General features: G+C 63.8%; 58 protein-coding genes (1 of these 58 cut by a window edge). 21 read left to right on the top strand and 37 right to left on the bottom strand.

Annotation, left to right across the window (positions count from 1 at the left end):
* Positions 1 to 805, top strand: the 3' portion of a protein-coding gene (gene map, locus AC2FME_RS06505) for a type I methionyl aminopeptidase (protein ID WP_496799963.1). 2 nt of this gene lie to the left of the window's left edge; the window shows 805 of its 807 coding nt (coding positions 3–807); its start codon straddles the left edge of the window (only 1 of its three bases is visible, at position 1); the stop codon is at positions 803 to 805.
* Here the strand turns inward: map and AC2FME_RS06500 are convergent.
* Genes AC2FME_RS06500 through AC2FME_RS06490 form a run of 3 tightly spaced genes read right to left on the bottom strand, consistent with a single transcriptional unit; the run spans position 799 to position 2782 of the window.
* Entirely contained in the window at positions 799 to 963 is a 165-nt protein-coding gene (locus tag AC2FME_RS06500; protein ID WP_496799962.1) for a hypothetical protein, read from the bottom strand. The two genes, map and AC2FME_RS06500, sit on opposite strands and share 7 nt — an antisense overlap.
* A 59-nt stretch (positions 964 to 1022) precedes the next feature.
* The gene (gene rsmD / locus AC2FME_RS06495; RefSeq protein ID WP_496796236.1) at positions 1023 to 1574 is read right to left on the bottom strand and encodes a 16S rRNA (guanine(966)-N(2))-methyltransferase RsmD; all 552 of its coding nucleotides are present in this window, start codon (positions 1572 to 1574) and stop codon (positions 1023 to 1025) included.
* Positions 1571 to 2782, bottom strand: coding sequence for an NAD(P)/FAD-dependent oxidoreductase (locus AC2FME_RS06490; protein ID WP_496799961.1), 1212 nt, complete (start codon positions 2780 to 2782; stop codon positions 1571 to 1573). Before AC2FME_RS06490 ends, rsmD begins: the two co-directional genes overlap by 4 nt.
* A gap of 99 nt (positions 2783 to 2881) precedes the next feature.
* Here AC2FME_RS06490 and AC2FME_RS06485 point away from each other — a divergent pair, with 99 nt between their 5' ends.
* On the top strand, positions 2882 to 3367 hold the full coding sequence (locus AC2FME_RS06485) for a peroxiredoxin (RefSeq protein ID WP_496680145.1): 486 nt from the start codon (positions 2882 to 2884) through the stop codon (positions 3365 to 3367).
* A gap of 77 nt (positions 3368 to 3444) precedes the next feature.
* Positions 3445 to 3765, top strand: a complete 321-nt coding sequence (locus AC2FME_RS06480; protein WP_496689351.1) for a hypothetical protein — start codon at positions 3445 to 3447, stop codon at positions 3763 to 3765.
* Here the strand turns inward: AC2FME_RS06480 and AC2FME_RS06475 are convergent.
* Genes AC2FME_RS06475 through AC2FME_RS06460 form a run of 4 tightly spaced genes read right to left on the bottom strand, consistent with a single transcriptional unit; the run spans position 3762 to position 6507 of the window.
* Positions 3762 to 4055 carry a 4a-hydroxytetrahydrobiopterin dehydratase gene (locus AC2FME_RS06475; protein WP_496679980.1) on the bottom strand — a complete coding sequence of 98 codons (294 nt, stop codon included), beginning with the start codon at positions 4053 to 4055 and terminating at the stop codon, positions 3762 to 3764. The genes AC2FME_RS06480 and AC2FME_RS06475 overlap by 4 nt on opposite strands.
* Positions 4052 to 5239, bottom strand: a complete 1188-nt coding sequence (locus AC2FME_RS06470) for a GNAT family N-acetyltransferase (protein ID WP_496799960.1) — start codon at positions 5237 to 5239, stop codon at positions 4052 to 4054. Before AC2FME_RS06470 ends, AC2FME_RS06475 begins: the two co-directional genes overlap by 4 nt.
* A 48-nt stretch (positions 5240 to 5287) precedes the next feature.
* Positions 5288 to 6055, bottom strand: a complete 768-nt coding sequence (locus tag AC2FME_RS06465) for a glycerophosphodiester phosphodiesterase family protein (RefSeq protein WP_496799959.1) — start codon at positions 6053 to 6055, stop codon at positions 5288 to 5290.
* Positions 6052 to 6507 (bottom strand): RidA family protein, encoded by a 456-nt coding sequence (locus AC2FME_RS06460; RefSeq protein ID WP_496679985.1) that lies wholly within the window; start codon positions 6505 to 6507, stop codon positions 6052 to 6054. Before AC2FME_RS06460 ends, AC2FME_RS06465 begins: the two co-directional genes overlap by 4 nt.
* Positions 6508 to 6791: 284 nt before the next feature.
* Between AC2FME_RS06460 and AC2FME_RS06455 the strand changes: the two genes are divergently transcribed.
* Both AC2FME_RS06455 and AC2FME_RS06450 read left to right on the top strand, forming a co-directional pair.
* On the top strand, positions 6792 to 7619 hold the full coding sequence (locus AC2FME_RS06455) for an MlaA family lipoprotein (protein ID WP_496679987.1): 828 nt from the start codon (positions 6792 to 6794) through the stop codon (positions 7617 to 7619).
* A complete protein-coding gene (locus AC2FME_RS06450) occupies positions 7609 to 8217 on the top strand; it encodes an MlaC/ttg2D family ABC transporter substrate-binding protein (RefSeq protein ID WP_496743289.1) in 609 nt (202 codons plus the stop codon). The genes AC2FME_RS06455 and AC2FME_RS06450 overlap by 11 nt, the downstream gene beginning before the upstream one ends.
* A 71-nt stretch (positions 8218 to 8288) precedes the next feature.
* Here the strand turns inward: AC2FME_RS06450 and AC2FME_RS06445 are convergent, their stop codons facing one another.
* From AC2FME_RS06445 to AC2FME_RS06430, 4 genes are read right to left on the bottom strand one after another with little or no spacing between them, the layout of a single operon-like run.
* Positions 8289 to 9386, bottom strand: coding sequence for an ABC transporter ATP-binding protein (locus tag AC2FME_RS06445; RefSeq protein WP_496679989.1), 1098 nt, complete (start codon positions 9384 to 9386; stop codon positions 8289 to 8291).
* Positions 9387 to 9389: 3 nt separating this feature from the next.
* The gene (locus AC2FME_RS06440; protein ID WP_496710855.1) at positions 9390 to 10283 is read right to left on the bottom strand and encodes a carbohydrate ABC transporter permease; all 894 of its coding nucleotides are present in this window, start codon (positions 10281 to 10283) and stop codon (positions 9390 to 9392) included.
* Positions 10276 to 11148, bottom strand: a complete 873-nt coding sequence (locus tag AC2FME_RS06435; RefSeq protein ID WP_496679993.1) for a carbohydrate ABC transporter permease — start codon at positions 11146 to 11148, stop codon at positions 10276 to 10278. Before AC2FME_RS06435 ends, AC2FME_RS06440 begins: the two co-directional genes overlap by 8 nt.
* A gap of 58 nt (positions 11149 to 11206) precedes the next feature.
* Positions 11207 to 12451: an ABC transporter substrate-binding protein gene (locus tag AC2FME_RS06430; protein WP_496799958.1), complete on the bottom strand. Its 1245-nt coding sequence runs from the start codon at positions 12449 to 12451 to the stop codon at positions 11207 to 11209.
* A 221-nt stretch (positions 12452 to 12672) separates the two neighbouring features.
* Here AC2FME_RS06430 and AC2FME_RS06425 point away from each other — a divergent pair, with 221 nt between their 5' ends.
* A complete protein-coding gene (locus tag AC2FME_RS06425) occupies positions 12673 to 13410 on the top strand; it encodes a response regulator (protein WP_496799957.1) in 738 nt (245 codons plus the stop codon).
* Positions 13407 to 14846 carry a sensor histidine kinase gene (locus tag AC2FME_RS06420; RefSeq protein ID WP_496799956.1) on the top strand — a complete coding sequence of 480 codons (1440 nt, stop codon included), beginning with the start codon at positions 13407 to 13409 and terminating at the stop codon, positions 14844 to 14846. The genes AC2FME_RS06425 and AC2FME_RS06420 overlap by 4 nt, the downstream gene beginning before the upstream one ends.
* Before the next feature lie 9 nt (positions 14847 to 14855).
* Here the strand turns inward: AC2FME_RS06420 and fliP are convergent, their stop codons facing one another.
* Genes fliP through fliF form a run of 4 tightly spaced genes read right to left on the bottom strand, consistent with a single transcriptional unit; the run spans position 14856 to position 18052 of the window.
* Positions 14856 to 15587 carry a flagellar type III secretion system pore protein FliP gene (fliP, locus tag AC2FME_RS06415; protein ID WP_496799955.1) on the bottom strand — a complete coding sequence of 244 codons (732 nt, stop codon included), beginning with the start codon at positions 15585 to 15587 and terminating at the stop codon, positions 14856 to 14858.
* Complete coding sequence (locus AC2FME_RS06410; RefSeq protein ID WP_490361532.1) at positions 15584 to 15871, bottom strand: FliM/FliN family flagellar motor switch protein; 288 nt, start codon at positions 15869 to 15871, stop codon at positions 15584 to 15586. The genes fliP and AC2FME_RS06410 overlap by 4 nt, the downstream gene beginning before the upstream one ends.
* Positions 15864 to 16460, bottom strand: coding sequence for a FliH/SctL family protein (locus AC2FME_RS06405; RefSeq protein WP_496689649.1), 597 nt, complete (start codon positions 16458 to 16460; stop codon positions 15864 to 15866). The genes AC2FME_RS06410 and AC2FME_RS06405 overlap by 8 nt, the downstream gene beginning before the upstream one ends.
* Positions 16460 to 18052 carry a flagellar basal-body MS-ring/collar protein FliF gene (fliF, locus tag AC2FME_RS06400; protein ID WP_496799954.1) on the bottom strand — a complete coding sequence of 531 codons (1593 nt, stop codon included), beginning with the start codon at positions 18050 to 18052 and terminating at the stop codon, positions 16460 to 16462. The genes AC2FME_RS06405 and fliF overlap by 1 nt, the downstream gene beginning before the upstream one ends.
* Positions 18053 to 18138: 86 nt before the next feature.
* Between fliF and AC2FME_RS06395 the strand changes: the two genes are divergently transcribed.
* The 6 genes from AC2FME_RS06395 to thpR all read left to right on the top strand — a co-directional run bounded on the left by AC2FME_RS06395 (position 18139) and on the right by thpR (position 23559).
* Positions 18139 to 18660 carry a flagellar basal body-associated FliL family protein gene (locus AC2FME_RS06395; RefSeq protein ID WP_496799953.1) on the top strand — a complete coding sequence of 174 codons (522 nt, stop codon included), beginning with the start codon at positions 18139 to 18141 and terminating at the stop codon, positions 18658 to 18660.
* A 9-nt stretch (positions 18661 to 18669) separates the two neighbouring features.
* Positions 18670 to 19281, top strand: coding sequence for a hypothetical protein (locus tag AC2FME_RS06390; protein WP_496799952.1), 612 nt, complete (start codon positions 18670 to 18672; stop codon positions 19279 to 19281).
* On the top strand, positions 19278 to 19856 hold the full coding sequence (locus AC2FME_RS06385; protein ID WP_496799951.1) for a MotE family protein: 579 nt from the start codon (positions 19278 to 19280) through the stop codon (positions 19854 to 19856). The genes AC2FME_RS06390 and AC2FME_RS06385 overlap by 4 nt, the downstream gene beginning before the upstream one ends.
* Positions 19857 to 19901: 45 nt before the next feature.
* The gene (gene motA, locus AC2FME_RS06380) at positions 19902 to 20771 is read left to right on the top strand and encodes a flagellar motor stator protein MotA (RefSeq protein WP_496680009.1); all 870 of its coding nucleotides are present in this window, start codon (positions 19902 to 19904) and stop codon (positions 20769 to 20771) included.
* Entirely contained in the window at positions 20771 to 22918 is a 2148-nt protein-coding gene (locus tag AC2FME_RS06375) for a hypothetical protein (RefSeq protein WP_496799950.1), read from the top strand. The genes motA and AC2FME_RS06375 overlap by 1 nt, the downstream gene beginning before the upstream one ends.
* A gap of 125 nt (positions 22919 to 23043) precedes the next feature.
* Positions 23044 to 23559 (top strand): RNA 2',3'-cyclic phosphodiesterase, encoded by a 516-nt coding sequence (thpR, locus tag AC2FME_RS06370; protein WP_496799949.1) that lies wholly within the window; start codon positions 23044 to 23046, stop codon positions 23557 to 23559.
* Positions 23560 to 23577: 18 nt separating this feature from the next.
* On the opposite strand, the gene AC2FME_RS06365 is transcribed toward thpR, so the two are convergent.
* The 3 genes from AC2FME_RS06365 to betB all read right to left on the bottom strand — a co-directional run bounded on the left by AC2FME_RS06365 (position 23578) and on the right by betB (position 28964).
* Positions 23578 to 24927, bottom strand: a complete 1350-nt coding sequence (locus tag AC2FME_RS06365; RefSeq protein ID WP_496799948.1) for an MmgE/PrpD family protein — start codon at positions 24925 to 24927, stop codon at positions 23578 to 23580.
* Positions 24924 to 27368 (bottom strand): GcvT family protein, encoded by a 2445-nt coding sequence (locus AC2FME_RS06360; RefSeq protein WP_496799947.1) that lies wholly within the window; start codon positions 27366 to 27368, stop codon positions 24924 to 24926. Before AC2FME_RS06360 ends, AC2FME_RS06365 begins: the two co-directional genes overlap by 4 nt.
* Before the next feature lie 141 nt (positions 27369 to 27509).
* The gene (gene betB, locus AC2FME_RS06355; protein WP_496680016.1) at positions 27510 to 28964 is read right to left on the bottom strand and encodes a betaine-aldehyde dehydrogenase; all 1455 of its coding nucleotides are present in this window, start codon (positions 28962 to 28964) and stop codon (positions 27510 to 27512) included.
* A gap of 190 nt (positions 28965 to 29154) precedes the next feature.
* Between betB and AC2FME_RS06350 the strand changes: the two genes are divergently transcribed.
* Entirely contained in the window at positions 29155 to 29484 is a 330-nt protein-coding gene (locus AC2FME_RS06350; protein ID WP_496799946.1) for a hypothetical protein, read from the top strand.
* 3 nt (positions 29485 to 29487) lie between these two features.
* Here the strand turns inward: AC2FME_RS06350 and AC2FME_RS06345 are convergent, their stop codons facing one another.
* Entirely contained in the window at positions 29488 to 30000 is a 513-nt protein-coding gene (locus AC2FME_RS06345; RefSeq protein ID WP_496680019.1) for a potassium channel family protein, read from the bottom strand.
* Positions 30001 to 30074: 74 nt separating this feature from the next.
* On the bottom strand, positions 30075 to 30980 hold the full coding sequence (trhO, locus tag AC2FME_RS06340) for an oxygen-dependent tRNA uridine(34) hydroxylase TrhO (RefSeq protein ID WP_496680021.1): 906 nt from the start codon (positions 30978 to 30980) through the stop codon (positions 30075 to 30077).
* 96 nt (positions 30981 to 31076) lie between these two features.
* On the opposite strand from trhO, the gene pncA reads away from it, so the two are divergent.
* Positions 31077 to 31670 carry a bifunctional nicotinamidase/pyrazinamidase gene (gene pncA, locus AC2FME_RS06335; protein ID WP_496799945.1) on the top strand — a complete coding sequence of 198 codons (594 nt, stop codon included), beginning with the start codon at positions 31077 to 31079 and terminating at the stop codon, positions 31668 to 31670.
* Here pncA and AC2FME_RS06330 read toward each other — a convergent pair whose 3' ends face one another.
* On the bottom strand, positions 31671 to 32201 hold the full coding sequence (locus AC2FME_RS06330; RefSeq protein ID WP_496689549.1) for a hypothetical protein: 531 nt from the start codon (positions 32199 to 32201) through the stop codon (positions 31671 to 31673).
* A gap of 166 nt (positions 32202 to 32367) precedes the next feature.
* Between AC2FME_RS06330 and pncB the strand changes: the two genes are divergently transcribed.
* A complete protein-coding gene (pncB, locus tag AC2FME_RS06325) occupies positions 32368 to 33660 on the top strand; it encodes a nicotinate phosphoribosyltransferase (RefSeq protein ID WP_496799944.1) in 1293 nt (430 codons plus the stop codon).
* A 6-nt stretch (positions 33661 to 33666) separates the two neighbouring features.
* Here the strand turns inward: pncB and AC2FME_RS06320 are convergent, their stop codons facing one another.
* The 6 genes from AC2FME_RS06320 to AC2FME_RS06295 form a co-directional block, all read right to left on the bottom strand.
* Positions 33667 to 35112 (bottom strand): aldehyde dehydrogenase family protein, encoded by a 1446-nt coding sequence (locus AC2FME_RS06320; RefSeq protein ID WP_496799943.1) that lies wholly within the window; start codon positions 35110 to 35112, stop codon positions 33667 to 33669.
* A gap of 34 nt (positions 35113 to 35146) precedes the next feature.
* The gene (locus AC2FME_RS06315) at positions 35147 to 36745 is read right to left on the bottom strand and encodes an ABC transporter ATP-binding protein (RefSeq protein ID WP_496799942.1); all 1599 of its coding nucleotides are present in this window, start codon (positions 36743 to 36745) and stop codon (positions 35147 to 35149) included.
* Complete coding sequence (locus tag AC2FME_RS06310) at positions 36742 to 37557, bottom strand: ABC transporter permease (protein WP_496799941.1); 816 nt, start codon at positions 37555 to 37557, stop codon at positions 36742 to 36744. Before AC2FME_RS06310 ends, AC2FME_RS06315 begins: the two co-directional genes overlap by 4 nt.
* Positions 37554 to 38501 carry an ABC transporter permease gene (locus AC2FME_RS06305; RefSeq protein ID WP_496800109.1) on the bottom strand — a complete coding sequence of 316 codons (948 nt, stop codon included), beginning with the start codon at positions 38499 to 38501 and terminating at the stop codon, positions 37554 to 37556. Before AC2FME_RS06305 ends, AC2FME_RS06310 begins: the two co-directional genes overlap by 4 nt.
* A 40-nt stretch (positions 38502 to 38541) precedes the next feature.
* Positions 38542 to 39624: a ligand-gated ion channel gene (locus AC2FME_RS06300; protein WP_496799940.1), complete on the bottom strand. Its 1083-nt coding sequence runs from the start codon at positions 39622 to 39624 to the stop codon at positions 38542 to 38544.
* Positions 39625 to 39685: 61 nt separating this feature from the next.
* On the bottom strand, positions 39686 to 41173 hold the full coding sequence (locus AC2FME_RS06295; RefSeq protein WP_496799939.1) for an ABC transporter substrate-binding protein: 1488 nt from the start codon (positions 41171 to 41173) through the stop codon (positions 39686 to 39688).
* Positions 41174 to 41345: 172 nt separating this feature from the next.
* Here AC2FME_RS06295 and panB point away from each other — a divergent pair, with 172 nt between their 5' ends.
* From panB to glpK, 3 genes are all read left to right on the top strand, one after another.
* Complete coding sequence (panB, locus tag AC2FME_RS06290; RefSeq protein ID WP_496680030.1) at positions 41346 to 42185, top strand: 3-methyl-2-oxobutanoate hydroxymethyltransferase; 840 nt, start codon at positions 41346 to 41348, stop codon at positions 42183 to 42185.
* Complete coding sequence (panC, locus tag AC2FME_RS06285; protein WP_496799938.1) at positions 42182 to 43033, top strand: pantoate--beta-alanine ligase; 852 nt, start codon at positions 42182 to 42184, stop codon at positions 43031 to 43033. Before panB ends, panC begins: the two co-directional genes overlap by 4 nt.
* A 71-nt stretch (positions 43034 to 43104) precedes the next feature.
* The gene (gene glpK / locus AC2FME_RS06280) at positions 43105 to 44583 is read left to right on the top strand and encodes a glycerol kinase GlpK (protein WP_496799937.1); all 1479 of its coding nucleotides are present in this window, start codon (positions 43105 to 43107) and stop codon (positions 44581 to 44583) included.
* Positions 44584 to 44611: 28 nt separating this feature from the next.
* Here the strand turns inward: glpK and smpB are convergent, their stop codons facing one another.
* The 10 genes from smpB to AC2FME_RS06230 all read right to left on the bottom strand — a co-directional run bounded on the left by smpB (position 44612) and on the right by AC2FME_RS06230 (position 52806).
* Entirely contained in the window at positions 44612 to 45094 is a 483-nt protein-coding gene (gene smpB, locus AC2FME_RS06275) for an SsrA-binding protein SmpB (protein WP_496799936.1), read from the bottom strand.
* Positions 45095 to 45141: 47 nt separating this feature from the next.
* Positions 45142 to 45684, bottom strand: coding sequence for an isopentenyl-diphosphate Delta-isomerase (gene idi / locus AC2FME_RS06270; RefSeq protein ID WP_093964071.1), 543 nt, complete (start codon positions 45682 to 45684; stop codon positions 45142 to 45144).
* A gap of 187 nt (positions 45685 to 45871) precedes the next feature.
* Positions 45872 to 46285 carry a c-type cytochrome gene (locus AC2FME_RS06265; RefSeq protein WP_496689530.1) on the bottom strand — a complete coding sequence of 138 codons (414 nt, stop codon included), beginning with the start codon at positions 46283 to 46285 and terminating at the stop codon, positions 45872 to 45874.
* Between the two features lie 111 nt (positions 46286 to 46396).
* Positions 46397 to 47410 (bottom strand): P1 family peptidase, encoded by a 1014-nt coding sequence (locus AC2FME_RS06260; protein ID WP_496799935.1) that lies wholly within the window; start codon positions 47408 to 47410, stop codon positions 46397 to 46399.
* A gap of 81 nt (positions 47411 to 47491) precedes the next feature.
* Positions 47492 to 48238: an SDR family oxidoreductase gene (locus tag AC2FME_RS06255; protein ID WP_496799934.1), complete on the bottom strand. Its 747-nt coding sequence runs from the start codon at positions 48236 to 48238 to the stop codon at positions 47492 to 47494.
* 60 nt (positions 48239 to 48298) lie between these two features.
* Positions 48299 to 48718 carry an alternative ribosome rescue aminoacyl-tRNA hydrolase ArfB gene (arfB, locus tag AC2FME_RS06250; protein WP_005980088.1) on the bottom strand — a complete coding sequence of 140 codons (420 nt, stop codon included), beginning with the start codon at positions 48716 to 48718 and terminating at the stop codon, positions 48299 to 48301.
* 264 nt (positions 48719 to 48982) lie between these two features.
* A complete protein-coding gene (locus tag AC2FME_RS06245; RefSeq protein WP_496799933.1) occupies positions 48983 to 49630 on the bottom strand; it encodes a queuosine precursor transporter in 648 nt (215 codons plus the stop codon).
* A 91-nt stretch (positions 49631 to 49721) separates the two neighbouring features.
* Positions 49722 to 50606 (bottom strand): esterase-like activity of phytase family protein, encoded by an 885-nt coding sequence (locus tag AC2FME_RS06240; protein WP_496799932.1) that lies wholly within the window; start codon positions 50604 to 50606, stop codon positions 49722 to 49724.
* Positions 50579 to 51442: a penicillin-insensitive murein endopeptidase gene (gene mepA, locus AC2FME_RS06235; protein WP_496799931.1), complete on the bottom strand. Its 864-nt coding sequence runs from the start codon at positions 51440 to 51442 to the stop codon at positions 50579 to 50581. The genes AC2FME_RS06240 and mepA overlap by 28 nt, the downstream gene beginning before the upstream one ends.
* Complete coding sequence (locus AC2FME_RS06230) at positions 51439 to 52806, bottom strand: MFS transporter (RefSeq protein WP_496799930.1); 1368 nt, start codon at positions 52804 to 52806, stop codon at positions 51439 to 51441. The genes mepA and AC2FME_RS06230 overlap by 4 nt, the downstream gene beginning before the upstream one ends.
* A gap of 131 nt (positions 52807 to 52937) precedes the next feature.
* Here AC2FME_RS06230 and AC2FME_RS06225 point away from each other — a divergent pair, with 131 nt between their 5' ends.
* Complete coding sequence (locus tag AC2FME_RS06225; protein ID WP_005980077.1) at positions 52938 to 53225, top strand: YggT family protein; 288 nt, start codon at positions 52938 to 52940, stop codon at positions 53223 to 53225.
* Positions 53226 to 53301: 76 nt separating this feature from the next.
* Positions 53302 to 54847: RecQ family ATP-dependent DNA helicase (locus AC2FME_RS06220; RefSeq protein ID WP_496799929.1), on the top strand; the 1546-nt coding region annotated here is incomplete at its 3' end.

Here is a 54847-nt window from a genome sequence, read left to right as displayed (position 1 = left end):
GAAGGAACATCGTGGCCGCCTGACGAAGGACGGCATCCGCATTTACGAACAGGCTGACTTTGCCGGCATGCACGCGGCAGGGGCGGTTGCGGCGCGGATTCTGGATGACATCGCCGAGCATGTCTTTCCGGGCCAGACCACGGGCGAGATCGACCGGATCATCACCCGGATGGTCGAGGATGCCGGCGCCAAGTCGGCCACCATCGGCTACAAGGGCTATCAGCACGCCAGCTGCATCAGCGTGAACCACGTGGTCTGCCACGGGATCCCGGGCGAGAAGAAGCTGAAGGATGGCGACATCCTGAACATCGACGTGACGGTGATCGTCGATGGCTGGTTCGGAGACACCAGCCGCATGTATGTGGCAGGCAAGCTGCCGCGCAAGGCCGAGCGGCTGATCCAGGTGACTCATGACGCCCTGTTCAAAGGGATCGAGATGGTCAAGCCGGGCAACACCTTTGGTGATATCGGCCATGCCATCCAGTCCTACGTCGAATCGCATCGCATGAGCGTCGTGCGCGATTTCTGCGGGCACGGGCTGGGCCGGGTGTTCCACGCACCGCCCAACGTGCTGCATTACGGCCGCCCCGGCACCGGCGCGGTTCTGGAAGAGGGCATGTTCTTTACCATCGAGCCGATGGTGAATCTGGGCCGCCCCGAGACCAAGACGCTGTCGGATGACTGGACGGCCGTGACACGCGACAAGTCGCTGTCCGCGCAGTTCGAACATTCCGTGGGTGTCACCGCGGACGGGGTCGAGATCTTTACCCTGTCACCGGGCGGCAAGTTCCACCCGACCTACTGATCTTGATCCTGCTGTGCGCGCCATAGGGCGAGCAACAGCGTCTCTTGCCCCCATGGCGTCACCGCGTCCTGGATGAAGACGGGCGCGCGGCGCGGTTTGGGTTCGGGTCCGGTCGTGGCCTCGGCACTCTGCGCGGGAACCAGCGGAAAAATGGGCATGGCGTGGTCCATGACCCGCAACATAGCACGGCGCGGCCCCGGGTCCAAAAAAGGGCGGTTCAGCCCCGCCACATCAGCGAGATATGGGTGTCGCCGTATTTGCGCGCATCGTGCAGCGTGAAGCCCTCGGGCGGGGCCATCGGGGCGTTCTCTTCCCAGACCACCAGCGCATCATCGGCCAGCCAACCGCCCTTGAGCGCCGCGGCAAGCGCCTTTTGCCCCATTCCCTTGCCATAAGGCGGATCGAGGAAGATCAGGTCGAACGGCGCGCCGGGATTGTCGCCCAGCCGTGTCGCGTCGCGGCGGATCAGGGCGGTGCGGTCGGCGCTGCGGGTCAGGTCGATATTCTTGCGGATCAGCCCCTGCGCCACCCGCCCATCATCAACCAAGGTGACATGCGCCGCACCGCGCGACAGCGCCTCGAGCCCCAAGGCACCAGTGCCGGCGAACAGGTCCAGCACCCGCAGCCGATCGAAGTCGACAAGGTGGTTCAGCACGTTGAACAGGCTTTCGCGCACCCGGTCGGTGGTGGGGCGCAGATGCGCACCCGCGTCCCCCTTGCCGACCGAGGCCAGCGCCCGGCCCCGGAAATCTCCGGCGATGATCCTCACGCCTTGAGCAGCGGCTTCAGATCCGCTGCGGAATCGGCCACCACTGCCGGATCGGCGGTTTTGCCCGCGTCGATCAGGCGCTTACCGACCATATAGGCGCGCGGGTCGTTCATCGCGTCCACCGCCAGCAACTGATCGCCCCAGTAATACCAGAACGAGGTGGTCGCCCCCTCGCCCTTGCGGGTGACGACGTGGTCATAGCCCGTGTTCAGCCCGGCGATCTGCAGTTTCACGTCATACTGGTCCGACCAGAACCAAGGCGTGGCCACGTAATCCTTGCCCGCGCCCAGCATGTTCTGCGCCACCACCTCGGCCTGGTCGATCGCGTTGGGCACGCTTTCCAGACGGATGCGTCGGCCCTTGTAGGGGAACGAGGCACAATCGCCCGCCGCCCAGATATCGGAGGCAGAGGTGCGGCCCTGCGCGTCGGTCTTGATGCCGTTCTCGATGGCAAGCCCGGCCATCTCGGCCAGTTCGGTAGCCGGGGTGATGCCCACGCCGACCACCACGAAATCAACCGCCAGTTCCGTCCCGTCGCCAAGCACCGCGCCGGTGACCTTGCCATTCTCACCGGTGATCCGTTCCAGCCCGACGCCTTCTCGGATGTCCACGCCATGGGTGCCGTGCAGCGCGCGGAAATAGTCGCTGGTCTCGGGCGCGGCGACACGCTGCAGGATACGGTCGGCCATCTCGACCAGCGTCACCTGCACGCCGCGCTTGGCACAGACGGCTGCGGCCTCGAGCCCGATATAGCCGCCGCCGACGATCAGCGCCCGCGCGCCTTCGATCACTGCGGGGGCCATCGCGTCCACATCGGCCAGCGTGCGCACCACATGCACGCCCGCTAGGTCTCCGCCGATCGCGGCGGGCAGCCGGCGCGGATGCGAGCCGGTGGTCAGGGCAAGCTGGTCGTAGGAGATCACCTCGTCGCCGATGGTCACGGTCTTGGCCGCCGGGTCGATCGCCGTCACCTGCTGACCCAGCCGCAGGGTAATGTTGTTTTCGGCATAGAAACTCTCGGGGCGCAGGAACAGCCGTTCCAGCTCCATCTCGCCCAGCAGGTAGGCCTTGGACAGCGGCGGGCGTTGATAGGGCAGCACGGGCTCAGCCCCGATCAGGGTGATCGCCCCGTCAAACCCGCCCTTGCGCAGCCCGGCCACCAGTGACGACCCCGCCTGTCCGGCTCCGATCACGACGATATGGCTCATCTGGTCCGCCCCCTGTCGATTTCCCGTGGCTTGTGCCACCCGCCCACCTATATTGCGGCAAGGAGCGAGTTTGCAATTTCAAACGACAGGAGCATGAAGATGATTTCAACCGGCGACACCCTGCCCGAAGCAACCCTGATCCAGATGGGCGAAAACGGACCGGAAGAGGTGCGGCTCTCCAGCAAGGTCAAGGGCCGCAAAGTGGTGATCTTTGCCGTGCCCGGCGCGTTCACCCCCACCTGCCACTCGGCCCATGTCCCCAGCTTCATGCGCACCAAGGACCAGTTCGCGGCCAAGGGCGTTGACGAGATCATCTGCGTGTCGGTCAACGACCCCTTCGTGATGAAGGCCTGGGGCGAGGCCACGGGTGCGACCGCGGCAGGGCTGACCATGCTGGCCGATCCGGCCTCGGAATTCACCAAGGCGATCAGCATGGATTTCGACGCCCCGCCCGCCGGCCTGATCGCGCGCTCCAAGCGCTATGCGATGCTGGTCGAAGACGGCAAGGTCGTGGCGCTGAACCTCGAGGAAAGCCCCGGTGCCTGCGAGATTTCGGCCGGAGAAGGCCTGCTGGCGGTTATCTGACCGCTAAAAGGAAACCCAACCGCAGGTGCCCGCCCGGGCGCCTGCAAATGGCCGGATAAACGGCAAGGAGGATCTTGATGGCCTACATGAAAACACTGGCTGGGATCGGCGCCATGGTCGCTCTGACTGCCTGCGAGGTGCCACAGTCCCCTGTCGTTACTGGCCCCGACGGGCAGGCCCGCATCCAGATCAACACATCGGGTCTGACCTGCTATCAGACGCGCTGCCTCGACATCAATCCGGCCGCGCGCAGCGTTCGGATGGTGGGCAACCGCACCACAGGCATTCCGCGCGAAATAGATGTCAGCGATGGCACCGTGACCCCGGCCGAGTTCCAGCGGCTGGGTGAGGTTGCCCTGCTGGCCGGCGGAATGGGGTCGCGCGGCGACCGCGGCTAAAGCAGGCTGTCCATCTTGCGCGCCAGCTTGGCGTCCTGAGACGACAGGCCGCCCACGTCATGGGTGGTCAGAACCACCTCGACCGTGCGATAGACGTTGGACCATTCGGGGTGGTGGTTCCACTTTTCGGCAAAGATAGCCACCTTGGTCATCCAGCCAAAGGCATCGACGAAATCGTCGAAGATGAAGGTCTTGGTGATCGCGTCGCGGTCCTCGACCATGGTCCAGCCGTTCCTGAACAGCGGGTCCAGCAGCGGGCCGCGGGTCTCGGTGGACAGAAGTTCGCTCATTGCCGTTCCTCCGGGTTGGCTTTTCTGAACGGGCCGTAATCCGTCAGAATCTCGATCTCTTCGCCTACCGCCTGGGCCTCGGCCTGAAGGTACCGCGCCACGACGTCGGCAAAGCCGGGATCGGTGATCCAGTGCAGGCTATGCGTGCGCGTGGGCAGATAGCCGCGCGCCAGCTTGTGTTCGCCCTGCGCGCCGGCCTCGACTCGGGCCAGCCCCTGCGCGATGGCAAAGTCGATCGCCCTATAGTAGCACAGTTCGAAATGCAGGCAGGGATGATGTTCGGTGCAGCCCCAATAGCGCCCGAACAAGGTTTCGCGCCCGATGAAGTTCAGCGCGCCGGCCACCGGGTATCCGCCCCGCTCGGCCAGCACCAGCGCCACGTCATCGGCCATGGTTTCGTGAACGATGTCAAAGAATTGCCGCGTCAGATAGGGCGAGCCCCACTTGCGCGCGCCGGTATCCTGATAGAAGTCCCAGAACGCGTCCCAGTGTTCGGGGCGCAGATCGGCGCCGGTCAGGGTTCGGATCTCGCCGCCGAAGGCGTTGGCCTGCGCCCTTTCCTTGCGGATGTTCTTGCGCTTGCGCGAGGACAGGGCGGCGAGGAAATCGTCGAAATCGGCGTAGCCATCGTTCAGCCAGTGAAACTGCTGCGAATCGCGCGCCAGTAGGCCCATCTGCTGCCCGGCCAGCGCCTCGTCCTGGGTGCAGAAGGTGATGTGCAGCGACGACAGGCGGTTGTCGGCGGCCAGTTGCACCGCCCCCTGCACCAGCGCCGACATGGCAATCCCGTCATAGCCGGGCCGTGTCAGAAACCGCCGCCCGGTGGCCGGGGTGAAGGGCACCGCGATCTGCAATTTGGGGTAATACCGCCCGCCCGCGTTTTCATAGGCATGGGCCCAACTGTGATCGAAAATGTATTCGCCCTGGCTGTGCGACTTGGCATACATCGGCGCGGCCCCGATCAGCAGGCCGTCCAGATAGGCGGTCAGGTATTGCGGCTGCCAGCCGGTGCCCCGCCCGACCGATCCGCTGTCTTCCAGCGCGCGCAGGAACCGGTGCGTGGTGAACGGGTCCAGCGGGCGGGTGCCGTCGGCGGCCTCGGGGCAGGCGCAACTGTCCCATTCGGCCGCCGGGATCTGATCCAGCGTCGACAGAACCCGGATCTCGATCTGTGACTGGTCCATGTGCCCTCCTGCGTCCCCCTGAACTATCTGTGACGCCGGCAGCCGGGTTCAACCCGGAATGGCGGCCAGATAGTTTTCGAAGGTCACGTTGTCGGCCACCTTTCGCGCCTCGGCCTCCTGTTCGGCCGAGCGCACCGTCCAGCACAGGATCGGCACGCCTTGCGCCTTCAACTCGGCGACGCGGGGTCGGGCCAGGTCCTGCACCTCGTGGCTGATGAAGCTGGCGCCAACCCGGTTGAGATCGGGGATGTCGCGCAGGTGGTCGCAGACCTCGGCCGGCAGATGCTCGACTTCGGGCTTGTAGGAACAGGTCGTCAGCCCACGCGGAATCTCCGGCGCCAGCCGGGCCAGCTCGGCCACGGAGTTGGGGTTGAACGACATCAGCGCGACCGGACCGTCATAGGACTTCAGCAGCGCGACCGCATCCCGTTCCAGCCGCCCGTCCACAGGCCCCATCGCACCGTGCTGATCCTTGAACTCGATCAGCAACGGCACGCGGCCCGCCACCAGTTGCAGAACTTCCTCAAGCGAGGGGATCCCCTCGTCCCCGTGCAGCAGCGGAAGGTCCGCGGCCTCGGCCCGGGTGATCTGCTGGATCGCGCCGGACTGGCCGGTCAGGCGCGTCAGGTCATAGTCGTGGAAAACCATGGCATGGCCGTCCGACGTCAGCTGCAGGTCAATCTCGATCCCGTAGCCCGCAGCAATGGCGGCCCGGATGGCCGCCCGGCTGTTTTCCGGGCGGGTCTGGCGAATGTCATGCAGCGCCCGATGCGCAATCGGCGCGCCCATGAACACACGAGGCAGAGACGGTGTCATTGGATCTCGAAAATCCCTTCGATCTCAACCGCGACGCCCAGCGGCAGCGACGCGGCGCTGACGGCCGAACGCGAATGGCGGCCCGCCTCGCCCAGCGCCTCGACCAGGAAATCGGACGCGCCGTTGATCACCTGCGGCTGGTCGGTGAAATCGGCGGTCGAGTTCACGAAACCGGTCAGCTTGATCACACGCACCAGCTTGTCGATGTCCCCGCCGCAGGCCGCCTTGACCTGGGCCAGCAGGTTGATGGCACAGACCCGAGCCGCCGCTGCACCGGCCGCGACATCCATGTCGGCGCCCAGCTTGCCGGTGATCAACGCATCGTCCTTCGAGATCTGGCCCGAGACATAAACGATGTTGCCTACCCGCACGAACGGCACGTAATTGGCCGCCGGCGCCGGGGCGTCCGGCAGGGTCACGCCCATGGATTCCAGTTTTGCCGCGATGCTCATGTTCTTGTCCTCAGCTTCCGGTCTGTTTTCGGGACGCTAACCGGGAACGGGATTCGCGAAAAGACGCAAAACCGTCATTTCCCCGCCAGTCTGCGAAACGGCGCGTTTTCTCTTGTCCCCGAGGTGTTGAACGCCGGCCACTTTACCTTGCGGATGTGCGCAGGTAACACGCTAGGAGTTTCATTTCGGGCAGAAAGCAACTATCTGCCGGAGAATTGGGCCGGTGCGAACAGGCCAAGAGTATTGATTGAGTGTCCGGTTGCCTTACATCCGGGCGAACGGGAGTGAATGAGACCGTGTCGAGCCGGATCCGTTTCAGACATGTCGCCCTTGCCGCGTTTTTGGCGGTGCTGTCGGCTTGCGCCAGCCAGCCACAGGATGCCGCGACGCGGGGCGAGGTTTTCGACCCCTACGAAAAAACCAATCGGGGCATACACAAGTTCAACCTGGGCGTGGACCGATTTCTGTTCCGCCCGGCGTCCAAGGGCTATGTCAAGATCGTGCCCGACCCGATGGTGACCAGTTTCAACAACTTCGCCGAGAACATCACCTTGCCCGGGCAGGCCGTCGATTACCTGCTTCAGGGCAATCTGAAACAGTCCGGAAACGCCCTGCTGCGCTTCGTGATCAACTCAACTGTCGGTGGGTTCGGCCTGTCCAAACCGGCGGACGAGCTAAACCTGCCGCAGGTCGATACCGATTTCGGCGAAACCTTGCATGTCTGGGGTTTCGGCGAGGGCGCCTATGTCGAGCTGCCCTTCTACGGCCCGTCCACCACGCGCGACGCGGTCGGCGTGGTGGTGAACCTGTTCACCAACCCGATCGACCTGGCGCCGACCCGCCCAGCCGACAACCTAGGCCTCTATGCCGAGGTCGTGCGCCGGATGGGCGATCGGGGCAGGTTCTCGGACACTGTCGATTCTATCCTCTATGAAAGCGCCGACAGCTATGCGCAGGCGCGCCTGATCTATCTGCAGAACCGCCGGTTCGAACTGGCACGTGACGATGAAGATACCTATCTGGATCTGTACTCGGACCCCTATGCCGACCTTGATGGCGATCCGGCTGCGGACGCCTATCTTGACCCCTACGAGGACCCCTATGCCGAATGACACATTGACCCGCCGCGGTTTCGTTTCCACCGCCCTGGCCGGCGTGGCGGCAGCCACCCTTCCCCTGCCCGCGCTGGCCCTGACCGAGGCATCGGCCAAGGTCCTGGTCGACAAGGTGGTGGCCGAGATCAACCGCGTCATCGAATCGGGCAAATCCGAAAGCGCGATGCTGCGCGATTTCGAGAATATTTTCGTGCAATACGCCGATGTGCCGATCATGGCGCGCTATGCGCTGGGGGCGGATGCGCGCAGCGCCAGCCAGGCGCAACTGCGCGAATTCACCAAAGCGTTCCAGGGCTATATCTCGCGCAAATATGGCCGCCGGTTCCGCGAGTTCATCGGCGGTCAGGTCACTGTGAAATCGGCCCGCAAGATCAAGGCCGGATACGAGGTGCGCAGCACCGTCAAGCTGCGCGGCGAAGCCCCGTTTGAGGTAACCTTCCTGGTGTCGGACAAATCGGGCCGCGACAAGTTTTACAACATGTTCATCGAAGGGGTGAACCTGCTGCTGACCGAGCGCACCGAGATCGGCGCGATGCTGGATGCCCGCAAGGGTAATCTGGATCAGTTGATCCGCGACCTGAAAACCACCGGCTGACCCCGCCGGACCGAACCGCAAAAACGCCGCGCATCCGATATGCGCGGCATTTTCGTGCCCGAATAAGCGGCTCAGTTCAGCCGCTCGCCCGTGTCCTTGGCGAAATACGACACCTTGCTCATGTCAAAGGCCAGGTTCAGCATCTGCCCGGCCCTGGCGCTGGTTTCGGCATGCAGACGCGCGGTCACTTGTTTGCCGCCCAGTTCCGAAACGACATAGGTGTCCGCCCCCGCCGGCTCGACCATATCGACCAGGCAGGCAGCCTCCTGCACGCCGGCGCCGGCGCGGAACCCGGCCTCGGCGATGTCCTCGGGGCGCAGGCCCAGGATCACCTCTTCAGGCAGGTGCAGATCGCGCGTGTCCGTCAGCACGATCGGATCGCCCCCCGCACGCGCGATTGCGACCTGCGTGCCGGTCCCGTTGCGCTGGACCCGCGCCGGGATCAAATTCATTGCCGGCGACCCCATGAAATCGGCCACGAACAGGTTGGCGGGGCGGTTGTAGATCTCGGCCGGGGTACCGATCTGCTGCACCACGCCGCCCTTCAACACCACGATCTTGGTGGCCAGGGTCATCGCTTCGATCTGATCATGGGTCACATAGACGATCGAGGCATCCAGCGTCTGATGCAGCTTCTTGATCTCGGTCCGCATCTCGACCCGCAGCTTGGCGTCGAGGTTCGACAACGGTTCGTCGAACAGGAACAGCTTGGGGTCGCGCACCAGCGCCCGGCCCATCGCCACACGTTGCCGCTGGCCACCCGACAATTGGCTGGGGCGACGGTTCAGCAACGGCTCGATCTGCAGAAGCGCGGCGACCTCTTTCAGCTTGGCGTCTTGTGTCGCCTGATCGACCCCGCGCACCTTCATGCCAAAGGTGATGTTCTTGGCCACCGACATGGTCGGGTACAGGGCGTAAGACTGAAACACCATCGCGATGTCGCGGTCCTTGGGGCTGACATGGGTCATGTCCTTGCCGCCGATCGACAGCGTCCCGCCCGAGATCGGCTCGAGCCCGGCGATGCAGTTCAGCAGGGTCGACTTGCCGCAGCCCGACGGCCCGACCAGCACCAGGAAATCGCCCGGTTCGATCGAGATGTTGATGTCCTTGAGAATCTCGGTTGCGCCGTAATTCTTGTACAGGTTTTTGATATCGAGGATGGGAGCCATGGGTTATCCCTTCACGGAACCGGCGGTCAGGCCGCGGATGAAATACTTGCCGGCAACGACATAGACGAGCAGCGTCGGCAACCCCGCGATGATCGCGGCGGCCATGTCGACGTTGTACTCTTTGACGCCGGTGGTTGAGTTGACGATGTTGTTGAGTGCCACGGTCACGGGCTGCGTGCCCGCTTGGCTGAACGAAACGCCGAACAGGAAGTCGTTCCAGATCTGGGTGAACTGCCAGATCACCGTCACCACGATGATGGGCAGCGACAGCGGCAGGAAGATCGACCAAAAGATCCGCAGGAACCCGGCCCCATCCACCCGCGCCGCCTTGGTCAGCTCGGCCGGAATGGTGACATAGTAATTGCGGAAAAACAGCGTGGTGAAGCCCAGCCCATAGATCACGTGGACGAAGATCAGGCCCGGAATGGTGCCCGCAAGCCCCATCAGCCCCAGCAGCCGCGCCATCGGCAGCAGCACAACCTGGAACGGGATGAAGCAGCCAAACAGCATCAGCGAAAAGATGATGTTGGCCCCACGGAACCGCCACTGCGCCACGACATACCCGTTCAGCGCGCCCAGCAGGGTCGACAGGATCACCGCCGGCACCGCGATCAGCACCGAGTTCCAGAAATAGGGCCGCAACCCTTCGCACTGAATCCCGGTGCAGGCACTGGACCAGGCGGTTTTCCACGCCTCGAGCGTGACGTCGCGGGGCAGTGCGATCAGGCTGCCGGTGCGGATTTCCTCGAGGCTTTTCAGCGAGGTCGTGACCATCACGAACAGCGGCATCAGGTAATACAGCGCGAACAGGCCCAGCAGGATATACAGCAGCCAGCGCAGCGCGGTCTTGCCGGCCGTGCCCTGCGCACGGGTTCGGGGCATCGACAGATCAGTCATTTTTCGCCCTCAGTTCTGAGTAAAGGTAAGGAACCACGATCGCAAAGACGACCAGCATCATGATCATCGCCGACGCCGCCGCCTGGCCGATGTCGCCCCGCGAAAACGCCATGGCGTACATGTAGGTGGCCGGCAGATCGGTGGCATAGCCGGGGCCGCCGCCGGTCAAGGCGATGACCAGGTCAAAACTCTTGATCGCAAGGTGGGCTAGCACGATGAAGGCCGACAGGAAGATCGGCGCCATCGACGGGATGATGATTGCCGTGTAGATCCGCCAGGTGGGGATGCCGTCGACCTGCGCGGCCTTGATGATCTCGCCATCGACCGAGCGCAGCCCGGCCAGGAACAGCGCCATCACGAAGCCCGAGCTTTGCCAGACCGCCGCCATCACGATCGTATAAATCGCGAAATCGGGGTTCACCAGCCAGTCGAAGGTGAAGTTTTCAAACCCCCAGCCCCGAACGGTGGCTTCAATCCCCAGACCGGGGTTCAGGATCCATTTCCACGCGGTGCCGGTGACGATCATCGACAGCGCCATCGGGTACAGGTAGATCGTGCGGATGAACCCTTCGACGCGGATCTTCTGATCCAGCAGGATGGCCAGCGCCAGGCCCAGTACCATCGCGATCACGATGAACAGCGCGCCAAAGATGTACAGGTTGTTGATTGCCGTGTCCCAGCGGGGCGAGTCGAACAGGCGTTCGTATTGCACGAAGCCCTTGATCTCGTATTTCGGCAGCAGTTTCGAGCGGGTCAGCGATACCCAGGCCGTCCATCCGATGAAACCGTAGACAAAGATCAATACGGCGATGAACGAGGGTGCCAGCACCACCTTGGGCAGGTGGTTTTCCAGCCATTCCGACATTTGAGCCTCCGGGGAGAAAGGTGCCCTGCCCGCGCATGGGGGCAGGGCGGGTTGGAGATCAGTAGCTGTTGGCCACTGCGTCAGCCAGTTGTTGCACGGCCTCTTGCGAGGACATGTCCGAGTTGAAATGCGCGGTCACCACGTCGGTGATCGCACCGGCCTGTGACCCGCGCAGCGCCATGCCGTGGGCATAGGACGGCAGCAGCGAGCCGTTTTCGGACGAGGTCGCCATGTCTTCGGCCGAGATGTTGGCGCACATGTCGAATTTGTCCAGCGACACGTCGGTCCGGGCCGGGATCGACCCCTTGTTCAGGTTGAACACTTCCTGGAACTTGGGCGCGACGATCAGCTTGGCCAGCAATTCCTGCCCGGCGCGCTTGTCGTCACCTTCCACGTCAAACATGGCAAAGCTGTCTACGTTGTACAGATATCCGTCGCCGGGGGTCGAGGCGCACAGGAAATCCTTGCCCGGTTCCTTGCCTGCAGCCAGGAATTCGCCCTTGGCCCAGTCGCCCATGATCTGGAAGGCGGCCTCGCCGTTCATGACCATGGCGGTGGCCAGGTTCCAGTCGCGGCCCGAGAAGTTCTCGTCAACGAAACCACGCAGAGTGCGCATCTGGTCGAACACCTTGACCATCGTGTCCGAGGTCAGCGCCTCGGCGTCCAGCTCGACCAGCGCCTTGTTGTAGAATTCGGGGCCGCCAAGGCCCAGAACGACCGTTTCGAACACGGTCGCGTCCTGCCAGGCTTGGCCGCCATGGGCCAGCGGGATCACACCCGCGGCCTGCAGCTTCTCGGCGGCGGCGTTGAATTCGTCCCAAGTGGTCGGCATCTCGATGCCATTGGCCGCCAGCACGTCGGCATTGGCCCAGATCCAGTCGACCCGGTGCACGTTCACCGGCGCTGCACACCAGGTGCCCTCGCACTTCATGTGCCCCGCGATCGAAGCGGGCAGAACCTTGTCCCAGCCCTCGGCCTCGGCCACGTTCGAGATGTCGGCCAGAACGCCTTCTTCGTACCATTCCTGGATCGCCGGGCCCTTAAGTTGAACCGCGGTCGGCGCGTTGCCAGCCAGAACCCGGGCGCGCAGCGCGGTCATTGCCGCGTCGCCGCCACCGCCCGCGACGGGCATGTCCGTCCAGGTGCCGCCATTGGCCGCGAATTCCTCCTGCAGAACGGCGACCGACTTGGCCTCGCCCCCCGATGTCCACCAGTGCAGAACTTCGGCCTGCGGCTCGGCCATGACCGAGGACGCGGCCAGAACGGCCAGCGACGACGCCGTGGCGAATGCAAAACGTTTCATGTTCGGTATCCTCCCAGAACCTATGTCATACCGCCGTTTGGGCGGCGATGCCGAATATTACCGGAAACAAACCGTCATCAGGCAACGGAAAATCTGGCCCGGACCCGGCGCCGGAGGCAATTTTTCCCGGCTTTTGTTACAGCATGTTACGTTGATCTTGAATCCGTTGCAGTCCGTTACAATTGAGGGCAGCGTCGTAGGGAAACTCAGGGAGGACGAACGTGAGCATTCCACGTTTGCTGGTTGTCGACGACGATCCGGAGATCCGGTCGATGCTGACCCAGTTCTTTCAGCAGAACGGGTTCATCGCCCTGCCGGCCGCAACCGAGGACCAGGTGCGTGCGCACCTGAAATCGGACCGCATCGACCTGATCCTGCTGGACGTGATGCTGGGTGACGAGAACGGGGTCGAGATCTGTGCCCGCCTGCGCCGAGAACAGGACGTCCCGATCATCTTCGTGTCGGCCCTGTCGGCCGATCACCAGCGCATGGCCGGCTACGAAGTGGGCGCCGATGACTACATCGCCAAGCCGTTCAACCCGCAGCTGCTACTGGCGCGCGTGCGGGCGGTGATGCAGCGCGCGCGGCGCACGCCGTCTCTGGCCTATCGCCGGAGGATCCGTACGTTCCGCTTCGGCGGCTGGGTCTATGACGGAAAACGCGACGAGGTGCATGCCCCCGACGGCTATCAAGTGTCTCTTTCGCAGCGGGAAACCGCGCTGCTCAAGGTGCTGTTGGCCAATCCCCACATCCCCCTGACCCGCGACGAGATCGCCGCCGCGCTGGACGTGACCGGCAGCGGCGACAAGCCCGAGGCTCAGGGCCGCGCCATCGATGTTCTGGTCGGGCGTTTGCGCTCCAAGATCGAGGCCAACCCCAAGGATCCCCAGATGCTGCGCACCGCGCGCGGGGTGGGATACGTCTTTGCCTGCGACGTGGCCGTGGAAGACGAGGCATGACCCTGCGCCTGCGCAGTCTCGGCTGGGTCTGGGCCATCGGAGCCTTCGCCGCCGGATTGCTTGCGGCAGGGCTGTGGTTTGCTTCGGCCCGCAACTGGGACCGTTACCTGACCCGGGCCTACGCGGCCGGGTTTGCCGTCTACGAGAATTTGCGTACTGGGCGCGGCGCCCTGCCTGACATCACGACCACGCCGCTGTCTCCGCAGGCCGCACGGCTGGCAGAGGCCGGCGAGTTCGAACAGCTGCCTGGCCTGCAGGAGCGGCGCTTCGTAACCAACCTGTCGATCCTGACCGACAGTTCCGCGCCGCTGGGTGGGCGCGAATTGACACTGGCCGTGATGTCCGACCGGCTGGTCTATCCGGTGTCCGACATCGTTTCAGGCAGCGATCAGACCGGTCCGCAGAAAATGGGAAACCTGACCCGGCTGCTGGCCACCTATTGCAGCGAACCGGTCCTGATCGCCCGTTACGGCCGTGGTGCTTGGCAGCAGGTGGACGGAACAAGGGTCTGGGGGTGCGGTGCCGCGCCGACCGATCTGCGCTTGCCGGCGATCCTGGCGGCGGTCGTAGCCTTGGCCGCCATCCTCACATCGATCGGCAATGCCACCGACAGTTTCGCCCGCTTCGCACAGGCGCTGCGCGACCGGCGCCGGCATGGCGGTCCCCAAAGCTATGACATTGCCGGCCCGGCCGAGCTGCGCGACATCGTCTCGGCCGTGAACGACTATCTTCAGGATGAACGCGCACAGCTGGAAAAACGCGCCACGGTCCTGTCGGGGGTCAGCCACGATCTGGGCACCCCTGCCGCGCGGGTGCGGCTGCGCGCGGCCTTGATCCCCGACCCCGACCTGCGCGACAAGCTGGAATCGGACGTCGACCAGATGACCGGGATGATCGAAAGCGTGCTGACCTATACCCGGTCGGAGTTGAGCGTCGAGGAACCGCGGCAGATCTCACTGACCTCGCTGGTCGAGTCGCTGGTGGCCGACTACCAGGACATGGACCTGCCGGTGAATCTGCAGCAGATCGCCCCGGTCGAAGTCGAAGGCGCCTCCTCTTTGTTCATGTCCCGGCGCGGCCACGCCAGCCTGCCGGAGAGCCGGCGCATCCTGGTGATGGCCCGCCCGATCTCGCTGCGGCGGGCGCTGACCAACCTGATCGACAACGCGCTGAAATACGGTCGGCACGCCAGGGTTGCGCTGGAGACCGATGCCGAAACCGCCACGGTCATCGTCGAGGACAAGGGCACCGACCTGACGGTCACCGATATCGAGGCGCTGATGGCCCCTTTCCGGCGCGGGTCCAACACCGGCTCGTCGGACGGGTTCGGCCTTGGCCTGACCATCGTCGCGACTGTGGCCGAACAACACGGCGGCTCCCTGCGGTTCGAGGCCGGCGAACAGGGGTTGCGCGCCCGGTTCACGATCCTGAGGTGACGCTCCGCCTCACGAGTAGCTGCGCACCAGCGCTCCCGCGATCAACGACCACCCGTCGGCGATGACGAAGAACGCCAGCTTGAACGGAAGCGACACCGTAGCCGGGGGAACCATCATCATACCCATCGACATCAGCACCGCGGCTACCACCAGATCGATGATCAGGAACGGCAGGAAGATCAGGAACCCCATCTGAAACGCGCGGGCGATCTCGGACAGCATGAAGGACGGCATCAGCACCGACAGAGGCGCCTGCGGCGACAGCTCCAACGTTTCGCCATTCGGCCGCAGGGCAGCCATCGCCCGGAACGTATCGGCATCCAGCCGCGCGGCCATAAACTCGCGAAACGGCACCAGCGCACGCTCCAACGCAGGCTCGACGTCCATCGTTTCCTCGACCATCGGCCGGATTCCGTCGTCCCAGGCCTGTGTGAAAACCGGTTCCATGATGAAATAGGTCAGGAACATCGCCAGGCTGACGATCAGCATGTTGGGCGGCGACTGTTGCAGCCCGATCCCCTGCCGCAGAATTGCCAAAACCGTCACGAGAAACGGAAAACAGGTGACCATGATCGCCAGCCCAGGCGCCAGGCTGAGCACGGTGATCAGAAGAATCAACTGGATCGTGCGCGCCGATATCGAGCCGCCCTCGCCCAGAGACAGCGACAGCTCCTGGGCCGAAGCCAGTGCCGGCGCCAGCAACACCGCCGCGAGGATCAGCCAGAATCCGCCGCGCATCATCCCAGCCCGGTCTTGAAATCCGATATCTCGGTCAGGCGCACGGCAAGCTGGCCGGCATGCTCCCCCTCCATCTCTTCCAGCAGACCACGCGCAACCAGTTGATCGCCGACATACAGGTCGACCGGATCCTCGACACGTTTGTCCAGCGTCAGAACCGCGTTTTCGCCCATGTTCAGCAGGTCGCGAACCAACGGACGCGCCCGGCCGACCGAGACGGTCACTTCGATCGGCACCGTCTCGAACGGGTTGTGTTTTTCCGGTTTGGGGGGCGGGTTTTCACTCATTTGCCAAAGCCTCTTTTGCCTCGAATACATACGCGTTGAACGCTGCGGCGATCGTCTCCAACAGCGCCGCGCAATCGACCTCGGCGCGGGCCATGCCGACCTGCAACCGCGCCTGACCCGGCTGCAGCGCCGGGTCCTCGACCACCTTGGGTGCGGGGTCGATGCCGCCGGGCAACAGCGCCGAGACGTCCTCGGCCGCGCCCGGAGGCACGACCAGGTGCACCGGCTGGGCGACCTGTTCACGTGACAGTTCGCACAACTGTTCGACTACGCGCGCGGCAAAACCCTGATCGATGGCCTGCGGCAGAACCACCTGCACGAGCGACTGGAACATCGGCTCGAGCGACAAGGTCATGCGGGTCAGCGCCTCGTGATAGCTGAAAGACAGGTCCGCGAAGGCGGCGCGCAACTCTTCGGTCAGGGCAGCCCGGCCCTGCCCCTGAGCCTGCAACGCGTCCTCCCAGCCGGCCCCGTATCCCTTTTCAAAGGCTGCGAACCGTTCTTCCTCCAACGCTTCCTCGTCCAGAAGGCGCATCGGGGCGCCTTCGGCCTGGGCGGTGAAATCCTCGAGCAGATGGGCTATCGACATCACACCTTCTCCTCGCTTTCCTCAAGCCAGCTGCGCAGGATTTCGACCGTTTCCTCCTGCTTGTCGCCGATCATGCTGCGCAGACGCGCGACCGCATCCTCGGACGTGGCTTGCGCAATTGCGGGGACCGCACCTTGGTCGGCGGCCGGGGCAAGCGGCGCGAAATCCTGATCCTGGCCGTCGGCGATCTCGCCGACCAGATATTGGGCATCCGGTGCCGTCGACCGCTCGGCCGCCGGCGGCAATGCCGCGACCGGAGCGGTGGTCAGGATCGGACGGATCACGAACAGCCCCATCACCAGCGACACGATCGCCAATACCGCCATCTGGATCAACGACATCGTGTCCAGATGAATGTTCTGCCAGATCGAGGCCGTGGCCAGGGTTCCCTGCGGCTCCACCTGCGGCAATTCCATCGACTTGAGCGTGATCACGTCCCCGCGTTCGGCATCGAAGCCGACCGCCGAGGCCACCAGTTCGCGCAGGGCCTCAAGCTCGGTGTCGGGCATCGGCTGGAACACCGACGCTCCCGACGCATCCACCGTGCGCGTGCCGTTCACCATGACCGCCACGGTCAGGCGCTTGATCGCCCCCGGGGCGCGATGCACTTCCAATTCGGTCTCGGACACCTCGTAGTTCACACGCTCGCGGGTCTGGGTCGCGGTCGAATTCGACTCGTCCCCGCCGGCGGCATCGCCATCCGGCAGGTTCGACGCCACGGTGACGTCCGAAGACTGGTTACGCGAGCTGTCCGAGCGTTCCTCGATATCGGTGCTGATGGCAACGCGGCCCTTGGGATCGAACCGCCGCTCGCGGATCGACTCGGTCTCGGTCACGGTATCGACGCTCACCTCGACCACGGCATTTCCGGGGCCAACGCGTGCCTCGACCAGGCGCAACACCCGCTCGCGCAGCTGCTTGGCCTTGTCGTCGGCCGTATCGGCAGCGACCGTGGCCTCTTGCGGGCCGACGACCGCGCCGTTGGAATCGATCACCGCAACATCCTCGGGCGCCAATCCGGTCACCGCCGAGGCGACCAGGAATCGGATTGCCTTGGCCTGCTCGGCCGTCACCCGGGCGCCAGCCGGCACAAGATAGACCGAGGCCGTGGGGGCGACCGACCGCTGGAACGGGTTGGACGACCCGTTCGCGATATGCACCCGCGCCTGGCTGACATGGGGACTGCTGACGATGGTGCGGGCCAGTTCACCCTCTTTCGCGCGCCAATAGGCGGCGTCAAACATCTGCGACGTGGTGCCGAACCCGCTGAGCGAATCGAGCAGTTCATAGCCCCGATTGCCATTGGCCGGCAGGCCCTCGGACGCCAGCGTCATGCGCAGTTCATCCCGCTGGGAGGCTGGCACATAGATCGAACCGCCCCGGATCTCATATGCGACGCCGCGTTGATCCAGTGCGCGAACGATGTCGCCCGCCGCGCCGCTTTCCAGCCCGGCATACAACAGGGTCATCGATGGAGAAGTCACCAGCCGCGACATGGCCAGCACACTCAGGAATACCAGGATCGCGGCGCCCGCCACGATGATTTGCTTGCGCCTGTCCAAACTTGCCCAGACAGTTCCGATCTGCTGCACGCTCACCTCCGACTCGCCGACATTCTGTGCGGCTCGTCCCTTGTTTGGACGATTGCCCTTAACAATCGGTTAGTCCCTGCAGGGTTATGACGGTGTCCGAACGCAAGAATGAGGACGCCATGACGGACGCGACTGCAGAACAGGCAGAAGTCCCTGAAAAATCGGGTAAAGCAGGGCTGATCGTTGGGCTCGTGCTGGCCTTGGCTGGCGCTGCCGGCGGGTACTTTATGACCAGTTCAGGGCTGTTGCCGCTGGGCCGAGATTCGCATGAAGAAACGGCGGAAAAGTCCCCCGCCGGCCATGCGGCGCCGAACGTTCAGTTCGTCGACCTGCCGGAGGTCATCGTTGCGGTAACCACCGGCGATTCGCGACACCTGAAATTCCATGCTCAGCTCGAGGTCGAGGCCGGATATGCCTCGGAAGTCGAGGCGATGAAACCCCGAATCGTGGATGTCATGAACAGCTATCTGCGCGCAGTCGATCTGTCGGACCTCGAGGACTCGCTGGCGTTGGTGCGGATTCGCGGCCACTTGCTGCGGCGCATCGGCATGGTCGTGGGCGAGGGCCGGGTGCGTGACGTTCTGGTCATGGAATTCGTGTTGAACTAGGAGGCGAAATTGGAGCTGATTGCGGACATTCTTCTGGCGGCAGGCGCGCTTGGGGCGGGCTTGTACTGTTTCGTTCTGGCCCGGCGACTCAAGCGGTTCACCGACCTTGAGAAAGGGGTCGGCGGGGCGGTTTCCGTGCTGTCCGCCCAGGCGGAAGAGCTGAGAAAATCCCTGGACGCGGCGCGAGCGGCCTCGGATCAGTCTGGGCAGCGACTGCAAGGCCTGACCGAACGCGCGGAATCGGTTGCCAAACGGCTAGAGCTGATCATGGCCTCGATGCACGATGTGGTGCCCGCGACTGGCTCGGATACCGAAAAAAAGAACGAACCGCCGCAACCTGACGACCTGGTTCGACCTGACGAACCGCCCACGGCACCGGCCGAACCGGAATTCAACGAGTCCGAAGCGGGCGTAGCCGACGCAGGAAGCGGCGAAACAGAAAATGGCGCGAGCGCAGGTGAAGAGACAGCGAAAGACGCCTCGGGCGGAGGTGATACCGAGCCGAACGACGAGCCTGACGCAAGGGGCGGTTCGGAGAAGGGCGCCGAGGAGGCAAAAGCGATGCCCAAAGGCGTCCTGTTCTTCCGTCATACGACTCAACGCGGCGAGGCGCGACAATGACCTCCGCCCCGCAACACGCGCAACCGCGGGCGCGCGGAGGGGTATTGACCCTGATCTCCGCCTTGATGATCGGGTCCGCCGTCATCCGATTGGGGCTTGAGGCGGGGCCCGCCCTTGCCCGCGCACCCAAAGCTGCGGCCGAGCACCACGATCCACAACCCCAAGCCTCGGACTTGAACGCGCTTCTGGCCGAGCTGTCGCAGCGGGAAACCGCGCTCCGACAGCGGGAGAACATGCTGCGCGAGAAGGAAAAGGTAGTCGAGATCGCGGAAAAGACGATCTCACAGCGCCTCGCCGATCTGCGTAAGGCCGAAGAGTCGCTGCGGGAAACTCTGGCCGTTGCCGACCAGGCGGCCGAGCGGGATCTGGCGCGTCTGACCGCTGTCTACCAGAACATGAAGCCGAAGGATGCCGCAAAGTTGTTCGAAACGATGGACCCTGTATTCGCCGCGGGTTTCCTGGCGCGCATGCCCTCGGATACCGCCGCCGGCATCATGGCCGGGCTGAACCCTCAGGTGGCCTATACGATCAGTGTCGTCTTGGCAGGCCGCAATGCCAACGCACCTACGGAGTAGGCCGTTGCCCCACCACTCCAAATGTCGCCCTGTCGGAGAGCAAGCATGATTGGAATTCTTGGTATTGTCGTCATTTTTGCGATGGTTTTCGGCGGTTATCTTGCCGCCGGCGGCAAGATGGCCATCATCCTGAAATCCCTGCCTTTCGAGATGATGATGATCGGTGGGGCCGCCGTCGGCGCTTTCCTGATCAGCAACGACATGTCCGCGGTCAAGCATACGGTCAAGGATCTGGGAAAGGTGTTCAAGGGCCCAAAATGGAAACCCGAAGACTATCGGGACCTGTTGTGCTTGTTATTTTCGCTGATCCGGCTGGCCCGGTCCAACCCGGTCGAGGTCGAGGGGCATATCGAGGATCCGGAAAACTCCTCTCTGTTCGCGGCGTATCCCAAGATTCAGGCCGACAAGGAGGCCGTCGACCTGATCTGCGACACCTTGCGGTCTGCGGCGATGAACTATGATGACCCGCACCAGGTCGAAGAGGTTCTGGAGAAACGCATGGAAGCCAATTTTCACCATGCCATGCATTCCAGCCACGCTCTTCAGACGGTTGCCGACGGCCTGCCGGCCTTGGGAATCGTTGCTGCGGTTCTGGGTGTGATCAAGACCATGGGGTCGATCGACCAGCCGCCGGAGGTTCTGGGCAAGTTGATCGGGGGCGCATTGGTCGGGACCTTCCTGGGGGTGTTTTTGGCTTATGGCCTAGTCGGCCCGTTCGCCGGAAAGCTGAAAGCGGTCGTCGAGGAAGACAACCATTTCTACCAACTGATCAAGGAAGTTTTGGTCGCCAACCTTCACAACCACAACGCGGCGATGTGTATCGAGGTCGGACGGCAGAACACGCCGACCCACAACCGGCCGAATTTCACTGAACTGGAAGAAGCACTAAAGGAAATCAAGCAGGCGGCGGCATGATGCGAAGGCTGGCTCTGGTATTTGCTTTTCTGGGCTTCGCGACCGGAGGAGCAGTGGCGCAAACCACCATTCCGGTGCGATCGGGCGAACATGATGGCTATACCCGGCTGGTGGTGCAAGTTCCGACCGGAACCTCCTGGCGGCTGACACATCGCAAGAAGGGGGCCACCCTTTCGCTGGCCCTGACCGACGTGGTGTTCGACATGAAATCGGTATTTACACGCCTGTCGGGCAACCGGCTTTCGGGCCTCACGCAAGCGCAGCCGGGCGCGCCGCTGGAATTGGAATTCGGCTGCGACTGTGCGGCAACCGCTTTTCTGTTCAAGGACACGATGGTCGTGGTGGACATCGCTCCGGGGAAGGCGCTGCCCTTGCCCGATCTCGATATCCCGCCACCGGTTCTTCCCCGCGTGGACCAGGCGACACCGGCCAAAGACCTGCCTTTGACCCATCTGGCCGAACCTTTACTGCGCCTGAGCCGGCAAGACATCGAAGACCGTCTAGCCACCCGCTTCCTGCAGAGTGCCGACCGCGAGATCGTCGATCTCGACCTGTCGGGCGTCGGGCCGCGCGCCTCGACGCCGCCTCCGCCGACTTTGCTTGGGTCCGACCTGTCACCAAACCTGGCGATAACCTCGGTTTTGGACGAGTTGGGCTTCATGGCGAATTTACCATTGCCAATTCTGGAACCTGGGCCGGCCTGCATCTCGGACGCCGCATTGGACTTCGAGTCCTGGACAGATGGCCGTCCGTTCCATCAGCAGGTGGCAGACCTACGCCGCGCCCTGTTCCAAGAGTTCGATCGCATCGATCCAGACGCCGTGATCAGGCTTGCCGAGGTCCTGACCTATTTCGGCTTCGGAGCCGAAGCGGTACAAACGTTGGGCCTGCTCTCCCAGGTTCCCGAGGAAGCAGAGTGGGTTGCCGGCATTGCGACGGTCATCGATGCGCTTCCATCCGACGGGCCGCCACCATTCGAGGGGTTGCAACGTTGTGACGGTGCAATAGCGCTTTGGGCCGCGCTCGCCCAAGGAGAGTTGCAGCCCGAGGCTCGGCCGGAAACAGTCGAGCAATCGTTCCAACGGTTGCCCGAACATCTGCGGCGCCATCTTGGTCCCAGATTGGCGCAGGTCTTCACGAAGGCCGAAGAACAGGAGGCTGCCCGCAGGATTCTGCGCTCGGTGGAGCGCATCGAGCCAGAAGTCAGCGCCGAAACCAACTTGGCAAAGGCCCAAGTCGCCTCAGCCGCGGAAGACGCGCAAAGCAGCAGAACGTTGCTGAGCAGGGTGATCGAGGATCCCAAGGCGCGGGTCGAAGCTCCGTTGGCTCTGGCAAGGCTGATCGAGCAGCAATGGGCCGACCGTGGCGCGATCACCCAAAGACAGCTGGACCTTGCCGGGGCCTATGCCGTTGAACTGAAGAACTCGGAACTCGGGCCCGTCATGGCTCGCAGCCATGCCGTAGCGCTGAGCCTGTTCAACGAGTTTGAACCGGCATTCCGGCTTTCCACGGCTCATGTGGGGGACGCCGATTGGGATGGCACTCAGAACCGTATCCTGCAGTTGATGGCAGAACGGGCGGATGACGGTACTTTCGTCCGCATGACCTTCGCGATGGATCCGTCGCTGGTTCAACGCCTCAGCACCGACACCGCCCTGGCCCTGGCCGAGCGATATGCCGATCTGGGTTTTTCCTCGCAAGTCCGGCGGCTGGTCGACAAAGGGCAAGACCGGACCCGCCAGCGCGACCGAGCATGGCTGCGCGCCCGCGTCGCTATGATGGAAGGCCAGCCGCGACAGGCGCTGGAAGAACTGGCAGACGACCGATCCGAGCGGACCCAGCGTCTGCGGGCCGCGGCACTGACCGAGCTGGGCGAATTTGAGGAAGCCGCAGGGATCCTGACCGAGTTGGGAGAGGATGTCGAGGCCGCCCGGCTGTCGTGGTTTGCGGGTTCGCCAAGGGCGCAGATCGACCTTTCGGACGGTCGAGTGGGCCGGTTGATGGCCTTGAGCGCTGAACTGGATAACGCGGCGGAACGGTCACCGGAATCGCCCTTGAAGGACGCGCGGGAACTGTTGGAGACCAGCACCGGAACGCGCGAAAAAATCCGAGATCTGCTGGCTCTTGTCGAAACGGACGCAGAATGACGACCTTGAACCGACCATGGGCGTCGCGCCGAGGCTTGCAAAGTTCGTCCGCCAGCTCAAGATGGGCTGACCGAAATACAAACCCATGAGACAGGCCCCGAACCGGCCTGTCAGGTCTGGACGAAATGCGCAGTTTTCTGGCCATTCCCGCAACGCCGGACCTGGTGCGGTACTGCCGCGCCCTACAATCCGGCTTTTCCGGAGGTCGCCCGGTTGTGGCGGAGAATCTGCATGTCACACTGGTTTTTCTGGGGGACACGCCGGAAGAACAACTTTCCGTTCTGCATGTCGAATTGGAGCGCGTTCAGCACCCTGCCTTTTGCATCCGGTTCGACGGTTTGGGAATGTTTGGAAACACCATACACTTGGCCGTTGCGAAAAACCCGTCCTTGCAGGAATTGCAGACGAAAACTCTGCAACTGGCGCGAAGGGCGGGCATCGACGTACCGCGGCGCAGATTTCGGCCGCACATCACCATCCAGCGCGGCGCGAATCCGGCTCTGCTCAAGGGTTTTTCCGGGTTCTTGCCGGATGCGCCAGACATGCCGGTAGACCGGTTCGCGCTTTTCTCCTCGACCCTGACTCCGCAGGGATCGCGGTATGATCGGCTTGCCGACTATCCCCTGCTGCCCGACACCTGACATCGGGCGGGGCGAGCGTTACCGGTCAAGGCCCGGGTAGAGAAAGCTGGCAACTCGGTCGAACCGCGCATCGGGGTCGACCAGGTCGAGAACAGCCTCGGCCAGCGTCTTGGCATCGCCCCCGATCTGCGGCGTCGCGAATTCCCGGAATTTGCCAATGACATCCTGGCGCGACATCGGCGCTTCGGGGCCACCCCGGGCATGCGTGTCCCCCGAGTGCAACAACCGGCCGTCGCGTGTCGTGACCGAGACGTCCGCCCAGCGTCCGGCTGGAAACCGGGCCGAGTGCCGATCGCATGTTCGAACCGAAATTCGTGACATGAACCCGACCACGTCCGTGTCAGCTAGCCCCGACCCCATCAAGTGTTCCACTCCGATCCGGCCGTGCACCGCTTGCACCGCAACGGCGAAGGGCAGCGAGTACTGAGCCTGAGACGTCGTCTGCGGCACGCCGGAAAACAGCTGGCATGCCTCATGAAAGGTATTGATATCAACATGGGCGATCCGGTCATGGGTCAGACCGTGTGTGTGCATCACCGTGCGCAGCCCGTCTATGGCGGCATGGGCCCAGCGGCAGATCGGATAGGGTTTCACATATTGATGTTCCATCTGCCAAAACGTGCCGAGGTCCTGCCAATAGGGTGCGGCGCGGTCCTCCTCGATGGTGATGGCAGGGGCGCCGGTAAAGCCGCGCTCGGCCAGAATTGCCGCCGACATTCCCACCAGCGCGCCCCAGCCCGAGCCGTCATGCAGCATGGTTGGGTTGGCGATCTCGCGCATCATCTGGCTGCGGGGGCCGTGATATTCGGCAATGCCAAGGCCTTGGCGCAACTGGTCGGATGAATGGCCCCGCAAGCGGGCCGCCATCGCCGCGACGCCCAGTGCGTTCCACGCCCCCGAGGTGTGATAGTCACTGACGGTGGCGTGCAACGTGATACCCGCGCGGCCCGCGATTTCGTAGCCGGTGATGACGGCCGCCAAGGCATCGGGTCCGGACAGGTCAGGGCAGTGCTCGGCCAATGCGCACAGCGCGGGTATTGCCACGACACCGATATGCCCCTTGGTCGGGTTGTAGCCGTCGTGCCCGTCGAGATTGTCAGTCTGCGTGGCGGCCGCGTAAGCTGCGCCCGCCAGACTGACCCGGCGCCCATCGCACAGCATCCGCGCCGAGAACGCATGATCGGTCGTTCCGTACAGCAATGCCGCAGTGTCGCGGGCGATCACGCCTGCCTCCATCGGGGTCGAGGCGACCACGATGCCCAAAGTATCCAGCAGCATCAGGGCCGCCGCTTCGCGCGCGCTGTCGGGCATCTGGTCCGCCGGGCGGTTTAGAACAAACTCGGCAACGCGGGCGAAGGTTTCGGTCACTTGGCGCCCTCCATCACCGGTTTTTGGTCACGCAATCGCAAGCCCTTGGGGTCGAACGGAGGCGCATGCAAGATCCGTGCCCTGTGCGGCTTACCCAGGATGAAGACATGCACCTCGTCACCCGGCTGGGCGACATCAGGGTTGGCGTATCCGATGGCCAGCGACTTGCCGACTGTGTAGCCATAGGCACCCGAGGTGACGCGCCCGACGGGCGTACCATCTGGGGTAAAGATCGGCTCGCCCCCGCTGGCATCGGCATCGTGGGTGACATTGACCTCGAAAATCGACAGCACCTCGCGCGCGGGATTGTCCTTGATCGCCAGCCAGGCCTCCTTGTGCAGGAAATCCTTGTCTGGCTTGATCAACCCATCCAGACCGACCTCGTGCGGCCAGTACTCCTGAGAATACTCACGACCCCACGAGCCATAACCCTTTTCGATCCGCAATGCGCCCAGAGCCCGGCTGCCGACCGGCCCACCACCGCAGGCGCGGACAGCATCCAGAAGCGCTGTATAGAGTCTGATCTGGTCACTTTCGGCGCAGTGCAGCTCCCACCCCAGATCGCCGGTGAAGCTGACACGGATGGCCAGACAGGTGACCCCGGCAACCTCGATCGTGGCCGAGCGCATGAAGCGGAACGCCGCGTTCGACAGGTCGGCGTTGGTCAGCCGTTGCAAGGCCTCGCGCGATTTCGGGCCAGCGACGTTGACGCCTGCGATGCGGTTGGTGGCGACTTCGAAGGTGGTGCCTTCGGGCAGGTCCACCATGTTGAAGAACCGCTGGTGATAGCGTTCGGCCATGCCCGAGCCGATCATCATATATTCGTCCTCGGCGGTCTTGGTGATGGTGAAATCCCCCGCCACGCCTCCGCGCACCGAGATCAGCGGGGTCAGGCACGAACGTCCCACCTCGGTCGGAACTCGGTTGGCCACCAGCCGGTCGAGCCAGTCATGCGCGCCCGGCCCCTTGATGACGTAGTTGGCAAAGTTCGAGATGTCGATCACGCCCACGCTCTCGCGCAGCAACCGGGCCTCCTGGCCCACCGGTTCGAACCAATTCTGGCGGGTGAAGCCGGTGGTCTCGATTGTTCCAGGCTGATCGGCAAACCACAGCGGGTGTTCCCAGCCGCAATTCAGGCCGAAGACCGCGCCCATCTGCTTCTGCATCTCGTAGGCAGGGCGCACACGAGCGGGGCGGCCGGCGCTGCGTTCCTCGTTCGGGAAATGGATGGCAAAGCGGTGGGAATATTGGTCCGCGACCCGCGCCTTGGTGAAGTTCTTGTCGGCCCAGTCGCCGAACCGCGCCAGATCCCAGGCGAACATGTCGTATTGCGGCTCGCCCTCGATCATCCATTGCGCGGCCAACAGCCCCAGCCCGCCCGATTGCGAGAATCCGGGGATAATACCGGTGCAGCAGAAATAGTTGCGCAGCTCGGGCACCGGCCCCCAGATGGCGTTGGAATCCGGCGACCAGATCATCGGGCCGTTGATCACCCGTTTCACGCCTGCGGTCGCGGCCACCGGCACACGCTCGGTCGCGCGGATCACGTTCTCCATGATCCGGTCCAAATCGTCGGGAAACAGGTCATGGGCGAAATCCAGCGGCGTGCCGTCCTCGGCCCAGAAACGCATGTCTTTCTCATAGGCGCCGATCAGCAACCCGTTGCCTTCCTGCCGGAAGTAATATTCGCCGTCGCGGTCGGCGATCGAGGGCAGCCGGCGGCCGAGAGCTGCCACCTGGTCAATCGCTTCGGTCACGAAATACTGGTGTTCGGTCGGTTGCAGCGGCAGCTCCAGCCCGGCCAGCGCGGCCACTTCGCGCCCCCACAACCCGGCTGCGTTGACCACCCATTGCGTGTGGATGTCGCCCTTTTCCGTGCGCACGATCCACGAGCCGTCAGGCTGCTGTTCAGTCCCTATTACAGGGCAAAACCGCTGAATCTCGGCCCCCAGCGCGCGCGCTCCGGCGGCATAGGCATGGGTTACGCCCGAGGGGTCCACGTTGCCGCCGTCGGGTTCGTACATGATGCAACGGATGTCGTCGAACTGCGCCAGTGGGTGCAGCTCCATCGCCTGTTCGCGGCTGATTTCATAGAAGTTCAGGCCGTAAAACCGCGCCTTGGCCTCTTGCAAACGCAGTTGGTGCTCGCGCGCTTCGGTCTGGGCCAGATACAGCGATCCCGGCTGGAACACGCCGCAGCCCTGCCCGGTTTCCTTTTCCAGCTGCTTGTACAGGTTCATCGTGTAGTGCTGGATGCGGGTGACGTTGTTGTTGTCGTGCAGCCCGTGGATGTTGGCCGCCGCGTGCCACGTTGAACCGCTGGTCAGCTCGTCCCGCTCCAGCAGGATCACGTCGGTCCAGCCCAGCTTGGCAAGATGGTAGAGGATCGAACAACCGACAAGGCCCCCTCCGATCACGACGGCCTGTGCATGGGTTCTCATTGGGCTTCTCTCCTGACTGGCGGGGGCGCGTCACCCCTCTGCTTCAGAAGTCAGCCACAGTGTGCGGACACCGTATGCTCTGTTCCCGACCCCAAATGTCGGGAACAGGGCAAGTTGGACGGAATCCCGGTTTGGGATCGTCTAGTAAGGCGCCTCGACGTCGTTCATCGAAACATAGACGGTTTTCATTTCCGAATAGTGGTTGATCGCCAGCTTCGAGTTCTCGCGCCCGACGCCCGACATTTTCGACCCACCGAACGGCGCCTCGACCGGGGCCAGGTTGTAGGTGTTGATGTAGCAGGTGCCTGCCTCGAAACCGGCCACCACGCGATGGGCGCGGGTCAGGTCGTTGGTGAACACGCCGGCGGCCAGGCCGAACTCGGTGGCGTTGGCGCGGGCCATCACCTCGTCTTCGGTTTCGAAATCCAGCACCGACATGACGGGGCCGAAGATTTCCTCGCGGGCGATGGTCATGTCGTCGGTCACGTCGGCAAAGACCGTTGGCTGAAGGTAGAAGCCCGGGCGATCCAGCCGCGCGCCGCCATGGACCAGCCGTGCGCCCTCGGCCTTGCCCTTCTCGATATAGCCCAGAACGATGTTCATCTGGTTCTCGCTGACCATCGGGCCGAAATTCACGGCCTCATCCATCGGGTCGCCGATCTTCACCTTGGCCAGACGTTCGGTCAGTCGGGTCAGAAAGGCCTCTTTGATGCCTTTCTGAACGAAGACCCGGGTGCCGTTGGAACAGACCTGGCCCGAGGAATAGAAATTGCCCAGGATCGCACCCGAGACGGCGTTTTCGATATCGGCGTCGTCGAACACGATCAGGGGCGACTTGCCGCCCAGTTCCATCGTGACGTGTTTCATGCCCTCGGCGGCGGCGGCATAGACCTTGCGGCCCGTGGGCACCGATCCGGTCAGCGACACCTTGGCCACGCGCGGGTCGGTGACCAGCGCGGCGCCCACATCGCCATAGCCCTGAACCACGTTGTAGATGCCCTTGGGCGCGCCGGCCTCGATCAGGATCTCGGCCACTTTCAGCGCTGACAGGGGCGTGGTTTCCGAGGGTTTGAACACCATCGCATTGCCACATGCCAGCGCCGGGGCACCCTTCCAGCAGGCGATCTGGGTGGGGTAGTTCCACGCGCCGATGCCGACGCAGACGCCCAGCGCCTCGCGGATGGTATAGACGAAATCACCGCTGCCCAGCGGGATATGCTCGCCGGTCAGCGACCCGGCCAGTCCGCCGAAATATTCCAGCGCGTCCGCGCCCGAGGTCGCATCGGCCACCAGCGTTTCCTGCAACGGCTTGCCGGTGTCATGGGTTTCGAGGATCGACAACTCGCGGTTGCGCTCGCGCATGATGTCGGCGGCGCGGCGCAGGATGCGGCCGCGCTCGGTCCCGGTCATCGCCGCCCAGGTCTTTTGAGCGCGTTTTGCACTGTTTAGAGCCTGTTCAATGATCTGCGGCGTCGCCGAATGCAGGCGGGCGATGACCTCGCCCGTAGCCGGATAGATCACGTCGATCGGGGTGCCTGCGGTGTCTTCGACATATTCGCCATCGATGAAATGGCTGGCCGTGGGCTGAAATTTCATGGCGGATCCTTTTCTTGCGGGGCCGCCGGTCAGGCCAGCGGCAAATGGGTTCCAACCGCAGTTAAGGGTTGTTGATTGGTCAGTCAATAAAACACTGGCATCGGCCAGTTTCCGCCGCTGAATCCGCAAGGAAACTTGAAAAATTTTGTTAATGTTCTATTTATGTTCCATATGATCGGAGGATTGCACGATGCAACGATCCCGGCAGATTACGGCCCGGATGGAGCCCACAAACGACTATCACCTAATGCCGGTCACGGATCGGCAGATGCGCTATGCCCGCGCGATCGCCCATCAGGCCGCGCTGGAGATTCCCGTCGAAGCGCAGCGTGACCGACGGTCAATGTCCGATTGGATTTCAGCACACAAACCAAGGGACACGTCGCCCTTTGCAAACTATCCCACCGGCAAGCAGGTGGTATTTGCCGAACGTATTTCGCGCAGCAAGCGCCGCCCGATCCCGGATGAGTGCTTTCGCGACAAACGTGCCATGTCACAGTGGATCGACCGCAACAAGTAAGCGTCAGTGGTTTCGCCGGGCGCGATGGGTGCTGCCGTACAGGCCCACGGCGGCGGCCACGAACAGGCCCAGCAGGATATATCCGGTGATGGCCTCGGCCACGGCCAGGGCCCGGCAGACGCCGATGGGCCGCAGGTCGCCGAACCCGACCGTAGTGAAGGTGACATACGAGAAATACAGCACATCGCTGGGGCGGCGCGCGCCCTCGACACACAGGTCGTGATACCCATATGACCCATAGACGGCTGCAAACAGGAACGGCACCGCCTGAATGAACGAGATCCCCATCAGCAGCAGCTGCCGCTTGGGGTTGCGGACCCGAGTCATGTAGTACCAGGTCTGCCACACCAGCAAAAACGCCAGCCCGATCGTCGTGGCGGTCCCGATCGTGGTGCCCGCGGTCGCCTCGTTCAGATGCGACAGCAGATACCAGGCCATCGTGCTGACAAGAATCAGCCCCAGCGCGGCCAGCAATGTGGGCTTCCAGTCCTCGAAGGTGGTTGGGTCGGCGGGCATCTGTCATCCTCGGCGGTTCGGCTTCGGTCATCCTTCACCGAAGCGTCCGCCATCACAAGCGCTTTCGCGGTTCTCTATTGACCGCCCAGATGCTCTTCGCCTCGCGCCCGCGCCAGCGCGATCTGTTTCTGCCGTTCGCGGAACCGCGCCTTGTCGGCCTCGGACGTCTCGTGGATGCATTGGTGGCAAGACACGCCATGCTCGTATTCAGGGCGCTCCATGTCCTGGGGCAGGATCGGGCGGCGGCAGCCATGACACAGCTGGTGCGGCCCCTCGACCAGCCCGTGCCCCACCGACACGCGGTTGTCGAACACGAAGCATTCACCCTTCCAGGTGCTGTCTTCGGGCGGGACCTCCTCGAGATAGCGCAGGATGCCGCCCTTCAGGTGGTAGACATCCTCGACCCCCTGCCCAAGCAGATAGTTGGTGGATTTCTCGCAGCGAATGCCGCCGGTGCAGAACATGGCGACGCGCTTGTTGTGGAACCTATGCTTGTTCTGCTCCCACCAAGCGGGAAAATCGCGGAAACTGTCCGTTTTAGGGTCGATTGCGCCTTCGAATGTGCCGATCGACACCTCATAGTCGTTGCGCGTGTCGATAACCACCACATCATCCGAGCGGATCAGATCGTTCCAGTCCTGCGGCTCGACATAATGGCCGGTGCGGGCGCGCGGATCGACATCCGGCTGGCCCATGGTCACGATCTCTTTCTTCAGGCGCACCTTCATCTTGCCAAACGGCGGCTGGCTGGCGGTGGCCTCTTTCCATTCCAGGTTGGCACAGCCCGGCAGCGCCCGGATATGCGCCAGCACCGCGTCGATCCCGGCGCGGGGGCCGGCGATGGTGCCGTTGATGCCTTCATGCGCCAGAAGCAGCGTGCCCTTGACCGACTGCGCGCGGCACAGCTCCAACAGCGGCGCGCGCAGGGCGTCCGGGTCGGCAAAACGGGTGAAGTGATACAGTGCGGCGATCGTGTACATGGCCGCGATCTAATGCGCGGCCCCCCGCAACGCAAGAGACCGCATTGACGACCACCGCCCGCCCCCCTACCGATAGCACACGCAAAGGAGGCTGCCATGACCCATGCCCTGATCGTGATCGATGTCCAGAACGATTTCTGCCCCGGCGGCGCGCTGGCGGTTCCCAACGGGGATGAGATCGTTGCCCCGATCAATGCCATGATGCCAGATTTCGACGCGGTGATCCTGACGCAAGACTGGCACCCGGCAGGTCATTCCTCGTTCGCGTCATCCCATCTGGGCAAGGCACCTTATGATCTGGTCGAAATGCCCTATGGCCCACAGGTCCTGTGGCCCGACCATTGCGTGCAGGGCACACTCGGCGCCGAATTCCACCCCGACCTGCGCACCGATGCCGACCTGATCCTGCGAAAGGGCTTCCGGAGCGCGATCGACAGCTATTCGGCCTTCTTCGAAAACGACCGGACCACACCCACCGGGCTGGAAGGCTATCTGCGCACGCGTGGGATAGACCGGTTGACGCTGGTGGGCCTGGCGACCGATTTCTGCGTGCATTATTCGGCGGTGGATGCGGCCCGGCTGGGCTTTGACGTGACCGTCAGAACCGACGCCTGCCGGGCGATCGACCTAGACGGGTCGCTGGCTACGGCCGAGCAAGCCATGCAAACGGCAGGTGTGGCGCTGCTCTGATCAGGGCGTCGCCCCGGTGGCCGCCAGATATTTCAGCACGACGAAAAGGATGACTGCCAGCCCCAGCGCGAACCCGACCCGGCCCACGATCGAGCGGCGGGCGGTCTTCTTCGCGTCGGCACCGGCCCGGGCCGGCTTTGGTCTCTCTTGGACCGGCCTGCGGGGCAGCGGCTGCGCACGACGTACATGTTGCAGAAACGCCAGGATGTCGAACGTGCCGCAATACTGGCCCTGAACGCCCCGGTTCCGAATGTTGTCGAACAACCGGCGCAGGATGAGCGCGCGCGCCTCGGCATCTTCTGCCGGGTACAGATCGCGCTCGAGCCCGGTCCGTCTGGATTCCAGACTGAAACCGGCATCCACGAAAATCCTGCGGATTCTGGGCGAGGCCCGGCGCAGCGCATCCGCCGTGCGGATATCGCGAAACACGGCATAGACATGCCGCCCCGCCACCTGGGCACCGGCCTCAGGGTTTTCCGTCTCGGATTCTTCAGCAATCGTTACAATATCAAAATCGTACGTCAGACTCATTCACCACTTACAAACTTCTGGTCCCATCCCACCCCCCTCACTAGATCGCGAAAGGATCGGACTTTATGCCCGGATTGTGACCTGTCCTTGGCATTGTTAACAGATCCGGGACTCTTGCCAATCACCGCACCGATTGATCTAACAACGGAAATGGCAGGAGCTCCCCATGGTCGACATCGCGACCCGTGTCTACAATCACAAATGGAAGATCGACCCGATCGTGCGGTCATTGATCGACACGGATTTCTACAAACTGCTGATGTGCCAGTCAGTGTTTCGCAACAAGCCCCAAACGACGGTCGTGTTTTCTCTGATCAACCGGTCGAATCACGTTCCGCTGGCCAAGCTGATCGACGAGGGCGAGCTGCGCGAACAGCTCGATCATATCCGCTCGCTCAGCCTCAGCCGGGGTGAAAGCACTTGGCTGCGGGGCAACACCTTCTACGGCAAGCGCCAGATGTTCCGCCCCGATTTCATGGAATGGTTCGAGAATCTGCGCCTGCCGCCCTATCACCTCGAACGCCGCGGCGATCAGTACGAGCTGACCTTCGAGGGCAAATGGCACGAGGTCATGCTGTGGGAGATTCCGGCCCTGGCGGTGCTGATGGAGCTCCGCTCACGCGCGGTGCTGAACGACATGCGCCGGTTCGAGTTGCAGGTTCTTTATGCCCGCGCCATGACCCGCGTCTGGGAAAAGATCGAAAAACTGCGCGCGATCGAAGGCCTCAGCATCGCCGATTTCGGCACCCGACGGCGGCATTCCTTCCTGTGGCAGGACTGGTGCGTGCAGGCGATGATCGAGGGGCTGGGCCCGGCTTTCACGGGAACGTCGAACTGCCTGATCGCCATGCGGCGCGAGGTCGAGGCGATCGGCACCAATGCGCATGAACTGCCGATGGTCTATTCGGCGCTGGCCGAAACCGACGAAGAACTGGCCCGCGCGCCCTATGACGTGCTGAGCGACTGGCATGACGAACATGACGGCAACCTGCGGATCATCCTGCCCGACACCTATGGCACCAAGGGGTTTCTGGACCGCGCACCCGACTGGCTGGCCGGCTGGACCGGCATCCGCATTGACAGCGGCGATCCGGCCAGAGGCGCCGAGATCGCCATAAACTGGTGGAAATCGCGCGGCGAGGATCCAAGCCAGAAGCGGATCATTTTCTCGGACGGGCTCGATGTGGACAAGATCCGCGAATTGCAGGGCCAATTCGCGGGTCGGGTGAAGGTCTCGTTCGGGTGGGGCACCTTGCTGACCAACGATTTCCGCGGTCTGGTGCCGGGGGATGCGCTGGCGCCGTTCTCGCTGGTGTGCAAGGCAGTCTCGGCCAATGGGCGGCCGACGGTGAAACTGTCCGACAACCCCGAAAAGGCGATGGGGCCGAAAGACGAAATCGAGCGTTACAAGCGCGTCTTTGGCGTGGGCGAACAAGAGGCGATCGAAGTGATCGTCTAGCCCGGCTCAGCCGTGATGGGCGGCTACGGTTTTCAGCTGGGAAAAACCGTACAGCGCCTCGAACCCCTTTTCGCGGCCATGGCCCGATTTTCCGACCCCGCCGAACGGCAGCTCGACCCCGCCGCCCGCGCCGTAATTGTTGATGAACACCTGCCCCGCGCGCAGCCGTTTGGCCAGCCGCATCTGCCGCGCGCCATCCCGCGTCCAGACCCCGGCCACCAGCCCATAGTCGGTGCCGTTGGCGATTCGAATGGCCTGTTCCTCGGTGTCGAAAGGGATCAGAACCTGCACCGGGCCAAAGATTTCCTGCTGCGCCAGCGGATGATCGGGCCGCACGTCACCAAACAGCGTTGGGCGCACATAGGCCCCGCCCGGCGGCGCGTGATCCACGATCCGGCCCTGTGCGGCGATCTCAAGATCGCCCCCCTGCGCCAGAAAGCCGGTCACGATCTGCTTCTGCCGATCCGAAATCAGCGGCCCGACGCACAGATCCTCGGTCGCGGGGCCGACGGTCAGGTCGGCATAGGCGGCGGCCATGCGCGCCTTGACCTCGGCATAGACGCCGCGCTGAACCAAAACACGCGACCCGGCCGAGCAGGTCTGACCCGCGTTCTGGATGCCCGCATTCACCAGAAACGGCAACGCGGCCTCCAGATCGGCATCATCGAACACCAGTTGCGGAGATTTCCCGCCCAGTTCCAGCGTCACCGGCACCACATTGCGTCCGGCCGCCTGCTGCACCAGCGCGCCCGTCGCCACGGATCCGGTGAACGAGATATGATGCACACCCGGATGCGCCGACAGGGCCGCGCCCGCCTCGGCCCCGATGCCGGGAACCACGTTCAACGCCCCGGGCGGCAGCCCGGCCTCGGTTGCCAGATGGGCAAAGGCCAGCGCGGTAAGACAGGCCTCTTCCGCCGGTTTCAGAACGCAGGCATTGCCCATGGCCAGCGCCGCCCCGACCGAGCGGCCGATGATTTGCATCGGGTAGTTCCAAGGCACGATATGGCCGGTCACCCCGTGCGGCTCACGCAGGGTATAGACGGTGTAGCCGTCGAGATAGGGGATGGTCTCGCCCATCACCTTGTCCGCCGCACCGCCGTAGAACTCGCAATAGCGCGCCAGCGCCAGAGCGTCGGCGCGCGCCTGGGTCAGCGGTTTTCCAACATCCAACGCTTCGAGCAGCGCAAGCTCCTCGATCCTGTCCTGCACCAACTGTCCAAGACGGGTCAGGATGCGGCCCCGCTCCAGCGCGGTCATCCGGCCCCAGTCGCCGTCCAGCGCGGCCTGCGCGGCCTGCACGGCGGCATCGATCTGCGGCGCCCCACCGCGCGCAATTCGGCCGAGCGGCGTGCCGTCGGACGGGTTGGTCAGATCAAGCGTGTCATCGCTCGCGACCCAATAGCCGCCGATCAGGCACAAGGTAGAATCAAACCAGATGGGATTTTGCATATCTGCCTCCAAAACAGGCTCTAACAAAGAGGTTTCATGCTGCGCCTTGCCCGAGATCGGGCAATTTCGGCACGGCTTGGATCAGGGTTTGCGTATAGGGGTGCTGCGGGTCCGAGAACACGCGCTCGGTCTCACCCTGCTCGACGATCCGACCCGACTGCATCACCATCACCCGGTCGGTAATGGTGCGCACCACGCTCAGGTCATGGCTGATGAACAGGTAGGTCAGGTCATAGGTCGCACACAGCTCGGCCAGCAGGTCGAGGATCCGTGCCCGGACCGAGACATCCAGCGCCGAGACGGCCTCGTCGAACAAGATCAGCTCGGGCCGGATAATCAGCGCGCGGGCGATGGCGATGCGCTGGCGCTGCCCGCCCGAGAATTCGTGGATGTATTTCCACGCATCGTCGGGCGACAGGCCCACGGCGGTCAGCATCTCGGCGATGCGATCCTGCCGTTCCGACCCGGTGGGCGGGGTTTCCAGCAGGTGAAAAGGTTCGGTGATCAGGCGGGCAACCCGGTGCCGGGGGTTGAAGCTGCCGAACGGGTCCTGGAACACCACCTGCATCTTGCGGCGCACGGCCAGGTTGGGTTTGTGCCCGGTGAACACCGGCTGGCCGTCCAGCAGAATTTGCCCGCCCTGCACCTCCTCGAGCCCTAAAATGGCCCGCGTTAGAGTCGATTTTCCGCAACCGGACTCGCCCACAAGCCCAAGGCGTTCGCCCCTATTCAGCGTGAAACTCACATTGTCCACGGCGCGATGATGGCCGGGCTTTTCGAACAGCCGCACACGCGGCAGGCGATAGTCGCGCACCACCTCCGAGACCGAAAGCAGAGGCGCCGGGGCCGCCGGGGCGGGCAGTTCGACTTGGTGGTTCGAGGCGTCGAACAGCATCCGCGTGTAGGGATGCTGCATGTTGGTCAGCAGCTGACCCGTAGGCCCGGCCTCGACCACTTCGCCGTTGCGCATCACCACGATCCGGTCGGCCATGTCCGCCACCACCGCCAGATCATGGGTGATCATCAACAGGCCCATGCCGTATTCCGTGACCAGACCCTTGAGCAGATCGAGGATCTGCGCCTGCGTGGTCACGTCCAGCGCCGTCGTCGGCTCGTCCGCGATCAGCAGCCGGGGGCGCAGCGCGATGGCCATGGCGATCACCACCCGCTGTCGCTGCCCGCCCGACAACTCGTGCGGGTAGCGGTCCAGCGGGAACCTCTCGGGCGGCAGGCCGACGCGGGTCAAAACCTCGCGAGCACGGGCCTCGGCCTGATCGGGCGGCATCGCCTTGTGGATCAGGATGGTCTCCATCACCTGCGCCCCGATGGTCTGGACCGGGTTGAGCGCCGTCATCGGCTCCTGGAACACCATGCCGATCGCCGCCCCGCGCAGGGCGCACATCTCGGCCTCGGGCAGGCCCAGCAGGTCCTGCCCGTCCAGTCGCAGCGCCCCCGATATCCGCGCCCCGTTGGGCAAAAGCTGCATCACCGCCAGCGCCGTCATCGACTTGCCCGAACCGCTCTCGCCGGTGACGGCCACGATCTGTCCGGGATCGACGGACAGGCTTACGTCCTTGAGGATGCCGACGGCGTGGATCGACAGCGACAGGTTATGGATTTCCAGCAAGCTCATGCGCGCGCCACCCGGATGCGGGGGTCGAGCCAGTCGCGCAGCCCGTCACCCATCAGGTTCAGCCCCAGCACCGTGACGATGATCGCCAGCCCCGGAATCAGAGCCAAATGCGGGGCAAAACTGACCATTGTCTGCGCGTCGGCCAGCATCCGGCCCCAGCTGGGCGTGGGAGGCTGCGCGCCCAGACCGACATAGGACAGACCCGCCTCGGCCAGAATACCCAGAGAGAACTGGATGGTGCCCTGCACGATCAACAGGTTGGCGACGTTGGGCAGGATGTGCTCGGCCGAGATCCGCGCCGCGCCCTTGCCCGCGACACGGGCCGCCAGGATAAACTCGCGCTCCCACAGGGACAGGGCCGCGCCGCGGGTGATGCGGGCAAAGACGGGGATGTTGAAGATGCCGATCGCGATGATCGCGTTGATCGCGCCCGCGCCGAAGACGGCGGTGATCAGGATGGCGATGACCAGCGAGGGAAAGGCAAAGACCAGATCGTTGCCGCGCATGATCAGCTCGTCCAGCCAAGACCCCTTGCACGCCGCCGCCGTCAGGCCCAGCGGCACGCCCAGCGCCATGCCGATGCCCACCGCCACCAGCGCCACCGCGATAGAGGTGCGCGCTCCCACCATGATCATCGAGAACAGATCGCGCCCGAAATGATCGGTGCCGAACCAGTGCTGCGCGTTGGGTTGTTGCAGCTTGTCAGGAATGTTCAGTGCGGCGTGGTCATAGGGCGTCCAGACAAAGGACACGAGCGCTGCGAGAACCACCAGAGACGACAGGCATGCGCCGAGGATCAGGTTGCGGCTCATGTGCGGCTCCTCAGCCGGGGATCGACGGCGGCATAGGCCAGATCGACCAGGAAATTGACGGTGATGACCGCGAAGACAAGCAGCATGACCACCGACTCGACCACGATCAGGTCGCGCGACGAGATCGCCTGAAACACCAGCCGCCCGAGACCGGGCAGGTAGAAGACCTGTTCGATGATGATCGCCCCGGCCAGCAGGAAGGAAAACTGCAGCCCGATGATCGTCAGCACCGGGATCAGCGCGTTGCGCACCCCGTGCCGCCACAGCGCCTGACGGCGGCTGAGGCCCTTGGCGCGGGCAGTGCGCATGAAATCCTCGCCCAGTATGTCCAGCAGGGCCGAGCGCATCACCCGCGCCAGGATCGCCGCCTGCGGCAGTGCCAGCGCGATGGCCGGCAGGGTCAGCGAATGCAGGCCGGTCCAGATGCCGTTTTCCCACCCGGCAAAGCCGCCCGCGTTGAACAGGCGCAGATTGATCGCAAAGATCAGCACCAGCATCATCGCGAACCAGAAATTCGGCACCGCGATGCCCAGCTGGGTGGCGCCCATCACCGTGATGTCCCCGGGCCGGCCGCGCCGCGAGGCCGCATAGATGCCCGCCGGAAAGGCGATGGCCGTCGACAGCGTGAGCGCATAGAGCGCCAGCGGCAGAGACACCCACATCCGGTCCGCGATCATGGTCGAAACCGGTGTGCGGTAGGTGTAGGAGGTGCCGAAATCGCCGGTCAGCATCCCGCCGACCCAAGTGAAATAGCGCTCGATCTTGGGCACATCCAGGCCAAGCTCGGCGCGCAAGGCCGCCAGCGTGTCGGGCTGCGCGTTCACCCCCAGCATGAAGGATGCCGGATCGCCGGGTGCCACCTCGATCACCGCGAAGATGACCACCGAGGCGACCGCAAGGCTGAGAACCAGCGAAATCAGGCGTTTGAACGCATAGCGAAGCATCAGTGCCACGTTAGGCGCGGTTTTGCCCTGGGTCCAGCGCCTAAGATGCTAGCAGATAGGCATAAACCGCCCAGCCCACGATCGCGGCATAGCCCAGCGGATAGATCCACTTGATAACGTAATTGTCGAGTTTGCGGGCGAGGTCGTCGCGCCCCGAAATCTTGATCTTTCGCAGCACCACGTTGAAGACAATGATCGCGCCCGTGACCAAAAACATCCACTGCAGGATGAAGTCGACGAAGGTGAGATACCCCAGTTTGGGCAGGTCGGCCGAGATCGCCCAGTTGAAGGCGATGAAAACCAGCAGGTTGGCCCCGGACATCTCGATCCGCTTGCGGTATTCATCCAGAAAAAACAAAGCCCAGCTGACGGTGATCAGAACCAGCATCGGCAGGAAGACCCGGATGATGTAATAGGTCAGGTGCCGCTTGCCTTCGAAGACCAGATCCACCTGGTCGCTGATCCGCCCCGATACGCCGATGACGTGGTTCTTCTCCATCCTGTCGTTGCCAAGGATCCACTCTTCCTCTCCCAGCTGATCCCCCAGCCCCGAAAATTCGCGTAGCGGCACGAAGGACACGAATTCAGACGGCAGGATCGATTCCACCTTGAAGTGGAACTCCTGGGTGTCGAACGGGTATTTCAGAAAGTTGAAATGGGGTGCCTGCAACGTCAGGGACGATTTCTCGACATAGATGACCCGGCCGTCGCTATAGACCGCGGCCACGGATTCGTGGATCCAGCGGTTGGACTGCTGGTTCTGGATGACGAAGACGGGAATGACCGTTCCGATGGAGGTCGCGTAATCGGCAAGCTTCTTTGGATCGACCACCAGAACCTCTCGCCCTCTTTCTTCCGGATCGAAGGCCAGTGCCGGATCTTTCCATTCTCCACGAATGACCACCACGGCGCCATAGTTTTCGGCTTTCTGGTCGACGCCGGTGATCTGGTCGATATGGATGCCGATGCCGACCTGCAAGGGTTCGTCGGGGATTTCCACCTTTGTCGCAAAGCCTTCGGACAACAGATCCTGAGCGCTGGCCGGACCGAGCGAATGGCACAGCCCGGCGAGCAGCAGGGCGAAGTTGAAGATCAAAAGACGCGAAAGGCGCAGAAAATACATGCGGACCACCACTTTGGGGTGAATGCGGAGGCCCGGGCACCCGGGCCTTCTGCCTTTGCGGTCACTCGGACCAGGAAATCGCGGCAAGGTCGGTCGCCGCCGTCGGCGCATTGACCCACAGGCCCTTGACGCCGGCCTTGGCCACGCTCAGCGCCGCCAGCTGGAACAGGTATCCGTTGACGTAATCCTCGGCGATGATCCGCTGCGCCTGCTGCAGCAACTCGGTCCGCTTGGCCTCGTCTGTCGTGGCGTTGAGCGTTTCCATCAGCTTCTGGAACTCGGGATTGTCATACTGGAAATAGTAGTCCGGCCGGGCATAGATGCCGATGTCCATCGGCTCGGTATGGCTGACGATGGTCAGGCCGTAATCCTTGCCCTTAAACGCGCTTTCCAGCCACTGCGCCCATTCGACGTTGATGATCTCGGCCTTGATGCCGACTTCGGCCAGCTGCGCGGCGATGATCTCGCCCCCGCGCCGTGCATAGGAAGGCGGCGGCAGGTGCAGGGTGGTCTCGAACCCGTCCGGGAACCCTGCCTCGGCCAGCAGGGCCTTGGACTGTTCTGGGTCATAAGCCGAGTTGCCGGTCAGGTCGACATAGGCCGGGTGGTGCGGCGCGAAATGGGTGCCGATCGGGGTGCCGTAGCCGAACATCGCGCCGTCGATGATGGCCTGCCGGTCGATGGCATGGGCCAGTGCCTTGCGCACGCGGACATCGTCGAACGGCGGCCGCTTGTTGTTGGTGGACAGGATCGTTTCGCCCTCGGTCGAGCCGACCAGCACCTGGAACCGCGGATCGGCCTCGAATTGCGGCAGGTTTTCGGGGGCCGGGAAGCCGGTGAACACGTCCACGTCCTCGGCCATCACGGCGGCAAAGGCGGCGGTCGGGTCCGAGATGAACTTGAAGGTCGCCTTTTCCAGCGCCGGCTGCTCGCCCCAGTAATCGGGGTTGCGCCGCAAGACGACGCGATCGCCCTGCACCCATTCGGCAAAGGTGTAGGGGCCGGTGCCGATCGGGTTGGTCTTGATGTTCTCGATGCTTTCCGGCGCCACGATCACCGCGTCGCCCCACGCCAGGTTGAACAGGAAATTGCCGTTCGGTTCCGTCAGGGTGATCTTGACGGTCAGCGGGTCCACGGCCTCGACGGACTCGATCCCGGCGAACAGGGCCTTCTGCGCATTGGCGCTGTCCTCGGCGGTGGCGCGGTCGAGGCTGAACTTCACGTCCTCGGCATCCATCGTGGTGCCATCGTGAAAGGTCACGCCATTGTGCAGCTTGAAGGTGTAGGTCTTGCCATCCTCGGAGATGTCCCAGCTTTCGGCCAGCGACGGCACGATCGAGCCATCCCCCATGAAGCGGGTCAGACCCTGGAACACGTTCGCATAGACCACCGAGTCGATGGCCTGCGCGGCGGCGCTGGTCGGGTCCAGATGCGGCGGCTCCAGCTGCATGGCGATGGTGATGTCCGACTGCGCCCAGCCCTGGGTCGCAAACAGGCTGGCGCCCACCGCCAAGGCGGACGCAAAGGCGCGATACCTTGATTTCGTCATGAAAATTCCCTCCCCTATGCTTACGTCGCAGCCCGGTATTTCGCGGCCGCCTGCAATCACTGTTCCCCCAAACCTCAGGTCAATCAAGGAATTGTTGGCGCAACCGGTCTTTGAAAACGGAGACGCTCTCTGCTATGCCGCGCTGCAACATGACTTGTCCACAGGACCCAAGATGAGCGCGACAGCCCGCAAGAAAGCCCCGAACGCTGAGGATATCCGAGCAAGAAAGGGCGGCGAGCCACTGGTCAGCCTGACCGCTTACACGACACCGATGGCACGGCTGATGGATGCCCATTGCGATTTCGTCCTGGTGGGCGACAGCGTCGGCATGGTGCTGCATGGGCTGACCTCGACCCTTGGCGTGACGATGGAGATGATGATCCTGCACGGCCAGGCCGTCGCCCGCGGGCTGGAGAAGGCGATGATGGTCATCGACATGCCTTTTGCCAGCTACGAGGAAGGTCCCGCGCAGGCCTTCCGCAACGCGGCCCGGTTGATGGCCGAAACCGGGGCGGGCGCGGTCAAGCTGGAAGGCGGGGTCGAGATGGCCGAGACCATCCGCTTTCTCGTCAAGCGCGGCATCCCGGTGATGGCGCATGTGGGTCTGACGCCGCAGTCGATCAACACGCTGGGCGGCTACAAGGTGCAGGGCCGCGACGAACAGGCCGAGGCGGTGCTGGCCGACGCCCGCGCCGTGGCCGAGGCCGGGGCGTTTTCCGTCGTGCTCGAGAAGGTTCCGCAGGGACTTGCCGACCGCATCACCGCCGAGGTGCCCATTCCCACCATTGGCATCGGCGCCTCGGCGGGCTGTGACGGTCAGATCCTCGTGGTCGATGACATGCTGGGCTTCTTCACCGCATTCAAGCCGAAATTCGTCAAACGCTATGCCGATCTGGGCCCGCTGGCCGAGGCCGCCATCGCCGAATACGCCGCCGAGGTGCGTGCCCGCACCTTCCCGGCCGCCGAGCATGTGTTTGCCGATCAGGCTCCCGCCAAGGGGGGCAAGGCATGACCGCGCCCATCCTGCGCACCCTGCCGGACCTGCGCGCCATGACCCAGGCCTGGCGCCGGGCAGGCCAGACCATCGGCGTGGTGCCCACCATGGGCGCGCTGCATCAGGGGCACCTGTCGCTGGCTCAGGCGGCGCGGGCCGATTGCGACCGGGTGATCGTGACGATCTTCGTCAACCCCAAACAGTTCAACAATCCCGAGGATCTGGCCAAGTACCCCCGCACCGAGCAGGACGACGCGGCCAAGCTGGCGCCGCTGGGGGTCGACGCGATCTATGTCCCCGACCCAGACCAGATCTATCCCGACGGATTCGCCACCACTGTGTCCGTCGCCGGCCTCACCGACGTGATGGAGGGCGAATTCCGCCCCGGACATTTCGACGGCGTGGCGACCGTCGTGGCGAAACTGTTCCTGCAGACGCAGGCGGACCGAGCCTATTTCGGCGAAAAGGACTATCAGCAGTTGATGGTCGTGCGCCGCATGGCCCGCGATCTGGACATCCCGATCGAAGTGATCGGTTGCCCCACCGTGCGCGAGCCCTCGGGGCTGGCGATGTCCTCACGCAACCTGCGTCTGTCGGACCAGGGGCTGGTGACCGGGGCGCGGATGCATGCGGTGATGCAGGACATGGCCGGGCAACTGGCGCAGGGCGCCGCGTTCGCGGATCTGGTGGGGCCGGCCCGCGACACGCTGCTGGCGGCAGGCTTTTCCGAAGTGGAGTATATCGACCTGCGCTGCGCCGAAACGCTTACGCCGCTGACCGCCGCCACCCGCCCCGCGCGCCTGTTCGCCACCGCTTGGCTGGAGGGCGTGCGCCTAATCGACAATATCGACGTGCCGGTGGCCTGAAACTGGGGTCTGGAACGGCCCTGACCAATCGCCTAATGTCCCCTGAAAATGACGACAGGGGGAGCACGGGCATGACCTATATTCTGGCAATCGATCAAGGCACCACGTCCTCGCGCGCGATCCTGTTCGACGCGCAGATGCAGCGCGTGGGCACCGCACAGCAGGAATTCACCCAGTATTTCCCGCAGGAAGGCTGGGTCGAGCACGACCCCGAGGAAATCTGGGACAGCGTCCTGAACGTCTGCCGGCAGGTGATGGACGAGGTCGGTGCCTCGGCCGACCAGATCGCCGGGATCGGCATCACCAACCAGCGCGAAACCACCGTGGTCTGGGACAAGACGACCGGCAAGGCCATCCACAACGCCATCGTCTGGCAGGACCGCCGCACCGCCGAGATCTGCCGGCGGTTCCGCGACGCGGGCTGCGAGGATGACGTGACCGCCCAAACCGGCCTGCTGCTCGACCCGTATTTCTCGGGCACCAAGGTCAAGTGGATACTGGACACCGTACCCGGCGCGCGCGACCGGGCCGAGGCGGGCGAGCTGCTGTTCGGCACCATCGACAGTTTCCTGATCTGGCGCCTGACCGAGGGCCGCGTCCACGCCACCGACGCCACCAACGCCGCGCGCACCCTGTTGTTCGACATCCACAAGGGCAACTGGAGCGCCGAGATCTGCGATCTTCTGGACGTGCCGCTGTCGATGCTGCCCGAGGTGCACGACTGCGCGGCCGATTTCGGCCAGGCCAGCCTGTTTGGCGGGGCGATCCCGATTCTGGGCGTGGCCGGTGACCAGCAGGCCGCCACGATCGGGCAGGCCTGTTTCCAGCCGGGCATGATGAAATCCACTTATGGCACGGGCTGTTTTGCGCTGCTGAACACCGGCACGCAGACGGTGGAGTCGAAAAACCGCCTGCTGACCACCATCGCCTATCAGCTGGACGGTCAGCGGACCTATGCGCTGGAAGGCTCGATCTTCATCGCGGGCGCGGCGGTGCAGTGGCTGCGCGACGCGCTGCAGATCATCGACTCGGCCCCGCAAAGCGGCGAACTGGCCGCGCAGTCCGACCCCAACCAGCATGTCGTGCTGGTGCCCGCCTTCACCGGGCTGGGTGCGCCCTATTGGAAGCCCGACTGCCGCGGCGCCATGTTCGGTCTGACCCGCAACTCGGGTCGGGCCGAGATCGCACGGGCCACGCTGGAAAGCATCGCCTTCCAGACCCGCGACCTGTGGCACGCGATGCAGGGCGATTGGGGCGCCGACGCGGACGTGATCCTGCGGGTCGATGGCGGGATGAGCGCGTCCGACTGGGCGATGCAGGGTCTGTCGGACATCCTGGGCGCGCCGGTCGACCGGCCGGTGATGCAGGAAACCACGGCGCTGGGCGCGGCCTGGTTGGCGGGGATGAAGGCCGGGGTCTATCCCGATCAGGCCGGATTTGCCGACACCTGGGCGCTGGACCAACGGTTCGAACCGATCCTGCCCGAGGCTGACCGCGAAGCGGCCTATGCGCGCTGGAAACGGGCGGTGCAGGCCACCATGGCGTTCTGATCCACTCTGACCCGCGGCGCAGCCCGGGTCAGCCGTGATCCTTCAGCAGACGCTGTTTCTGGCGCGACCAATCGCGCTTGGCCTGAGTTTCGCGCTTGTCGTGGATCTTCTTGCCCTTGGCGATGCCGATCTTCAGTTTGGCCCGGCCCTTGTGATTGAAATACAGCAACAGCGGCACCAGCGTCATGCCCTTGCGCTGGGTGGCGGCCCACAGGTTCGACAGCTCCTTGCGGGAGACCAGCAACTTGCGCCGGCGGCGCTCGTCGTGCTTGAACGCCTTGGCCTGCTCGTAGGGCGCGATGTAGCTGTTGATCAACCACAGTTCGCCATCCTCGACAGCGGCATAACTTTCGGCGATGTTCGCCCCGCCCGCGCGCAGAGACTTGACCTCGGACCCTTCCAGCACGATGCCGCACTCGATATCCTCTTCGATCGCGTAATCGAAGCGGGCCCGCCGGTTTTCGGCGATCACCTTGTAATTGGGGTCTGTCTTCTGCTTTTGCTTGGCCATGACGCCGTGATGTATGCGGCTTCGTCAGCCCTTGCAAGATGGGCGCGTCAGGATTTGGCCGAGATGATCAGGTCGGGGCCAAAGATCGTGTCAGCGTGGTTGTGCAGGTAGATCTTCAGCCACGGGGTGAACCGTTCGGGATGACGGCGCACTTCGGCCAGCAGATCGTGATAGTCGATCCAGCGGATCTCCATCACCTCGTCGGGATTGGGCTCGATCTTCAGCGGCCCGCGCACATGCGCCAGGAACACGTCTACGACCTCGTTCTCGACCATCCCGTTGCCGACATCCGCATGATATTCCAGCCGGTGCCGGTATTCAGGATACAGCCCGGTGATGCCCAACTCCTCACGCAGACGGCGCACGGCGCAGTCCGAGGAGTTTTCGTCCCAGTCGGGATGGGTGCAACAGGTATTCGCCCACAGGCCGGGCGTGTGATATTTGCCCAGCGCGCGACGCTGCATCAGAATCTCGGTGCCCCGCACGACGAAGACCGAGACCGCCTTGTGCTTGAGCCCCTTTTCGTGGGCTTCCAGCTTGTCCACGGGTGTCAGCTCGCCATGAACCCAAGCCGGGATCATGATTCCCATCTGTCCTCTCCTGATGTGACTGCGTCGCTCTGGCGGCATCGGCGACTGGGCGCGATGCGCTGGTGGGTCGGGCGCAGCGTTGTTGGTCCGCGACGAATCTGGCGATGATCGACGTTTCAATCAAGCGCACGAAAGGCCGCAGGGCTGCGGCCTTTTGTACTTGTTCCGGTTTTTTGGCAAGTGCGGCTTATTCGGCCGAAACGCTTTGCAGATAGGCAAAGACGTCTTCGCCACCCTTTTTCAACTTGAAGGTCATCTTCGACTTGGCCGAGGTTTCACCCAGGTAGTCTTTCAGGAACGCCTTGGGGTCCTGAACATAGCCGACGAAGCTTTCCTCGTCCCAGACCAGGCCTTTTTCACCGGCCGCAACCAGGCTGGCGCCGTATTTGAAGCCTTCCTCGGTGCCGGCGGTACGGCCCGCGATACCATACAGGTTCGGCCCGGTCTTGCCGCCCTTGACGATCGTCTCGCCCTCGGGTGTTGCGATCATGTGGCAGGACTTGCACTTGTTGAAGGTCTTGGCGCCGGCTTCGGCGTCGCCTTCGGCCAGGGCCGGCACGGCCAGCAGGCCGACGATGGCAGTCGCGATGATACGTTTCATTGGCGTTGCTCCGATATGAATTGGCTGCCCTTTAACCAGTATCAAACCCGCGCGAAGTCAATGCGCAATTTGACGCGCGGCGGTGACCTGACGCATTCGAAAGGGCTATTTTCAAGGCGTGTTTTGCAGGTCCGACCAGCACGGCAGAAGGTCGCCCGGCGCCGGTTTCGCATGGTAGACCGCGCGCGCTATAGCGCGGGTCAGGCACAGGGCAGCGGCGTGGCCCAGCAGAGCCAGATCAACATCGGCCGAAGGGGTCCGCCCCGTGCTGACGCCGAACACCAAGTCACCGTCGCCCGGCGTGTGGGCGGGCAGGATGGCGCGGGCGATACCGTCATGGGCGGCCACAGCCATGCGCTGGCACTGCGGTTTGGTCAGGGCCGCATCAGTGGCGACGATGGCGATGGTCGTGTTGGCCTTGTCGGGCGGGGGATGGCCCATTGCCCGGGCCTTGCGGCTGGGCGCGGGAACCCCCAGACCGGACGCCGCATCCGGCCCCAGCCCGCCGAACTCGGCCCCGATCTCGAACGGGGCGGCCCAAAAATGCTGGTCGCCCGGGGTGGTGACGCTGCCCAACGGGTTGGCCGCAACCAGCGCACCCACGGTCACGCCGCCCGGCAAAATCGCCGAGGCCGAGCCCAGCCCGCCCTTGCACATGGCCGTCAGCGCGCCGGTTCCGGCCCCGGCGCTGCCCAGATCGAACGTGTCCGCTGCGGCGTCAAATGCGGCCCGGCCCAAAGCGCGGTACGGGTTTTCACCCCACGCCTTGTCGCCGCCGTTCAGAAGGTCGAACAGAATCGCACCGGGTACGATCGGCACCACGGCCGACCCTACCTGAAACCCACGACCTTGGGCATGCAGCCCGTCCATCACGCCCGAACAGGCATCCAGCCCGAAGGCCGAGCCACCCGAAAGCACGATCGCATCCACCCGATCGACGGTTTTGTCGGCGGCCAGAAGATCGGTCTCGCGCGTGCCGGGGGCGCCCCCCATCACATGCACCGAGGCCCGCAGGGGCTGATCTCCGGTCAGGACGGTGACACCTGATTTCAGGGCCGCGTCCTGTGCGTTGCCCACCAACAGGCCGGGCACGTCGGTGATCAGGTTTCTGGGTCCGGGGGTCATTTGGGTTTGTCCTTTACTGCGGGAAAGCGGGCAGACGCGCTGCCTCCGACGGGGATATTTTTGGCCAGATGAAGGACTGGCTCAGATGCAGCGGCCCCCGTCCACCTCGAGCGCAGTGCCGGTGATCATGCTGGCCTCGTCCGAGCACAGGAAACAGGCGGCGTTGCCCATGTCCTGCGGGGTCGAGAACCGGCCCAACGGGATGGTCGACAGGAACTTGGCGCGAATTTCGGGCGTGTCCTCGCCCATGAAGGATTTCAGCAGGGGCGTTTCCCCCGCTACCGGGCAGATCGCGTTCACGCGGACACCGGAGGCGGCCAGCTCGACCGCCATGGTCTTGGTTGCGGTGATCATCCAGCCCTTGGAGGCGTTGTACCAGTTCAGATTCGGGCGCGGCGACAATCCGGCGGTCGAGGCGACGTTCAGGATCGCCCCCGCCCCGCGCGATTTCATATGTGGCACCAGCGCCCGCGCAGTCAGAAAGACCGACTTCATGTTCACACGATAGACGCGGTCGAAATCTTCTTCGCTGACCTCCTCCAGCGGCGTCGGCAGGTGGGTCACACCGGCATTGTTCACCAGGATGTCCAGATGGCCGTAGAGTCGCAGCGCCGCATCCGCCATCGCTTGGACCGAGTCGCCGTCGGAGACATCCACCTGGCAGTGGTCGGCCAGAGGGCCCAGCGTTGCCGCCATGTGACGCGCGGCATCCCCGTTGATGTCGGCGATCATCACCCGTGCGCCCTCGGTCAGGAATTTCTGCACGATCCCGGCCCCGAACCCGGATGCGCCGCCGGTCACGATTGCGGTTTTTCCCTCCAGCCTCATGGCCTTGCCTCCCTGCCGCCTGTCGCGGTCAGACTAGCAACGGCAGGGAAAGATGCCAGATCAATCTTCCGCCACCTTGCCGCGCAGCGCCTTGACGTCGGACCGGGCCTTTTTCGCCGCCAGCCGGCGCTTGACCGAGCCATAGGTGGGTTTCGTCGCGATCCGCCGCTTGGGTTTGACCAGCGCCTTGCCGATCAGCTCGGCCAGACGGGCGCGGGCGATCTCGCGGTTGCGGGCCTGGCTGCGGGTCTCGTCGCATTGGATGATGATCGCGCCATCCTTGGTCCAGCGCCGCCCGGCCAGCCGTTTCAGCCGCGCCTTGACCGGATCGGGCAGCGAGGGCGAGCGCGCCGCCTCGAAGCGCAGCTCGACCGCGGTCGAGACCTTGTTCACGTTCTGCCCGCCGGGACCCGAGGCGCGGATGAAGCTCTCGGTCATTTCCCAATCGTGCAGGGTGATATCGTCGGTGATGCGCAACATGGGCGCGACCTTACAGGCGCCACCCGGAAACAGAAAGGGCCGCCCCGGCGGGACGGCCCTTCGAAAGTTCAGGAGGTCGGGTCGGTTAGATCAATCGACCAGCCGGAGCGCGCGCTCCGCCAAGGGCTGCCCTAGCAGGCGGTCCCCCCGGTTGTTCCGACACCTCTCTCCAATCTCTTTCTCGACACTGGATCACCTCCTTTTCTATCTGTTGCGGTTGAAAAGAAGCGTGACACAAGATGCGCCATTCTCAAAGCACTTTTTTTACGCAGGCTGTGCAGCGGTCAATCGCGCAACGATCACCTTGAAGGGGATCAGCGCGACCAGGGCCAGCGACAGCTTCACCAGCCAGTCTGCAAAGGCCAGCGTCACCCACAAGGGCGCCTCGGGGCCCGACAGCATGAAGGGCACGGGCTCCCACGCCCAGTTGATGGCCGCATCCGCATCGGCGCCGAAGAAGGTCACCGAGGCCGAGAAGGCGATGGTGAAGAAGATCGCGGTATCCAGCGCCGATCCGACCAGTGTGGATACCAGCGGCGCGCGCCACCAGCGGCCTTCGCGCATGGCGTTGAACACGGTGACGTCGGTCAGCTGCGCGATCAGGAACGCGGTTCCCGAAGCCACGGCGATGCGCAATGGCACGGCAGCGTAGGTGAAACCGTCGCCCTGCAGCATGATCTGGCTGCCGATCAGCGAGCAGATCACGCCGGTGACAAAGCCGGCAAACACGACCTTGCGGGCCGGGCCCACGCCATAGACGCGGTTCATGATGTCGGTGACCAGAAAGGCCAGCGGATAGGTGAAGGCACCCCAGGTCAACAGCCCGTCAAAGATCAGGAACTGGACCAGGATGTTCGAGGCCACGACAATGGCGGCCATGGCAAGAATGCCGGGGAAAAAGTTGCGTTGCATGTTCTGATGCCCGTTTTGACAAGGTAGCGGCGACTTGGCCAAGGGACCGTCCCAAGGCAAGCCGCGCTTCTAGACCCGGTATCGGCCCGTGTCAATCCGGCAGCAGATATCCGACCAGTTCGGTGCGTTGCAGCGCCAGAAAATTATCATCCGAGATCATCGTGGCCCGCATCCGCCCCTGCCCGTCGCGCCAGACGGACAGCCCCTCGAGGTTGTCATGAGTTCCGGTTGCCGTCTGAAACAGGGTTTCTTCGGCCGTGGGTGTATCACCGTCGACCTGCCACCGACGCAGCCGCGACCGGAACCCGATCAGAGCCACCGCGCGTTCCAGCACGTAGAACCGCCCGTCCGGGCCGAAATCGGCGGCCACCGGCAGAAAGCGGCCCCGTTGCGGCAGGACGAAGGGGGTGGACCAGGCGCGCCCGTTCCAGCGATAGACCGGGATGTCGCCATTTGCCGTTCGGCTTTTCTCGGGCAGCGTGTACAGGCGGCCCTGCGCGTCGATGGCCAGACCTTCGAACGAACCGTTCCGCTCCAGCTCGTCGAACTCGGCGGGTCGCGGCAGAACGCGGCCGCGGGCCTTTGGCGTTGCGTAGTGGGCCACGCGATGCACACCTTCGAACGAGATGTAGAAGCTATCGTCGGGCGCCAGCGCCAGCCCCTCGGAATCGCCGACACCGCCGCGCAGCGCCCGCCCGCGGCTGGACTTCAGCGGTTCATGATACACGATGCGCACCCCGGCGATCCGATCGCCATCCCGGTCGAGGCGGGCCGATACCAGCATGGCCCGGTCGCTCAGCACCCAGGCCTGCTGCCCATCCTCCGAGACATGGATGGCAGAGAAACCGCCGAACCAGTCATGGCTGGCGCGCCATGCAAAGCTGCCCAGATATTCGGCCGATTTGACTTCGACCGCCCAGGCGGAACCGGCCAGAAACAGGCTGGCGATCAGTTGGACTGCAAGACGGCAGCGCATTGCTGGGGCAGATCCGCCAGAACATATTCACGCCGTTTCTTCGGTGGTGGCGCGTTGGGGTCGGGCGGCGGAGGGTTCAAGATGTTGCGCACCCACTGTTCGGCCTCGGCGCAGCCGTCGCCCTTGGGAGGCGGATCCTGATTGACGCAACCGCGCGAACCGCGCGGGCAGTTCAGCCGAACGTGGAAGTGATAATGATGCCCCCACCAGGGTCGAATCTTGCGCAGATAGGCGCGGTTGCCGGTCTCGTCGTTGCACATCTGAACCTTGGCACCCGGAAACACGAAAATGCGGGCCACGCGTTTGTCCTTGGCCGCCTCGCGCAGGATGGCGTGGTGCTGTTTTGTCCAGTTGCCATTCACATAAGCGCCGTTCGCGCGGCGCAAGGAGATTGACGAGATATTCTCGCGCGCCTTGCGCGACAGGCGCATGTTGTCACCGGGCAGCATCCAAATGTCGATGTCGAGGCCCAGCTGGTGGCTGCGGTGGCCCGAGGTCATCGGCCCGCCCCGCGGCTGGCTGATATCCCCGATATACAGCCCGTTCCATCCCGGTTGCTTTGCCGCAAAACGGCTGAGGTCCTGCACGAAGTCGATGGATTGCGGATGGCCCCAGTTGCGGTTGCGCGACAGACGCATCGCCTGCCAGGTGGGTCCGGTCTCGGGCAGTTGCACCGATCCGGCCGCGCATCCGCGCGAATAACTGCCGAAAGCGGCCGGTTTTTGTTGCGAACTGTACTTCTGAGCCCCGAACAACTGCTTGGCCAGCGGTTGGGCCCCGGCCGCCCCGGCTAGCGCAATTCCTGCCAAAAATACCAAAAAACGTAATGAAATCATCTGCTCTGATCCCCTTCCGGTTTGACCCAGCGCATTAGGAACAATCCCAGAATAAACAACCCGACGATCGGAGACACCCCCAACCGCGCACTGCCGGTCGCGGTTGTTGCAATTCCGATCATCAATGGCGCCGCAAAAGCGGTGGCGCGGCCCGACAGACCATAAAGACCAAAGCTCTCGACCGGGGCGGTCGGGTCGGTGTGGCGCACCATCAACGACCGGCTGGCCGATTGCAGAATGCCACCCATCCCGCCGATCAGGATGCCGCAGCCAAAGAACACAATGTCCGGCAGGCCCGACCCTTGGGGCAGGGCGATGCCGAAGATCTGCGAACGGTCCATCGACACGATGGTGGTGCAAACCAGGATCAAGACCCAGATCGCAGTCAGGATCACCGGCTTGGGGCCGAATTTCCGGTCCAGCTTGCCGCCGATCCAGGCGAAGACCGCCGAAGCCAGCACGCTGATGATGCCGAAGATGCCGATCTTGATCAGGTCCCACTCCAGCACCAGCCGCGCATAGACGCCGCCGAAACTGTACAGCCCGTTCAGCGCATCCCGGTAGAACATCGATGACCCCAGATAGCTGGCCAGGCTGACCCGGTACCGCAGAGCGGCCACGGATTTTCCCAGCAGGCGCAGCGCTTCGGATACGCTGCCCTTTTTGTCGGCTGCCGGATCGTCGCGAACCCACAGGAAATACGGGACCATGAACAGGATGAACCACCCGGCGGTGAACGGCCCCACAAAGCGCGTGCCCTCGCGCGCGCCGGCGTCCAGCCCGAACAGCGGCTCCATCCCGATCAGCGTCTTGCCGTTGGGCTGCTCGACGAACAGCGCCAGCATGATCGCCAGGGAAATCAGCCCGCCGAAATAGCCGAAGGCAAAGCCCGAGCCCGAGATCTCGCCCACCTCGTTGTCATCACCCAGATCGGGCAATTGCGAGTTGATGAAGATCAGCGCGTATTCCGCCCCCACGAAGCCCAGACCGAAGGCCGACAGCATCAGCCACATGTTCGACCCGTCCGGCAGCGTGAACCACAGCGCCGCAGACCCCACGGCATACATCACGGAAAAGGCAAATATCCATGGGATGCGCCGCCCCGAGACATCGGCCAAGGCCCCCAACAGCGGCGCGCCGAAAGCGATGATCAGCCCGGTGATCGTCAGGCAGTTGGCCCAGACCGTCTGCGCCTGCGCGGCGGCAGCTTCGGCATCCATCCCTGCGGTTGCATAGTATTCAGCCGCAACGCCGGCGAAATAAGGGCCAAAGACAAAGGTCACCAACAGGGTGTGATACGGCTGGCTGGCCCAGTCGAAAAACCACCAGCCCCAGATGCGCCTGCGCTTGGAAATCTCTGCCATCTCTGCCCCTTGCCTGCTTTTGATTTCATAAGACGGGCCTTCGGGCCATTTCGCAAGCGTTCTGTGACTGCGGGCTTGCCTATTGCCGCCCGGGCACTTAGGTCTCAGCCCGTACGGAAAACGAGGTGCCCATGCTGTCGCTGATCCAAATCCTGCTGCTGATCCTGGACATCGTCTGGTTCATCATCCTGGCCCATGTGATCATGAGCTGGCTGATCAACTTCCAGGTCCTGAACCTGCATCAACAGCTGGTCGCCCAGATCTGGTACGGCCTGAACCGCCTGCTCGAGCCGATCTATGGCCCGATCCGCCGCATTCTGCCCAACATGGGCGGTCTGGACTTGACGCCGCTGGTGGTGCTGATCGGGGTCTATGCGCTGCGGATCATCCTCATCAACAACGCGGTCTATTTCTACTGACCTCTTGTTCCCCGATTCCGACTGTGTGATTGTCCGTTCAAGAGCAGTCAAATCTTGAAACAGGGCACCCCCGCACATGTTCGACGCCGCGCCTCTGCTGCGAGATGTCTTTGGATTCGATGAGTTCCGCCCCGGGCAGGAAAAGATCGTCGATGCCGTGACCGCCGGCGAGAACGTGCTGGCGATCATGCCCACCGGGGGCGGCAAATCCCTGTGTTATCAGCTACCTGCCCTGCTGCGCGACGGGGTCACCGTGGTGATCTCGCCGCTGATTGCGCTGATGCGCGACCAGGTGCGCGGGCTGCAAGAGGCCGGTGTCGAGGCTGGTGCGTTGACCTCGGGCAACACGCCCGAGGAAACCGACGCCGTGTGGGAGGCGCTCGAGGCCGGGCGGCTGAAGCTGCTCTACATGGCGCCCGAACGGCTGGCGGCGGGCTCGGCGCTGGGGATGCTGCGGCGGATCAATGTCAGCCTGATCGCCGTGGACGAGGCCCATTGCGTCAGCCAGTGGGGTCATGATTTCCGCCCCGACTACCTGCGGATCGGAGAGCTGCGCCGCGCGCTGGACGTGCCGCTGGCCGCCTTCACCGCCACGGCGGACGCGGAAACGCAAGACGAAATCGTCGAGAAACTGTTCGACGGCAAGCCCCCGCGCAAGTTCCTGCGTGGCTTCGACCGCCCGAACATCCACCTGGCCTTTGCCGCCAAGGACAGCCCGCGCAAGCAGATCCTGGATTTCGCCGATGCCCGCCGGGGCCAGTCGGGCATCGTCTATTGCGGCACCCGCAACAAGACCGAAGTGCTGGCGCAGGCCCTGCGCGAAAAAGGACACAGCGCCTGCCACTATCACGGCGGGATGGAGGCCGAGGACCGCCGCATCGTCGAAACCCGCTTCGCGCGCGAGGACGGGCTGATCGTGGTGGCCACCGTGGCCTTTGGCATGGGCATCGACAAGCCCGACATCCGCTGGGTCGCCCATGCGGACCTGCCGAAATCGATCGAGGCCTATTACCAGGAAATCGGCCGCGCCGGCCGCGACGGCGGGCCGGCCGAGACCCTGACCCTGTTCGGCCCCGACGACATCCGCCTGCGCCGCAGCCAGATCGACGAGGGTCTGGCCCCACCTGAACGCCGCGCCGCCGACCATGCCCGTCTGAACGCGCTGCTGGGTCTGGCCGAGGCGCTGCACTGCCGCCGCCAGACTCTGCTGGGTTATTTCGGGGAACAGGCCGAGCCCTGCGGCAAATGCGACCTGTGCGACAGCCCGCCCGAGCTGTTCGACGGCACCACGCCAGTGCGCATGGCCCTTTCGGCAATCCTGCGTACCGAGGAATGGTTTGGTTCGGGCCACCTGATCGACATCCTCTTGGGCAACGACACCGACAAGATCCGCGCGCGGCGGCATGACGAATTGCCCACCTACGGCATTGGCAAGGACTGGTCGCGCCCGCAATGGCAGGCGATCTTCCGACAGATGATGGGTCACGACCTGGTGCGCCCCGACCCCGAACGCCACGGCGCGCTGCGCATGACCGAGGCTGCCAAGCCGATCCTGAAGGGCGAGGCGCAGATCACCCTGCGCAAGGATACGCTGCGCAAGGCCACCCGGCGGCCCGCGGTCA

The sequence above is a fragment of the Ruegeria sp. BHSC026 genome, from assembly GCF_059613065.1.
Note: the sequence above shows the minus strand (reverse complement) of the source record. Positions and strands in the feature narration are given on the sequence as shown.

Bases quoted from the DNA above. Each gene is read 5' to 3' on its own strand.
- AC2FME_RS06360 (WP_496799947.1), bottom strand. From the start codon at position 27,368: ATGAGAACCCATGCACAGGCCGTCGTGATCGGAGGGGGCCTTGTCGGT.
- AC2FME_RS06310 (WP_496799941.1), bottom strand. From the start codon at position 37,557: ATGAGCCGCAACCTGATCCTCGGCGCATGCCTGTCGTCTCTGGTGGTT.
- betB (WP_496680016.1), bottom strand. From the start codon at position 28,964: ATGAAATTTCAGCCCACGGCCAGCCATTTCATCGATGGCGAATATGTC.
- panC (WP_496799938.1), top strand. From the start codon at position 42,182: ATGACCGCGCCCATCCTGCGCACCCTGCCGGACCTGCGCGCCATGACC.
- pncA (WP_496799945.1), top strand. From the start codon at position 31,077: ATGACCCATGCCCTGATCGTGATCGATGTCCAGAACGATTTCTGCCCC.
- AC2FME_RS06225 (WP_005980077.1), top strand. From the start codon at position 52,938: ATGCTGTCGCTGATCCAAATCCTGCTGCTGATCCTGGACATCGTCTGG.
- AC2FME_RS06350 (WP_496799946.1), top strand. From the start codon at position 29,155: ATGCAACGATCCCGGCAGATTACGGCCCGGATGGAGCCCACAAACGAC.
- AC2FME_RS06265 (WP_496689530.1), bottom strand. From the start codon at position 46,285: ATGAAACGTATCATCGCGACTGCCATCGTCGGCCTGCTGGCCGTGCCG.
- AC2FME_RS06435 (WP_496679993.1), bottom strand. From the start codon at position 11,148: ATGTCGGAATGGCTGGAAAACCACCTGCCCAAGGTGGTGCTGGCACCC.
- AC2FME_RS06470 (WP_496799960.1), bottom strand. From the start codon at position 5,239: ATGGACCAGTCACAGATCGAGATCCGGGTTCTGTCGACGCTGGATCAG.
- AC2FME_RS06405 (WP_496689649.1), bottom strand. From the start codon at position 16,460: ATGTCGATAGCCCATCTGCTCGAGGATTTCACCGCCCAGGCCGAAGGC.
- arfB (WP_005980088.1), bottom strand. From the start codon at position 48,718: ATGTTGCGCATCACCGACGATATCACCCTGCACGATTGGGAAATGACC.
- AC2FME_RS06490 (WP_496799961.1), bottom strand. From the start codon at position 2,782: ATGAGCCATATCGTCGTGATCGGAGCCGGACAGGCGGGGTCGTCACTG.
- AC2FME_RS06385 (WP_496799951.1), top strand. From the start codon at position 19,278: ATGACCTCCGCCCCGCAACACGCGCAACCGCGGGCGCGCGGAGGGGTA.
- AC2FME_RS06305 (WP_496800109.1), bottom strand. From the start codon at position 38,501: ATGCTTCGCTATGCGTTCAAACGCCTGATTTCGCTGGTTCTCAGCCTT.
- AC2FME_RS06475 (WP_496679980.1), bottom strand. From the start codon at position 4,055: ATGAGCGAACTTCTGTCCACCGAGACCCGCGGCCCGCTGCTGGACCCG.
- thpR (WP_496799949.1), top strand. From the start codon at position 23,044: ATGCGCAGTTTTCTGGCCATTCCCGCAACGCCGGACCTGGTGCGGTAC.
- AC2FME_RS06260 (WP_496799935.1), bottom strand. From the start codon at position 47,410: ATGACCCCCGGACCCAGAAACCTGATCACCGACGTGCCCGGCCTGTTG.
- AC2FME_RS06440 (WP_496710855.1), bottom strand. From the start codon at position 10,283: ATGACTGATCTGTCGATGCCCCGAACCCGTGCGCAGGGCACGGCCGGC.
- AC2FME_RS06230 (WP_496799930.1), bottom strand. From the start codon at position 52,806: ATGGCAGAGATTTCCAAGCGCAGGCGCATCTGGGGCTGGTGGTTTTTC.
- smpB (WP_496799936.1), bottom strand. From the start codon at position 45,094: ATGGCCAAGCAAAAGCAGAAGACAGACCCCAATTACAAGGTGATCGCC.
- AC2FME_RS06485 (WP_496680145.1), top strand. From the start codon at position 2,882: ATGATTTCAACCGGCGACACCCTGCCCGAAGCAACCCTGATCCAGATG.
- panB (WP_496680030.1), top strand. From the start codon at position 41,346: ATGAGCGCGACAGCCCGCAAGAAAGCCCCGAACGCTGAGGATATCCGA.
- AC2FME_RS06295 (WP_496799939.1), bottom strand. From the start codon at position 41,173: ATGACGAAATCAAGGTATCGCGCCTTTGCGTCCGCCTTGGCGGTGGGC.
- motA (WP_496680009.1), top strand. From the start codon at position 19,902: ATGATTGGAATTCTTGGTATTGTCGTCATTTTTGCGATGGTTTTCGGC.
- AC2FME_RS06465 (WP_496799959.1), bottom strand. From the start codon at position 6,055: ATGACACCGTCTCTGCCTCGTGTGTTCATGGGCGCGCCGATTGCGCAT.
- pncB (WP_496799944.1), top strand. From the start codon at position 32,368: ATGGTCGACATCGCGACCCGTGTCTACAATCACAAATGGAAGATCGAC.
- AC2FME_RS06500 (WP_496799962.1), bottom strand. From the start codon at position 963: ATGCCCATTTTTCCGCTGGTTCCCGCGCAGAGTGCCGAGGCCACGACC.
- AC2FME_RS06375 (WP_496799950.1), top strand. From the start codon at position 20,771: ATGCGAAGGCTGGCTCTGGTATTTGCTTTTCTGGGCTTCGCGACCGGA.
- fliP (WP_496799955.1), bottom strand. From the start codon at position 15,587: ATGATGCGCGGCGGATTCTGGCTGATCCTCGCGGCGGTGTTGCTGGCG.
- AC2FME_RS06240 (WP_496799932.1), bottom strand. From the start codon at position 50,606: ATGCGCTGCCGTCTTGCAGTCCAACTGATCGCCAGCCTGTTTCTGGCC.
- AC2FME_RS06420 (WP_496799956.1), top strand. From the start codon at position 13,407: ATGACCCTGCGCCTGCGCAGTCTCGGCTGGGTCTGGGCCATCGGAGCC.
- AC2FME_RS06430 (WP_496799958.1), bottom strand. From the start codon at position 12,451: ATGAAACGTTTTGCATTCGCCACGGCGTCGTCGCTGGCCGTTCTGGCC.
- mepA (WP_496799931.1), bottom strand. From the start codon at position 51,442: ATGATTTCATTACGTTTTTTGGTATTTTTGGCAGGAATTGCGCTAGCC.
- AC2FME_RS06480 (WP_496689351.1), top strand. From the start codon at position 3,445: ATGGCCTACATGAAAACACTGGCTGGGATCGGCGCCATGGTCGCTCTG.
- AC2FME_RS06345 (WP_496680019.1), bottom strand. From the start codon at position 30,000: ATGCCCGCCGACCCAACCACCTTCGAGGACTGGAAGCCCACATTGCTG.
- idi (WP_093964071.1), bottom strand. From the start codon at position 45,684: ATGGGAATCATGATCCCGGCTTGGGTTCATGGCGAGCTGACACCCGTG.
- trhO (WP_496680021.1), bottom strand. From the start codon at position 30,980: ATGTACACGATCGCCGCACTGTATCACTTCACCCGTTTTGCCGACCCG.
- AC2FME_RS06315 (WP_496799942.1), bottom strand. From the start codon at position 36,745: ATGAGCTTGCTGGAAATCCATAACCTGTCGCTGTCGATCCACGCCGTC.
- AC2FME_RS06330 (WP_496689549.1), bottom strand. From the start codon at position 32,201: ATGAGTCTGACGTACGATTTTGATATTGTAACGATTGCTGAAGAATCC.
- AC2FME_RS06320 (WP_496799943.1), bottom strand. From the start codon at position 35,112: ATGCAAAATCCCATCTGGTTTGATTCTACCTTGTGCCTGATCGGCGGC.
- AC2FME_RS06255 (WP_496799934.1), bottom strand. From the start codon at position 48,238: ATGAGGCTGGAGGGAAAAACCGCAATCGTGACCGGCGGCGCATCCGGG.
- AC2FME_RS06450 (WP_496743289.1), top strand. From the start codon at position 7,609: ATGCCGAATGACACATTGACCCGCCGCGGTTTCGTTTCCACCGCCCTG.
- AC2FME_RS06300 (WP_496799940.1), bottom strand. From the start codon at position 39,624: ATGTATTTTCTGCGCCTTTCGCGTCTTTTGATCTTCAACTTCGCCCTG.
- AC2FME_RS06460 (WP_496679985.1), bottom strand. From the start codon at position 6,507: ATGAGCATCGCGGCAAAACTGGAATCCATGGGCGTGACCCTGCCGGAC.
- AC2FME_RS06445 (WP_496679989.1), bottom strand. From the start codon at position 9,386: ATGGCTCCCATCCTCGATATCAAAAACCTGTACAAGAATTACGGCGCA.
- glpK (WP_496799937.1), top strand. From the start codon at position 43,105: ATGACCTATATTCTGGCAATCGATCAAGGCACCACGTCCTCGCGCGCG.
- AC2FME_RS06395 (WP_496799953.1), top strand. From the start codon at position 18,139: ATGACGGTGTCCGAACGCAAGAATGAGGACGCCATGACGGACGCGACT.
- AC2FME_RS06245 (WP_496799933.1), bottom strand. From the start codon at position 49,630: ATGCAACGCAACTTTTTCCCCGGCATTCTTGCCATGGCCGCCATTGTC.
- AC2FME_RS06410 (WP_490361532.1), bottom strand. From the start codon at position 15,871: ATGAGTGAAAACCCGCCCCCCAAACCGGAAAAACACAACCCGTTCGAG.